This window comes from Stenotrophomonas sp. SMYL89 (genome assembly GCF_036319985.1).
GTDB lineage: Bacteria > Pseudomonadota > Gammaproteobacteria > Xanthomonadales > Xanthomonadaceae > Stenotrophomonas > Stenotrophomonas maltophilia_Q.
Genome location: NZ_JAWIRW010000003.1, coordinates 1 through 54,666, shown reverse-complemented (window position 1 = coordinate 54,666; position 54,666 = coordinate 1). Strand labels below are relative to the sequence as shown.

At 67.1% G+C, this 54,666-nt stretch carries 56 protein-coding genes, 2 tRNA genes and 1 pseudogene (1 of these 59 only partly in view); 34 read left to right on the top strand and 25 right to left on the bottom strand.

What is annotated here, in order from left to right; genetic code table 11:
* Positions 1-549 carry the beginning of a phosphoglycerol transferase I gene (locus V3B41_RS04755; protein ID WP_197632774.1) on the bottom strand. The gene continues 1,557 nt to the left of window position 1, outside the view, so 549 of the gene's 2,106 nt are visible here — the first part of the coding sequence; the start codon lies at positions 547-549; the stop codon falls past the left edge of the window.
* A 244-nt stretch (positions 550-793) separates the two neighbouring features.
* Positions 794-2,449: pseudogene (locus V3B41_RS04750) on the bottom strand (AarF/UbiB family protein); the annotation flags it as partial.
* A gap of 201 nt (positions 2,450-2,650) precedes the next feature.
* Between V3B41_RS04750 and V3B41_RS04745 the strand changes: the two are divergent.
* A complete protein-coding gene (locus V3B41_RS04745; RefSeq protein ID WP_049428046.1) occupies positions 2,651-3,577 on the top strand; it encodes a DUF808 domain-containing protein in 927 nt (308 codons plus the stop codon).
* 95 nt (positions 3,578-3,672) lie between these two features.
* Here the strand turns inward: V3B41_RS04745 and V3B41_RS04740 are convergent, their stop codons facing one another.
* Positions 3,673-5,211, bottom strand: coding sequence for a GGDEF domain-containing protein (locus V3B41_RS04740; RefSeq protein WP_197620088.1), 1,539 nt, complete (start codon positions 5,209-5,211; stop codon positions 3,673-3,675).
* Between the two features lie 105 nt (positions 5,212-5,316).
* On the opposite strand from V3B41_RS04740, the gene V3B41_RS04735 reads away from it, so the two are divergent.
* From V3B41_RS04735 to V3B41_RS04725, 3 genes are all read left to right on the top strand, one after another.
* Positions 5,317-5,952 (top strand): NAD-dependent dehydratase, encoded by a 636-nt coding sequence (locus tag V3B41_RS04735; protein WP_180849116.1) that lies wholly within the window; start codon positions 5,317-5,319, stop codon positions 5,950-5,952.
* On the top strand, positions 5,952-6,659 hold the full coding sequence (locus V3B41_RS04730; protein WP_049428053.1) for a YafY family protein: 708 nt from the start codon (positions 5,952-5,954) through the stop codon (positions 6,657-6,659). Before V3B41_RS04735 ends, V3B41_RS04730 begins: the two co-directional genes overlap by 1 nt.
* Positions 6,660-6,876: 217 nt before the next feature.
* Positions 6,877-7,263, top strand: coding sequence for a VOC family protein (locus V3B41_RS04725; RefSeq protein WP_049428055.1), 387 nt, complete (start codon positions 6,877-6,879; stop codon positions 7,261-7,263).
* Positions 7,264-7,384: 121 nt separating this feature from the next.
* Here the strand turns inward: V3B41_RS04725 and V3B41_RS04720 are convergent, their stop codons facing one another.
* From V3B41_RS04720 to pdhA, 4 genes are read right to left on the bottom strand one after another with little or no spacing between them, the layout of a single operon-like run.
* The gene (locus tag V3B41_RS04720; protein WP_049428057.1) at positions 7,385-8,773 is read right to left on the bottom strand and encodes a dihydrolipoamide acetyltransferase family protein; all 1,389 of its coding nucleotides are present in this window, start codon (positions 8,771-8,773) and stop codon (positions 7,385-7,387) included.
* Positions 8,770-9,123, bottom strand: coding sequence for an SH3 domain-containing protein (locus tag V3B41_RS04715; RefSeq protein ID WP_008265756.1), 354 nt, complete (start codon positions 9,121-9,123; stop codon positions 8,770-8,772). The genes V3B41_RS04720 and V3B41_RS04715 overlap by 4 nt, the downstream gene beginning before the upstream one ends.
* Position 9,124: 1 nt before the next feature.
* Positions 9,125-10,192 carry an alpha-ketoacid dehydrogenase subunit beta gene (locus V3B41_RS04710; RefSeq protein ID WP_019338598.1) on the bottom strand — a complete coding sequence of 356 codons (1,068 nt, stop codon included), beginning with the start codon at positions 10,190-10,192 and terminating at the stop codon, positions 9,125-9,127.
* On the bottom strand, positions 10,185-11,267 hold the full coding sequence (pdhA, locus tag V3B41_RS04705; RefSeq protein WP_049428059.1) for a pyruvate dehydrogenase (acetyl-transferring) E1 component subunit alpha: 1,083 nt from the start codon (positions 11,265-11,267) through the stop codon (positions 10,185-10,187). The genes V3B41_RS04710 and pdhA overlap by 8 nt, the downstream gene beginning before the upstream one ends.
* A 335-nt stretch (positions 11,268-11,602) precedes the next feature.
* On the opposite strand from pdhA, the gene V3B41_RS04700 reads away from it, so the two are divergent.
* The 4 genes from V3B41_RS04700 (at position 11,603) to V3B41_RS04685 (ending at position 16,098) form a co-directional block, all read left to right on the top strand.
* On the top strand, positions 11,603-12,478 hold the full coding sequence (locus V3B41_RS04700) for a tryptophan 2,3-dioxygenase family protein (RefSeq protein ID WP_049428061.1): 876 nt from the start codon (positions 11,603-11,605) through the stop codon (positions 12,476-12,478).
* Positions 12,479-12,659: 181 nt separating this feature from the next.
* Positions 12,660-14,159: an oligopeptide:H+ symporter gene (locus tag V3B41_RS04695; RefSeq protein WP_049428063.1), complete on the top strand. Its 1,500-nt coding sequence runs from the start codon at positions 12,660-12,662 to the stop codon at positions 14,157-14,159.
* A 19-nt stretch (positions 14,160-14,178) separates the two neighbouring features.
* A complete protein-coding gene (locus V3B41_RS04690) occupies positions 14,179-14,778 on the top strand; it encodes a thioredoxin family protein (RefSeq protein WP_049428064.1) in 600 nt (199 codons plus the stop codon).
* Between the two features lie 180 nt (positions 14,779-14,958).
* Positions 14,959-16,098, top strand: coding sequence for a hypothetical protein (locus tag V3B41_RS04685; RefSeq protein ID WP_329860246.1), 1,140 nt, complete (start codon positions 14,959-14,961; stop codon positions 16,096-16,098).
* A gap of 119 nt (positions 16,099-16,217) precedes the next feature.
* Here V3B41_RS04685 and V3B41_RS04680 read toward each other — a convergent pair whose 3' ends face one another.
* Positions 16,218-16,712: a MarR family winged helix-turn-helix transcriptional regulator gene (locus V3B41_RS04680; protein WP_010482680.1), complete on the bottom strand. Its 495-nt coding sequence runs from the start codon at positions 16,710-16,712 to the stop codon at positions 16,218-16,220.
* 129 nt (positions 16,713-16,841) lie between these two features.
* Between V3B41_RS04680 and hppD the strand changes: the two genes are divergently transcribed.
* Entirely contained in the window at positions 16,842-17,954 is a 1,113-nt protein-coding gene (hppD, locus tag V3B41_RS04675) for a 4-hydroxyphenylpyruvate dioxygenase (RefSeq protein ID WP_180849114.1), read from the top strand.
* 102 nt (positions 17,955-18,056) lie between these two features.
* Positions 18,057-19,364, top strand: a complete 1,308-nt coding sequence (gene hmgA, locus V3B41_RS04670; protein WP_049428067.1) for a homogentisate 1,2-dioxygenase — start codon at positions 18,057-18,059, stop codon at positions 19,362-19,364.
* 125 nt (positions 19,365-19,489) lie between these two features.
* On the opposite strand, the gene V3B41_RS04665 is transcribed toward hmgA, so the two are convergent.
* Complete coding sequence (locus V3B41_RS04665; protein WP_197650526.1) at positions 19,490-20,035, bottom strand: hypothetical protein; 546 nt, start codon at positions 20,033-20,035, stop codon at positions 19,490-19,492.
* A 125-nt stretch (positions 20,036-20,160) separates the two neighbouring features.
* On the opposite strand from V3B41_RS04665, the gene V3B41_RS04660 reads away from it, so the two are divergent.
* Entirely contained in the window at positions 20,161-20,793 is a 633-nt protein-coding gene (locus V3B41_RS04660; RefSeq protein WP_197620083.1) for a hypothetical protein, read from the top strand.
* A 73-nt stretch (positions 20,794-20,866) separates the two neighbouring features.
* The gene (locus tag V3B41_RS04655) at positions 20,867-21,832 is read left to right on the top strand and encodes a sodium:calcium antiporter (protein WP_197620082.1); all 966 of its coding nucleotides are present in this window, start codon (positions 20,867-20,869) and stop codon (positions 21,830-21,832) included.
* Between the two features lie 134 nt (positions 21,833-21,966).
* Here V3B41_RS04655 and V3B41_RS04650 read toward each other — a convergent pair whose 3' ends face one another.
* The 8 genes from V3B41_RS04650 to V3B41_RS04615 all read right to left on the bottom strand — a co-directional run bounded on the left by V3B41_RS04650 (position 21,967) and on the right by V3B41_RS04615 (position 30,029).
* Positions 21,967-22,356: a Na+/H+ antiporter subunit G gene (locus V3B41_RS04650; protein WP_049428073.1), complete on the bottom strand. Its 390-nt coding sequence runs from the start codon at positions 22,354-22,356 to the stop codon at positions 21,967-21,969.
* Positions 22,353-22,637, bottom strand: a complete 285-nt coding sequence (locus tag V3B41_RS04645) for a K+/H+ antiporter subunit F (RefSeq protein WP_005411334.1) — start codon at positions 22,635-22,637, stop codon at positions 22,353-22,355. The genes V3B41_RS04650 and V3B41_RS04645 overlap by 4 nt, the downstream gene beginning before the upstream one ends.
* Entirely contained in the window at positions 22,634-23,140 is a 507-nt protein-coding gene (locus V3B41_RS04640; protein WP_049428075.1) for a Na+/H+ antiporter subunit E, read from the bottom strand. Before V3B41_RS04640 ends, V3B41_RS04645 begins: the two co-directional genes overlap by 4 nt.
* Positions 23,137-24,672, bottom strand: coding sequence for a monovalent cation/H+ antiporter subunit D (locus V3B41_RS04635; RefSeq protein ID WP_329860240.1), 1,536 nt, complete (start codon positions 24,670-24,672; stop codon positions 23,137-23,139). Before V3B41_RS04635 ends, V3B41_RS04640 begins: the two co-directional genes overlap by 4 nt.
* Positions 24,669-25,061, bottom strand: a complete 393-nt coding sequence (locus V3B41_RS04630; protein WP_049428077.1) for a Na+/H+ antiporter subunit C — start codon at positions 25,059-25,061, stop codon at positions 24,669-24,671. Before V3B41_RS04630 ends, V3B41_RS04635 begins: the two co-directional genes overlap by 4 nt.
* Positions 25,061-27,892 carry a monovalent cation/H+ antiporter subunit A gene (locus V3B41_RS04625; RefSeq protein ID WP_100443708.1) on the bottom strand — a complete coding sequence of 944 codons (2,832 nt, stop codon included), beginning with the start codon at positions 27,890-27,892 and terminating at the stop codon, positions 25,061-25,063. The genes V3B41_RS04630 and V3B41_RS04625 overlap by 1 nt, the downstream gene beginning before the upstream one ends.
* 333 nt (positions 27,893-28,225) lie before the next feature.
* On the bottom strand, positions 28,226-28,711 hold the full coding sequence (locus V3B41_RS04620; protein WP_021202665.1) for an Mpo1-like protein: 486 nt from the start codon (positions 28,709-28,711) through the stop codon (positions 28,226-28,228).
* A gap of 391 nt (positions 28,712-29,102) precedes the next feature.
* A complete protein-coding gene (locus tag V3B41_RS04615) occupies positions 29,103-30,029 on the bottom strand; it encodes a phosphoribosylaminoimidazolesuccinocarboxamide synthase (protein WP_008266180.1) in 927 nt (308 codons plus the stop codon).
* 141 nt (positions 30,030-30,170) lie between these two features.
* Between V3B41_RS04615 and V3B41_RS04610 the strand changes: the two genes are divergently transcribed.
* The 10 genes from V3B41_RS04610 (at position 30,171) to V3B41_RS04565 (ending at position 38,814) form a co-directional block, all read left to right on the top strand.
* A complete protein-coding gene (locus V3B41_RS04610) occupies positions 30,171-30,500 on the top strand; it encodes a DnaJ domain-containing protein (RefSeq protein WP_005411327.1) in 330 nt (109 codons plus the stop codon).
* A 30-nt stretch (positions 30,501-30,530) separates the two neighbouring features.
* Positions 30,531-31,208 (top strand): ribulose-phosphate 3-epimerase, encoded by a 678-nt coding sequence (gene rpe, locus V3B41_RS04605; RefSeq protein WP_329860237.1) that lies wholly within the window; start codon positions 30,531-30,533, stop codon positions 31,206-31,208.
* A 12-nt stretch (positions 31,209-31,220) separates the two neighbouring features.
* On the top strand, positions 31,221-31,703 hold the full coding sequence (locus V3B41_RS04600; RefSeq protein ID WP_132863895.1) for a GNAT family N-acetyltransferase: 483 nt from the start codon (positions 31,221-31,223) through the stop codon (positions 31,701-31,703).
* Between the two features lie 327 nt (positions 31,704-32,030).
* Complete coding sequence (gene yegS / locus V3B41_RS04595; protein ID WP_049426865.1) at positions 32,031-32,981, top strand: lipid kinase YegS; 951 nt, start codon at positions 32,031-32,033, stop codon at positions 32,979-32,981.
* A gap of 290 nt (positions 32,982-33,271) precedes the next feature.
* Positions 33,272-34,747: an anthranilate synthase component I gene (gene trpE / locus V3B41_RS04590; protein ID WP_049426866.1), complete on the top strand. Its 1,476-nt coding sequence runs from the start codon at positions 33,272-33,274 to the stop codon at positions 34,745-34,747.
* 67 nt (positions 34,748-34,814) lie between these two features.
* Positions 34,815-35,594: an SIMPL domain-containing protein gene (locus V3B41_RS04585; RefSeq protein ID WP_049426867.1), complete on the top strand. Its 780-nt coding sequence runs from the start codon at positions 34,815-34,817 to the stop codon at positions 35,592-35,594.
* Positions 35,595-35,596: 2 nt separating this feature from the next.
* A complete protein-coding gene (locus tag V3B41_RS04580; protein ID WP_014038739.1) occupies positions 35,597-36,184 on the top strand; it encodes an aminodeoxychorismate/anthranilate synthase component II in 588 nt (195 codons plus the stop codon).
* Positions 36,185-36,200: 16 nt separating this feature from the next.
* Entirely contained in the window at positions 36,201-37,232 is a 1,032-nt protein-coding gene (gene trpD / locus V3B41_RS04575; protein WP_049426869.1) for an anthranilate phosphoribosyltransferase, read from the top strand.
* Positions 37,233-37,306: 74 nt separating this feature from the next.
* Positions 37,307-38,101: an indole-3-glycerol phosphate synthase TrpC gene (gene trpC, locus V3B41_RS04570; protein WP_049426871.1), complete on the top strand. Its 795-nt coding sequence runs from the start codon at positions 37,307-37,309 to the stop codon at positions 38,099-38,101.
* Positions 38,098-38,814 carry a haloacid dehalogenase-like hydrolase gene (locus tag V3B41_RS04565; RefSeq protein ID WP_049426872.1) on the top strand — a complete coding sequence of 239 codons (717 nt, stop codon included), beginning with the start codon at positions 38,098-38,100 and terminating at the stop codon, positions 38,812-38,814. The genes trpC and V3B41_RS04565 overlap by 4 nt, the downstream gene beginning before the upstream one ends.
* 97 nt (positions 38,815-38,911) lie before the next feature.
* On the opposite strand, the gene V3B41_RS04560 is transcribed toward V3B41_RS04565, so the two are convergent.
* Together V3B41_RS04560 and crp are read right to left on the bottom strand one after the other, a co-directional pair.
* Positions 38,912-39,673 carry a sulfite exporter TauE/SafE family protein gene (locus tag V3B41_RS04560; RefSeq protein ID WP_049426875.1) on the bottom strand — a complete coding sequence of 254 codons (762 nt, stop codon included), beginning with the start codon at positions 39,671-39,673 and terminating at the stop codon, positions 38,912-38,914.
* A 62-nt stretch (positions 39,674-39,735) separates the two neighbouring features.
* Positions 39,736-40,425, bottom strand: a complete 690-nt coding sequence (crp, locus tag V3B41_RS04555; protein ID WP_012481435.1) for a cAMP-activated global transcriptional regulator CRP — start codon at positions 40,423-40,425, stop codon at positions 39,736-39,738.
* Positions 40,426-40,574: 149 nt separating this feature from the next.
* Between crp and speD the strand changes: the two genes are divergently transcribed.
* Positions 40,575-41,369, top strand: coding sequence for an adenosylmethionine decarboxylase (speD, locus tag V3B41_RS04550; RefSeq protein WP_005411315.1), 795 nt, complete (start codon positions 40,575-40,577; stop codon positions 41,367-41,369).
* A 168-nt stretch (positions 41,370-41,537) separates the two neighbouring features.
* A complete protein-coding gene (gene sugE / locus V3B41_RS04545; protein WP_049426876.1) occupies positions 41,538-41,858 on the top strand; it encodes a quaternary ammonium compound efflux SMR transporter SugE in 321 nt (106 codons plus the stop codon).
* 118 nt (positions 41,859-41,976) lie between these two features.
* Here sugE and coq7 read toward each other — a convergent pair whose 3' ends face one another.
* The gene (gene coq7 / locus V3B41_RS04540; protein WP_049426878.1) at positions 41,977-42,621 is read right to left on the bottom strand and encodes a 2-polyprenyl-3-methyl-6-methoxy-1,4-benzoquinone monooxygenase; all 645 of its coding nucleotides are present in this window, start codon (positions 42,619-42,621) and stop codon (positions 41,977-41,979) included.
* Positions 42,622-42,819: 198 nt separating this feature from the next.
* On the opposite strand from coq7, the gene rplM reads away from it, so the two are divergent.
* On the top strand, positions 42,820-43,248 hold the full coding sequence (gene rplM, locus V3B41_RS04535; protein ID WP_005414692.1) for a 50S ribosomal protein L13: 429 nt from the start codon (positions 42,820-42,822) through the stop codon (positions 43,246-43,248).
* A gap of 2 nt (positions 43,249-43,250) precedes the next feature.
* A complete protein-coding gene (gene rpsI, locus V3B41_RS04530; protein WP_005411311.1) occupies positions 43,251-43,643 on the top strand; it encodes a 30S ribosomal protein S9 in 393 nt (130 codons plus the stop codon).
* Positions 43,644-43,898: 255 nt separating this feature from the next.
* On the opposite strand, the gene V3B41_RS04525 is transcribed toward rpsI, so the two are convergent.
* Both V3B41_RS04525 and V3B41_RS04520 read right to left on the bottom strand, forming a co-directional pair.
* Positions 43,899-43,973, bottom strand: a tRNA-Gln gene (locus V3B41_RS04525).
* A gap of 55 nt (positions 43,974-44,028) precedes the next feature.
* Positions 44,029-44,105: transfer RNA gene (locus V3B41_RS04520), tRNA-Met, on the bottom strand.
* A 121-nt stretch (positions 44,106-44,226) separates the two neighbouring features.
* Between V3B41_RS04520 and V3B41_RS04515 the strand changes: the two genes are divergently transcribed.
* From V3B41_RS04515 to bfr, 3 genes are all read left to right on the top strand, one after another.
* Entirely contained in the window at positions 44,227-44,847 is a 621-nt protein-coding gene (locus V3B41_RS04515; protein WP_005411310.1) for an RNA pyrophosphohydrolase, read from the top strand.
* A gap of 108 nt (positions 44,848-44,955) precedes the next feature.
* Positions 44,956-45,165, top strand: a complete 210-nt coding sequence (locus V3B41_RS04510) for a bacterioferritin-associated ferredoxin (RefSeq protein WP_049426881.1) — start codon at positions 44,956-44,958, stop codon at positions 45,163-45,165.
* 142 nt (positions 45,166-45,307) lie between these two features.
* Positions 45,308-45,778: a bacterioferritin gene (bfr, locus tag V3B41_RS04505; RefSeq protein WP_005419804.1), complete on the top strand. Its 471-nt coding sequence runs from the start codon at positions 45,308-45,310 to the stop codon at positions 45,776-45,778.
* 1 nt (position 45,779) lies between these two features.
* On the opposite strand, the gene V3B41_RS04500 is transcribed toward bfr, so the two are convergent.
* Genes V3B41_RS04500 through V3B41_RS04490 form a run of 3 tightly spaced genes read right to left on the bottom strand, consistent with a single transcriptional unit; the run spans position 45,780 to position 50,564 of the window.
* The gene (locus V3B41_RS04500; RefSeq protein WP_329860231.1) at positions 45,780-48,014 is read right to left on the bottom strand and encodes an ATP-binding protein; all 2,235 of its coding nucleotides are present in this window, start codon (positions 48,012-48,014) and stop codon (positions 45,780-45,782) included.
* Between the two features lies 1 nt (position 48,015).
* A complete protein-coding gene (locus V3B41_RS04495; RefSeq protein ID WP_049426884.1) occupies positions 48,016-49,902 on the bottom strand; it encodes an EAL domain-containing protein in 1,887 nt (628 codons plus the stop codon).
* A gap of 44 nt (positions 49,903-49,946) precedes the next feature.
* On the bottom strand, positions 49,947-50,564 hold the full coding sequence (locus tag V3B41_RS04490; RefSeq protein WP_049426886.1) for a DUF4126 domain-containing protein: 618 nt from the start codon (positions 50,562-50,564) through the stop codon (positions 49,947-49,949).
* A gap of 179 nt (positions 50,565-50,743) precedes the next feature.
* On the opposite strand from V3B41_RS04490, the gene V3B41_RS04485 reads away from it, so the two are divergent.
* The 5 genes from V3B41_RS04485 (at position 50,744) to ampE (ending at position 54,427) form a co-directional block, all read left to right on the top strand.
* Positions 50,744-51,487: a DUF6776 family protein gene (locus tag V3B41_RS04485; protein ID WP_100442148.1), complete on the top strand. Its 744-nt coding sequence runs from the start codon at positions 50,744-50,746 to the stop codon at positions 51,485-51,487.
* A 4-nt stretch (positions 51,488-51,491) separates the two neighbouring features.
* Positions 51,492-51,956, top strand: a complete 465-nt coding sequence (locus tag V3B41_RS04480) for a polymer-forming cytoskeletal protein (protein ID WP_099554096.1) — start codon at positions 51,492-51,494, stop codon at positions 51,954-51,956.
* 31 nt (positions 51,957-51,987) lie between these two features.
* Positions 51,988-52,380, top strand: coding sequence for an iron-sulfur cluster insertion protein ErpA (gene erpA / locus V3B41_RS04475; protein ID WP_106550933.1), 393 nt, complete (start codon positions 51,988-51,990; stop codon positions 52,378-52,380).
* A 119-nt stretch (positions 52,381-52,499) separates the two neighbouring features.
* Positions 52,500-53,405 carry an NAD(+) diphosphatase gene (gene nudC, locus V3B41_RS04470; protein WP_197620078.1) on the top strand — a complete coding sequence of 302 codons (906 nt, stop codon included), beginning with the start codon at positions 52,500-52,502 and terminating at the stop codon, positions 53,403-53,405.
* Positions 53,406-53,539: 134 nt separating this feature from the next.
* On the top strand, positions 53,540-54,427 hold the full coding sequence (gene ampE / locus V3B41_RS04465; RefSeq protein WP_049426892.1) for a regulatory signaling modulator protein AmpE: 888 nt from the start codon (positions 53,540-53,542) through the stop codon (positions 54,425-54,427).
* Positions 54,428-54,666 lie beyond the last annotated feature (239 nt).

Genomic DNA, 54,666 nt, shown 5'->3' with positions numbered 1-54,666 from the left:
GTTGGGCATCAGGCCGGGGAACACGGCCTCGTCCAGGTAGGTACGTTCCAGGCTTTCGCCATAGATCCAGACGATGTTGCGCGGACGCTGCAGTGGCTGCGTCGGCACCTGGTACTCAGGTGCGATGCGGGCGAAATCGACCGGGCGCAGCTGCTGATACAGGCGCTGGCCGTCGCGGGCCAACGGGCTGAACATGATCGTGCCCACCCACACTGCGATGAAGCCGGCAAACCAGGCGCCTCCATGGCCGGGCCGGCGCCAGCGCTTCACCCGCGTGGCGAACAGCGGCAGCAGCGAGACCAGCGCCAGCACGATGAAGCCGGCGATATAGCCCTTGAAATCGGAGACACCGGCGCCTTCCATGTCGGCGCCCAGGTGGTACAGGGTGGCGGCGTTGAGCCCATCACCGGACAGCTTGTCGATCAGCCACCATGCGCTGAGCGCAAGCAGCAGCAGCGAGAACGCACTGGCCTTCCACCACACCCACTTGTCGGACGCGAGGAACAACCAGCACAGCAGCAACAACGACAGCAGCAGTATCCAGAGCATAGGCAGCTTCGGCAGTGACGGGGTGGTGGTGATGGACGTCGTACCGACGCGTGTCCATCCGACCGGCGCTGCCGCAAGCACATGCATGTGACAGGCCGATGACCCGATAGTGCATGCACGAACCTGACTGAAATGTTTGTTGCAATGACGCGCGCGGGATCGCGCTCAGAAGGTAAAACGAGCGTGAAAGACGCCGTTGGATTGCATTAAAAACCGCATGAATACGGGTGTTTTCTGTGATGCGCTAGCGATGCCCGCGCTCTTCGCGTGCCCGCGCGCGACGATCGAACAGCAGTGCACTGGTCACGATGCCAAGGCCGAGCACTACGCCGATGAACAACAGAATCAGCGCAATGAGCGGGTAGCCTAACAGGTGCCAGCCGGTGTCGATTTTCATCATCATCGCCGCGGCCATGATCAGCGCCGCGCTGATGATGCCGGCCGCCACGCGGTTGGCGATCTTCTGCAGGTTCTCCATCAGCCGCGATTCCTCCAGCCCGGTCACCTTCATCTGCAGGCGGTTTTCGGCCAGCAGCGCCATGATGTCCGAGAGCTTGCGCGGTCCATCGCGCAGCAGCTGCTGCAGCTCCATCGCCTCGCTGGCGATGTTGGCCGCGGACAGTGATTTCTTCAGTCGCGCGCGCATCACGTGCTGCAGCTGACGCTCGACGATGCGTCGTGTTTCCAGCTCGGGTGCCAGCAAGCGGCACACGGTTTCCAGGTTGAGCAATGCCTTGCCCAGCAGGCTCAGTTCCGGCGGTGTGCGCAGCCCGCAGGCGGTGGCGATGCGCACCATGTCCAGCACGACGCGGCCTTCGGAGAACGTGCCGCTGGCGGCGTAACGCGCGATCAACTGGCCGGTCTCACGCAGGTAACGTTCCTCGTCGAACGCCTCCAGACGCGTGCTGATGCTGATCAGGTCGTCAGCCACTTCCTCGCCACGGCCATCGACGGCGGCGAACAGGATCTTCAACAGGCGCTCGCGCAGGCGCGGCGGCATGTGCGCGACCATGCCCAGATCGAAGATCGCCAGCCGGCCATCGGGCATCACCCGCAGGTTGCCCGGATGCGGGTCGGCATGGATCTCGCCATGCACGAAGATCTGGTCCAGGTAGCCGCGGATCAGCGCCGCCGCCAGTGGATCCATCGACTGTTCGGTGCGGCGCACATCGGGAATCGCATCCACGCGCACGCCGGTGGCCAGTTCCATGGTCAGCACGCGCTGGCTGCTGTAATCCCACAGCGGCTGCGGGATCCACAGGCGGCGGAACGGCTTGAGGTGGCGGCCGAAGCGGGCCAGGTTCTCGGCCTCGGCGTGGTAGTCCAGCTCCTGCATCAGGGTCTTGGCGAACTCGTTGAGCCAGTCGCGCAGGCGCACGCGGCGGCCGACCTGGGTCAGGTGGTCGGCGGCCAACGCGAAGCTGCGCAACGCCTCCAGGTCCGAGCGCAGCTGTGCAGCGACTTCAGGCTTCTGCACCTTCACCGCCACCTGGCGTCCATCGTGCAGCACCGCGCGATGCACCTGCGCGATCGAGGCGCAGCCAAGGGGTTCAGGGTCGAACGAGGCAAACAGCTTGTTCACCGGTGCGCCCAGCTCCTGCTCGACGATCGCGTGGATGCGTTCGACCGGGATCTCGGCCACTTTCTCCTGCATGCGTTCCAGTGCGGTGGCGAACTCCACCGGCACCATGTCCGGGCGCGTGGACAACATCTGGCCCAGCTTGACGAAGGTGGGCCCCAGCGCTTCCAGATCGCTGACGAACTGTTCCGGGTTGCCGTCTGCGGGAACGTCGGCCGGATTGCCTGCGGCATCCAGGTTCATGCCCGAGAACACGCCTGAATGGCGATAGCGCATCAGCAGGCGCAGGATCTGGCTGCGCCGGTTCATGCCTTTGACCAGCGGAGGATTGCCATAGGCGGTGGGCGGGTTGCTCAAGCGGAACTCCTTTCAGACGACGGCCGGTAGCGCCGGGCCATGCCCGGCGAAACGGGATCACGCTCCAGTCTGGCCGGGCCGGGGTCGTCACGTGGTGAACCCGATCTCTTCCGCAGTCAACGCCGAATCGGTCAGAATCCGCCCATTCCCTTTCTTGGACGCCCCATGGCCGGTGCCAGCCTGTTCGCCCTGCTCGACGATATCGCCACCCTCCTCGACGATGTCTCGGTCCTGACCAAGGTCGCGGCGAAGAAGACCGCTGGTGTACTCGGCGACGATCTGGCGCTGAACGCGCAGCAGGTCACCGGGGTCAACGCCAACCGCGAACTGCCGGTGGTGTGGGCGGTGGCCAAGGGCTCGCTGGTCAACAAGGTGATCCTGGTGCCGGCGGCTCTGGCGATCAGCGCGCTGGAGGCCTGGCTGCACAGCCGCGGCTGGAACGTGCCGCTGATAGTGCCACTGATGATGATCGGTGGCGCGTTCCTGTGCTTTGAGGGCGTTGAGAAGCTGGCACATCGCTTCCTGCATTCGTCCGACGACGATGCCGAGCGCCAGGCCGAGCGGCGCAAGGCGCTGGCCGATACCCAGGTGGACATGGTCGCGTGGGAGAAGGACAAGGTGAAGGGCGCGATCCGCACCGACTTCATCCTCTCGGCCGAGATCATCGTGCTGACCCTGGGCGTGGTCGCCACCGCGCCGTTCACCAACCAGGTGGTCACGCTGGCCGTGGTTGCACTGGCGATGACGGTCTTCGTCTATGGGCTGGTCGCGGGCATCGTGAAGCTTGATGACGTCGGCCTGTATCTCTCGCGCAAGGGCGGGGCTGTGGCCGCCTTTGGTCGCGGCCTGGTGGCCTCGGCACCGTGGCTGATGAAGTTCCTGTCAGTGGCCGGCACCATCGCCATGTTCCTTGTGGGCGGCGGCATCCTCGTGCACAACGTGCCGGCACTGCACCACACGGTGCAGGCATTGGGCGGCGAAGGGCAGTGGGGCTGGCTGATCAGTGCTGCGGCCAACATGGTGGTCGGCATCATCGCCGGCGCCATCGTGCTGGCGGCGGTGACCGGGTTCCAGAAGCTGCGCGGTAAGTAATATGTAGAGCCGAGCCCACGCTCGGCTGCTCTACGGCGCTGCGCGCCGCCGCCCGAGCATGGGCTCGGGCGCTACAGAGTCCGCACGCTGGATCATCAACCCGCCTGCACCCGGTTCTTGCCCTGCCGCTTGGCGGCATACAGCGCGTCATCAGCGCGGCGCAGCAGGGTCTCGGTATCGTCGCCGGGCTGCCATTGCGCCAGCCCAGCGCTGAAATGCACCGGCACGCGCTGGTCCTGCACGGTCAGCACGCGATGTGCCAGCGAACGCTGCAGGCGCTGCACGGTGGCCATGCTGTCGGCGCCCTGGGTTTCCGGCAGCACCAGTACGAATTCGTCGCCGCCCAGCCGAGCGATGCCGTCGGTGGCGCGCAGCAGCAGCTTGCACACGGACACCAGGTGCTGCAGCAGCGCATCGCCACCCGCGTGCCCGTGCGCGTCGTTGGTCTGGTGGAAATCATCCAGGTCGATCACCGCCACGCCCAGTGGTGAGTTGTTGCGCGCGGCGCGCGCCAGCTCGCGCTGCAGCAGTTCGTCCAGGCCGCGACGGTTCAGTGCCTGGGTCAACGGATCGATGCGTGCCAGGTCACCGGCGGCACGCAGCTCCTGCTCAAGCTCGGCAATGCGTTGCTCTGCACGTTCCACTTCCTGCCGCGCATTGGCCAGGTGATCTCGGGCCTGTGCAGCCTGCTGCTGCACCTTGCCGGTGTCGCGCATCACCTCCTGCAGCAGCTGGTTGAGGTCGGCGATGCTGCGCGCCTCGCGCAGCTGCAGCGCGTAACTGCCGATGCGGTCGTGGTACTCACCGGTGCTGGTGGCCATGCCATCCATGCGCTCGATGAACTCGCCCATCAGCCCGCGCATGGCCGCCTTTGAATCATCGATGCCCTGGCGCAGCAGGCCCTGCTTGTAGATCACTTCGCGCAGCTCGGCGCGGGTTCGCTCGACGGCCTCGGCCTCCAACGGCCCGTCCAGCAGCTGGCGTACTGCGGCGATCTGGCCCTGCAGCCAGCTGCGGTCGTCCAGCAGCTCGCTCACGTTCTCCAGCAGCAGCGCGAACAGTTCCAGCAGCAGTGCCTGCTGCTCCTGCCAGCTCTCGGCGCGCACGCCGACCTGGTGGCCGAGCTCGCGCACGCCCTGTTCGATCGGTTCCAGTGCCGTGCCCGGCTGCCACTGGCGCAAGCGCATGGCCAGTGCCTGTGCCTGCTCACGCAGGTCCGGGTCGTGCTGCAGCAGGGCTACCACCGCCCCACCCAGCAGCAGCCGCAGCTGCTCGGACAGGCGCAGGCTTTCCGGCTGCCCGTCCGGGGAATGCTGCTCGATGGTGCGGATGTACTTGTCGATCAGCTGCCGCATCGCGCGGCCGTAGCGTGGCCAGTCGGCGCTGGCCTGCGCCGACTGCAGGCGGTCGCCCATGTCGCCCAGCTCGCCGGGCAGGGTGGCCATGCCGTTGGCGAACGCCGCCAGCAGCGGTTCCGGCGCGTCGGCGCCTGCGAACAGTTGCTGCAGGGCCACGCCACCGCCGCCCTGCAGCACCACGCGGTCACCCAGCCCATCGTCCACCACCGCACGCACGCGTGCCGGCGGCCCAAGGGCAGTACCGGGGGCAGGGCGGTGGTCGGGCTGGTCCGTCATGGAGCAAATCCTGGGGCTGGCAGGGGCAGGTTCCAGCATATCGGCGCGGCTGCCGATGGCTTGAACGGCTACGATGGGCGACAGGATGCCGCAGTGGAGGTGGTGATGCGCGTGATGTTGCTGGGGGCGACCGGCCTTGTCGGCGGGCTGACCCTGTCCCGGCTGCTGGACGACCCGCGCTGCAGCGCCGTGGTGGCACCCACCCGCCGCCCGCTGGCGTTGACCCGCGCGACGCTGGAAAACCCGGTGCTGGCCTTCGACGCGCTGCCGGCCGCACCGGGGTGGGCGCGCGTGGACGCGGTCATCTGCGCGCTGGGCAGCACCATTGCCCAGGCCGGCAGCCGCGAGGCCTTCCATCGCATCGACCATGACTACCCACTGGCGTTCGCCCGCCTGGCGCAGGCGCAGGGTGCGCAGGCCTATGTGCTGAATTCCGCAGCCGGTGCCGATCCGCAGTCGTCGATCTTCTACAGCCGGGTGAAGGGCGAGCTGGAGCGCGACCTGCGCGCGCTGGGCTTCAATTCGTTGACCCTGGTCCGCCCAGGGTTGATCGGGGGCGAGCGCAACGAGGTGCGCCGTGGTGAGCGTTTCGCGCTGACGGTGCTGGGCGCGCTGGGGCCGGTGTTGCCGCGGGCGTGGCGGATCAATCCGGCTACCGAAATCGCCAAGGTGCTGGTCGAGGCCGCGTTGGCCCCGCAGCCGGGCGAGCACGTGGTGGCATCGAGCGCGCTGGTCGGCTGATGTCACGTGCGCTGCGCCTGACCCAGTTGCTGCAGCTGCTGCGCCGTCATCGACGTCCGGTGGCCGGGCAGGCCCTCGCCGACGCGCTGGGGATCAGCCTGCGCACGCTGTACCGCGATATCGAGACCCTGCGCGAGCAGGGCGCTGACCTGCGTGGCGAGGCCGGCGTCGGCTACCTGCTGGCGCCGAGCGATACCTTGCCTCCCATGACCCTGCCACCGGCCGAGATCGACGCGCTGGTGCTGGGCCTGCGCTGGGTCGCCGCGCGCACCGAGCCTGCGCTGGCCGAGGCTGCCCGTGATGCCCTGGCGCGTATCGCCCATGTGTTGCCTGCAGCACGGCGCGAAGCGCTGCGTGACAGTGGCCTGCGCGTGGGCCCGTCGCGCGCCGCGGCCAAGGTTCCCGCGGCTCGTCTGCAGGCCGTGCGAGAGGCTGTCGGTTCGCAGCAGCGCCTGAAGTTCGGCTACGAGGACGCGCAGGGCCAGCGTACCGAGCGCACCGTCTGGCCGTTCGCGCTGGGTTACTTCGATGAAGTGCCGATGCTGGCGGCATGGTGCGAAGGTCGCGAGGACTTCCGGCATTTCAGGCTCGACCGCATCCGTCAGGTGCGCGTGCTGGAGGATCACTACCTGGTGCCACGCGCCACCCTGCTGCGACGCTGGCAGAAAGCGCAGGGCATCGCACCGGACTGGCTGGATCGCTCATAACCACAGCAACAGCGGGAAGCGGGGAGCGGGCGGCGGGGTAGAGTCGACTGTTAGTCGACTATCGCGCGCAGCGCGGGGTTTCAAGCACGCTGAAGGAAGAGCAGTCGACTGACAGTCGACTCTACCGACAGACGAATCCACCGACAGTCGAATCTGCTGACAGAATCTGTCAGCAGGCCCATACCACCATGATCGCTCCCAACAACAGAGCTTCCCCATGTTCAAGCCCAGCACCCTGCTGCAGTACGTGCGCGACGTCGCCGCCAGCGCCACTTTCTACAGCGGCATTCTCGGCAAACCGCCGGTCGAGCAGTCGCCCGGCTTTGCCCTGTTCCTGCTCGGCGATGGCGCTGCCCTGGGCCTGTGGCAGCGCGACGACGTGCAACCGCCGGTGTCCACGCAGGCCGGTGCCGCCGAACTGGCGATGGTCGTCGCCAACCCCGACGCCGTGCAGCAGATGCACGATGCGTGGCACGCACTCGGCGTGCAGATCCTGCAGGCGCCGGTGACGCTGGAGTTTGGCTACACCTTCGTCGGTGCCGATCCTGACGGGCACCGCCTGCGTGTCTACAGCCGCGCCGAGGGCATGGTCGCTCGCGATTGATCGCAGGCATTTGGTAGATCCACGCCATGCATGGATGCGGGCACAAAAAAAACGCCGGGCAGTGCCCGGCGTTTCTCCAACTCATGTGCCAACCAAGGTTGGCACCCACCGATCAGCTGGATCAGCTGGCCAGCGCCAGGTCGTCCATCATCGCGCGCAGGAAGCGTGCAGCTTCGCCGCCGGTTGCCGCGCGATGGTCGAAGGTGACCGACAGCGGGATGACCTTGTGCGCTTCCACGCCGCCCATCACCGGAGTCATCTGGTGGCGGGCACGGCCGGCACCGACGATGGCCACGCACGGCGGTACCACGACAGGGGTCGCGTAGCGGCCGGCGAACATGCCGAAGTTGGACAGCGAGATGGTGTAGCCGCTCAGTTCCGAGGCGGCGATCGAACGCGATTCGACCTGCTCGCGCAGGCGATTGACGCCTTCACGGATGCCGCGTGCGTCGAGCATGTCGGCATTGCGCAGGGCCGGCACGAACAGGCCGTCGTCGGTGTCCACGGCGATGCCGATGTCCACCTGCGCGTGCAGGGTGCGGGTCAGCGCTTCACCGTCGAACCAGGCGTTCATCGCCGGCACCTTCTGCGCGGCGACCACGATCGAACGCACCAGGCGCGCGGTGACGTCGTTGCCCGGCAGCCAGGCGTGGATGTCGGCGTCGTCGTTCAGCGTGGTCGGCACGACCTTGCTGTGCGCGTCGGCCATGACGCGCGCCATGTTGCGGCGCACGCCCTTCAGCGGTTCCGGCTGGCCCTTGGCGACCACGCCCGGCGGCTGGGTGCGCATCGGCTTGCCAGCGGCAGACAGCGGGGTGCGGGCTTCGCTCTGCACCGGGGCAGACACCTGCGCCGGGGCCGGTGCGGCATACGCGGCGGCGGCGACCGGTGCCGGGGCGGCGCCGAGCTTGGCGGTGCCATTGGCGGCGGCCTGCTTGACGTCGGCCATGGTCACGGCGCCATCGGTGCCGGTGGCTGGCACGCGGCTCAGGTCCACGCCCAGCTTGCGCGCCATCGCACGCACCGCCGGCACGGCCTTGACGCCACCGACGGCCAGCGCCTGTTCGGCATGCACGGCATTGGAGCTCTGCATCGCGCCGACCACGGTACCGGCGTCATCACGCTCGGCTGCGGCGGGCTTGGCTTCTTCTGCGGCCACCGGTGCGGCGGCAGCGGGAAGCGGCGGCGGCGTCGGTGCAGCGGCCGGTGCGGCATGGCCATGGCTGTGGCCGGTGTCCTGGCCATCGGCGCGTTGCGGCAGGTTCGGGTCCAGTTCGAAGCTGGCCAGCACCGAGCCGGTCGGGATGATGTCGCCGGCACCGCCGGACAGCTTCAGCACCTTGCCGGAGAACGGCGAGGGCACTTCCACCACGGCCTTGGCGGTCTCCATCGAGACCAGCGGCTCGTCCAGCTTGATCACATCGCCTTCCTTGACGAACCACTCGACGATGGTCGCGTCCGGCAGGCCTTCGCCCAGGTCGGGCAGGTTGAAGTTCTTGGTCTGGCTCATTTGCAGTTCTCTTCCAGCAGTTCCAGTTCGCGGGCCGGCAGCCAGCCCGTCGCGCCATTGGCGCGCTCGGACCACCACCACCCACCGTGTTCGTGATGAAGCTTCACCATCTCGCCGCTTTCCACATCCAGCTCGCGGGCGTCGTAGTCGCACAGTGCTTCGGCGCGACCCTCGTCCAGCAGCTGCAACCAGGCGACGGGCGCCCATCCAGCGCGCCCATCGTTGGTGCGTACCCAGGCAAACGCCGGCCATTCCTCGTCACGGACACCTACTTCGACGATCTGGCCGGTGTGGAACCGGAGCGGGTTGGGATACTGGCTGCGGTAAGCCCCCAGAAGGCGGGCCCGCATGTCAGCCGGCCGCCACCGCGCGCTTGGCTGCAGCCACGATCCGCTCAACGCTCGGCAGGTACTTCATTTCCAGGCGGAACAGCGGAATGTGGGTGTCGTAGCCAGTAACGCGTTCGACCGGGGCCAGCAGGTCGTAGATCGATTCCTCGGCCAGGCGCGCGGCGATCTCGGCGCCGAAGCCCGCGGTCTTCGGGGCCTCCTGCACGATCACGCAGCGGCCGGTCTTGGCCACCGATTCGGCGATGGTGGCGAAGTCCAGCGGACGCAGCGTGGCCACGTCGATGACTTCGGCACTGATGCCTTCGCCGGCCAGCTTGTCGGCCGCTTCCAGCGCTTCCTTCACCTGCGCGCCCCAGGTCACCAGGGTCACGTCGGTACCGTCGCGCAGCACGAAGCAGACGTCCAGCGGCAAGGCCTCGCCGTCGTTGACGACCACCTCCTTGTACTGGCGATAGATGCGCTTGGGCTCCATGTAGATCACCGGATCCGGCTCGCGGATCGCGGCCAGCAGCAGGCCGTACGCACGCTGCGGCGAGGACGGCAGCACCACGCGCAGGCCCGGCACGTTGGTGAAGATCGCCTCGTTGGCTTCGCTGTGGTGTTCCGGCGCGCGGATGCCGCCGCCCCACGGCACGCGCAGCACCATCGGGCAGTGCAGGCGGCCACGGGTGCGGTAACGCAGGCGTGCGGCGTGGCAGACGATATGGTCGACCATCGGGTACATGAAGCCATCGAACTGGGCTTCGGCCACCGGCTTCATGCCCTGCGCGGCCAGGCCAATGGTCAGGCCGGCGATGGTGGTTTCATCCAGCGGGGTATCGAGGATGCGCTCGGAGCCGAAGCGCTGCTGCAGGCCGGCGGTGGCGCGGAACACGCCGCCGTTGACGCCCACGTCCTCGCCCAGCACCAGCACCGACGGGTCGTGCTCCAGCTCCCAGGCCAGCGCCTGGGTGATGGCTTCGATGAGGGTGATCGGCGTGGTGGTCATGCTCTCTTCTCCGCGCGCGACAGCAGCGCTGTCGGCGGCGTTGGTGTGCGCGCCGGGCGCGCCGTTCTTGATCTCATCCATGGCGCTTCTCCAGGGCGATCGCCTGGGCACGCTGGGCCAGCAGGTCCGGCGGCGGATCGGCATACAGGAAGTCGAACATCGCCTCGACCGGCTGCACCGGGGTGTTGAGGTACAGGTTCACTTCCTCGTCCACGCGCGTGCCGCACTCGGCGATCCAGGCGGTTTCTTCTTCTTCGCTCCACACGCCGGCGGCGGTCAGGTACTTGCGCAGGCGCAGCATCGGCTCGCGCTGCCAGGCATCCTTCACTTCGGCGTCGTCGCGGTAGCGGCGCGCGTCATCGGCGGTGGTGTGGTCGGACAGGCGGTAGGTCATCAGTTCCAGCACGGTGCCCCCGTCGCCGGCCAGCGCACGTTCGCGCGCCTGCTCCATGGCGGCCAGCACCGCGATCAGGTCGTTGCCGTCCACCTGCAGGCAATGCAGGCCGCCGGCCAGCCCCTTCTGCGCCAGCGTCTCGGCACCGGTCTGGGCCGAACGCGGAACCGAGATGGCCCAGCCGTTGTTGACGATGCACAGGATCAGCGGCAGCTTGTAGGCGCCTGCCGAATTCAGTGCTGCGTAGAAGTCGGTCTTGGAGCTGCCGCCGTCGCCGCACACCGCCACGGCGATCTGCGGTTCCTTGTTGAGCTTGAACTTCAGCGCGGCGCCTGCAGCATGCAGGCACTGGGTGGAGATCGGCACGCAGAACGGGAAGTCCTTGGCCGCATTGCCGCCGTAGTCGTTGCCGCGCTCGTCGCCGCCCCAGTACATCAGCACGTCGTGCGGACGCACGCCACGCATGAACATCGCGCCGTACTCGCGGTAGGACGGTGCAAACACATCGTCCTTCTGCATCGCAGCGCCGATGCCCACGTGCGCGGCTTCATGGCCCAGGCAGGCGGCATAGGTGCCGAGCTTGCCGGTGCGCTGCAGCGCGATGGATTTGCTGTCGAACGTGCGTACGTACAGCATCTGCTTGAACAGCGGTACCAGGACCTTGGGGTCGCGCAGCGACGCGGGCAGGTCATCGCGGACGAGCTTGCCGTCCGCGTCCAGGTACTGCAGGTATTCGATCTTGAATTCAGCGGCAACCGTCATTGCGTACTGCACCTTCGACAGAGAAGTTACAAATGATATGAATCGCCATGTTAAGGAACGCGTACGGAATAGCCTTCCTGCGCCGCAACACGGCGATTCCCCGTTTTACCCCTGCCGGCGGGTGGGGGGCCAATAACAACAACGTATTCAGTCGTTGCTGCAAAGCATCAGAATACGCCTCTGGCTGACCGCCAGTACAACGGCATGTGGGGTTCCACGCGCAGGCCCGGCATCGGCCGATGCTCCACGGCCAACCGCACGCCCCGGTATGGACCCGGCGGCTGCCAGCGCGGCGGCAACGCGCTACCCTTGCCGCCCCCGATCTGGCCGCACCCATGTCCGTCGACAACAACCAACGCGATCTCGAAGCCGGCATCCACACCGACCTGCAGGGGCGCCTGACCTACGGCGGCTACCTGCGGCTGGACCAGCTGCTCAGCGCGCAGCAGCCGCTGTCCAACCCGCCGCACCACGACGAGATGCTCTTCATCATCCAGCACCAGACCTCGGAGCTGTGGCTGAAGCTGCTGGGCCACGAGCTGCGTGCCGCAATCGGCTTCCTGCAGCGCGATGAAGTCTGGCAGTGCCGCAAGGTGCTGGCGCGCAGCAAGCAGGTGCTGCGCCAGCTCACCGAGCAATGGTCGGTGCTGGAAACGCTGACCCCGTCCGAGTACATGGGCTTCCGCGACGTGCTGGGCCCTTCGTCGGGTTTCCAGTCGCTGCAGTACCGCTACATCGAGTTCCTGCTGGGCAACAAGAACGCGCAGATGCTGCAGGTGTTCGAGCACGACGCCGCGGGCCAGGCGCAGCTGCGCACCGTGCTGGAAGCGCCCAGCCTGTACGAGGAGTTCCTGAAGTACCTGGCCCGCTTCGGCCACGCCGTACCGGCTGTGTATGAAAACCACGACTGGACCCAGCCGCACGTGGCCGACGACGCACTGCAGCCGGTCTTCGAGCGCATCTACCAGGACACCGACCGCTACTGGCGCGAGTATTCGCTGTGCGAGGACCTGGTGGACCTGGAGACCGCCTTCCAGCTCTGGCGCTTCCGCCACATGCGCACGGTGATGCGGGTGATCGGCTTCAAGCGCGGCACCGGCGGCTCGTCCGGGGTGGGCTTCCTGGCCAAGGCGCTGGAACTGACCTTCTTCCCTGAGCTGTTCCAGGTGCGCACCAGCCTGCAGGCCGGGCCCCCGTCAGCGCAGGGCTGATCCGTATTCAGCTTGGACCGCGGCCATTGGCTGGATCGTTTCAGATGCAAGTTCAGCGAGCAGGCCGGCACCTGCCTCAAACGGCGTGTATTTGACGTGAACGCCAGAAGTCGGTGATCCTCGCGCGTTGCTCCAACTGCACAGCGGACGTGCTCGTCATCCACCGAACCAGGAAACCCGCATGAGCGTAAACGCCACTGCGAACACCCCAGAGCCGGCCCTGCCGGACTTCAAGACCACGCTGGGCCATCCGCGCCCACTGTGGATGCTGTTCATGACCGAGTTCTGGGAGCGCTTTGCGTTCTACGGCATCCGCTGGGCCTTGGTGCTGTACATCGTCGCCCAGTTCTACAACGGCAACGCCGCCGGTGAAGGCGACGCCAGCCGCATCTACGGTGCCTACCTGGCGCTGGTGTACGCCGCGGCGATCTTCGGTGGCTACGTGGCCGACCGGGTGCTGGGCTACCAGCGTTCGATCCTGACCGGCGCGGTCATCATGGCCGCCGGCCTGTTCATGATCTCGCTGCCGCAGGAGCACATCTTCAAGCTCGGCCTGGCCACGATCATCGTCGGCAACGGCATGTTCAAGCCGAACATCTCGACCATGGTCGGCAAGCTGTACGGCCTGAAGGACGAGCGCCGCGATTCGGGCTTCACCATCTTCTACATGGGCATCAACATCGGCGCGATGATCGCCCCGGTGCTGACCGAGTACCTGGCCCGCAAGGTCTTCGGTACCTCGGAAATGCCGTCGTACAAGGTCGTGTTCATCGCCTCGGGCGTGGGCATGCTGATCTCGCTGGTGTGGTTCTACATCGGCCGTGCCGGCCTGAAGGGCATCGGTGCACCGCCGGCCGGCGCTGAAGGTTTCGGCCGTATCATCATGGTGCTGATCGGTGCCGTGGTCGCCATTCCGATCGCCTACTTCCTGCTGGCCACCGGCGCTACCGCGCTGGCCTGGATCCTGGGCGCGATGTTCACCGCGCTGGCCGTGGTGCTGCTCGTGGAGGGCATCCGCGAGGGCAAGGTGCAGCGCGACCGCGTGATCGCCATGCTGATCATCTTCGCCTTCAACGTGATGTTCTGGATGTTCTTCGAACAAGCCGGCAGCTCCTTCACCTTCCTGGCCGAGAACATCGTCAACCGCCAGTTCGGTGACTGGACCTTCCCGACCGCGTGGTTCCAGTCGGTCAACTCGGTGGCCATCATCACCCTGGCGCCGATCATCGCCTGGATCTGGGTGGCCATGGGCCGCGCCAATCCGTCCATCCCGCGCAAGTTCGGCCTGGGCCTGCTGTTCAACGGCGCCGCCTTCGCGCTGCTGATGTTCGCCCTGTCGCAGATGGTCGTGGACGGCAAGATCCCGTTCTGGACCCTGTTCATGGTCTACGTCATCCAGTCGGTCGGTGAGCTGTGCCTGTCGCCGATCGGCCTGTCGATGGTGACCAAGCTGGCCCCGGTACGCCTGGTCGGCTTCGGCATGGGCGGCTGGTTCCTGTCCACCGGCATCGGCAACAACCTGTCGGGCATCTTCGCCGGCGTGGTCAGTGGTGAAGGCGGCATGACGGTCGAGTCGGCCCTGAAGGGGTATACCTTCGGGTTCTGGGCCCTGATCGGCTCCGGCGTGGTGCTGTTCCTGATCGCCCCGCTGATCAACAAGCTGATGCACGGCGTCAAGTAACGATGAGAGGGTAGAAGGCATGCGCATGAAGCTCGGTGGAGCAGTGGTGGTGGTCTGTGCGGCGCTGATCGGCGCCTGTTCCCAACCGCAACCGCCTGCCGCCGCCGAGCCCACGCAGCCCCTGGATACCCGACCCACCGAGCCACCGGTCGCTGACCCCAGCGAACCGGTGGCCTCGGGCAACACCCCGGTGGCGGCGGACATCGCCGCCATCGCCGGGCTCGGCGCGCAGTTCGACCCGGCCCGCGACCCCGCCGATGACCTGGCCACCGCCAAGGTGGAAGCCCAGCGCGGCAAGAAGCGCATCCTGCTGGAGGTCGGCAATGCCGCCTGCGACCGCTGCCATGCGCTGGATGAGATCGTGGAAGGCAACGGCGACCTGCGCCGCTTCCGCGATGCCCACTACGTGTGGGTAAAGGTCAACGCCAGTGACGAGCAGCCCAACACCGCCTTCTTCGCCCAGTTCCCCGAGATGGAGCGCGACTATCCACGCCTGCTGGTGCTCGATGCCGATGGAAGCCTGCTGGTCTCGCAGGCCACCGGTGAGCTGCGCCGGGGCGAGGCATTCCAGCCTGCGCGGGTGAGCGCCTTCCTGAAGCAATGGGCGCCTGACCGGTAGTGCCGGCCGCTGGCCGGCAGGGTTGTTCGGCACTGATACCGGGTCGCATCCACGCATGGCGTGGATCTACTGTGGGTGCGGTCACATTCCCGGAATCAGCATCTCAATTTCGCTACGCGCTCGCCGCTACCGGCAAGGACTTCAGTCGACATCCCGTCGATGCCCCTTACCGGAACGCCCATGCACAGCGACCATGCCGAACGATTGCCCGAACCCGCCAGTGAGCTGGCCGAGGCCGGAGCAGGCGAGGGCGTGACGCTGCCGCCGCAGGAAGCGCTGCTGGATGACGCCGGCACCGGCGCGGACACCGTTGAACTGGCGCCGCCACGCCACCGCCTGCCGCAGATCGCGTTGCCCGACAACGTGGTGCTGAAGGGCGCAGTGCAGAAGCTGGTCGATCAGAAATCGCGACTGGACGCGCTGGCCGCCGACGGCCAGCTGGCCGGGCTGCTGCCGCCGGAATGGCAGGGCCACGGCGTGCGTGCGATCGAGCTGTCCACCTTCATCCAGGGCGTGCTGCCGTTCCTGCAACCGGGCGAGCGTGGTGAGACCGCGCCCGCGCGCCTGCCGGTGCGCCATGTGTTGGGGGACGACAGCCGTTGGGGCCTGGACGATGTGTCCGAACCGAAATCGCTGGCCTGGTACCTGGCCAGTGATGAGCGCGCCACCGCTGGCAGCAAGGACGTGGCAGAAGCCTACCTGGTGGGGGCACTGGGCCTGGCGTGGATGCAGGAAGGGCGCAGCCGCCCGGGCTTTCTGCGTGCGATGGGCCAGGACAGCCTGGCAGCGCGGGTGACCATGCTGGGCTATCCGCCTGCCAACGAGCTGGCGCTGTACAGCGTTACCGCGCATGGCCAGCAACAGATCTGGTGCGTGCATGGCCGCCGCCGCATGCGCCCGCTGGTGGCACCCTGGCTGAGCGTGCCGCTGCTGACCGCCTACGGCGTGCCGGCACCGGTGGCGTGGCCGCCCAGCTTCCCCCCGGTGGACCCCGTGGCCGAACTGCTGGCCAGCGCACGCCTGGGGCGCGCGCTGCCCGAAGTGGATCTGGCCAAGGCGGTGGCGAAGATCGCCGAGGACGCCGCCTCCGAAGCCTGGCAGCCGGTCAGCCTGCTGCAGCTCAACACCTGGTCGCCGCGCTGGCACTTCTTCCTGGGCACCTTCGTTGGCCTGCCGTCGCTGCTGTTGGTGGCTGCGGCGCTGGCGTTGCCGGGGGCGGTCGAAGCGGCCACAGTTGCCGCCTCGCTCGGCTTCGCCGGTGGCGCCATCGCGGCGCTGGCCGTGCCGTGGATCCACGCACGGCGCAAGCATCTGAGCTGACCCCGCGCCCCTGGGTCGGATCCCTTTCCGTAGGAAAGGGCTCTGACCCCACCCAAGCCGCACCGGCGTATCGCCATCCATGCAGGGCGCGGATCTACCAATCGCCGCGCTCGGCGTGGTTACACCCCTTCGCCCATCCGCTCCAGGCCATCACCAGCCAGGCGCAGGATCAGCTTCTCCAGCAGCTGCTCCTCCTCCTCGCTCAGCACCGACATCAGCTTGCGGGTGATCTCGATCACCATCGGTGCGATGGTCTCGTACACCTCGAAGCCAGCCGCCGACAGCGCCAGCACCGAGCGGCGGCGATCGTCGCCGTGGGTCTCGCGCTTGATGAAGCCGCGCTCCAGCAGGCGGGCCACGGCGCGGCTGACCGCCACCTTGTCCATCGCCGTGCGGTCGGAGACCTCGCTGGCCGAGGAGCCGGGGTACAGCGCCAGGATGGTGATGACCCGCCATTCGGGGATCGCCAGACCGTAACGATCACCGTACAGCTTGGCGATGTTGCCGCTGACCCGGTTGGACAGCACGCTCAGCCGGTACGGCAGGAACTGTTCCAGGTCGAGCAGGACGTGCGAGGCACGCAGGCGGGTCGAGGCAGGATCGGCGGGGCTCATGTTGCGGTGCACCTTGCTGGTGGTTTCAAGTGTAACTATAAGGGGTAGGTCCAGACCCTGCATTCTCGCCGGGTCCCTACCTGCCCGCACCTGGTTTGTACCGATGCGGTACCGATTCGGAGCCACGCCATGAATACCGCAGTCCCGACCGCCTCGCACCCCAACCCCGGCATGCAGGTCACCACCTTCGAGAACCCGATGGGCATCGACGGTTTCGAGTTCGTCGAATTCGCCGCCCCGGCCGGCCGTGGCCAGGAGCTGCACGACTACTTCCGGAAGATGGGCTTCAGCGCGGTGCTCAAGCACAAGCAGCGTCCGATTACCGTCTATCGCCAGGGCGACGTCAACTTCCTGGTCAATGAAGACCCCGATTCGTTCGCCGCCGACTTCGCCGAGAAGCACGGTCCATGCGCCTGCGGCTTCGCCATCCGCTTCAAGAAGCCGGGCCAGGAGGTCTACCAGACCGCGCTGGGCAACGGCGCCGAAGCCATCGCCTTCAAGCCGGACAGCAAGGCGGTCAGCGCCCCGGTCATCAAGGGCATCGGCGATTGCATGCTGTACCTGGTCGACCGCTACGGTGCGGCCGGCAGCATCTACGACGGCGACTACGAGCCGATCGCCGGTGCCGACCTGCACCCGGTGGGCTTCGGCCTGACCTTCATCGACCACCTGACCCACAACCTGTACTTCGGCAACATGCAGCAGTGGTCGGATTACTACGAGCGCCTGTTCAACTTCCGCGAGATCCGCTACTTCGACATCAAGGGCCTGAAGACCGGCCTGGTGTCCAAGGCGATGACCGCGCCGGACGGCATCGTGCGCATCCCGCTGAACGAATCGTCGGACCCGAAGAGCCAGATCAACGAGTACCTGGATGCGTACAAGGGCGAGGGCATCCAGCACATCGCCTGCTTCACCGACAACATCTACGAGACCGTCGAAGCCATGCGCGCGCAGGGCGTGGATTTCCTCGACACGCCGGAGACCTACTTCGACGTGATCGACCAGCGCGTGCCGAACCACGGTGAAGACGTGCCGCGCCTGGCGAAGAACAAGATCCTGATCGATGCCGATCCGGAAACCCACCAGCGCAAGCTGCTGCAGATCTTCACCCAGAACTGCATCGGCCCGATCTTCTTCGAGATCATCCAGCGCAAGGGCAATGAAGGCTTCGGCGAAGGCAACTTCACCGCGCTGTTCGAGAGCATCGAGCGCGACCAGATCCGCCGCGGCGTGCTGTAAGGTCATCAGCAGCGCCGGGCCAGTCCCGGCGCCTGTCCATCTGTAGAGCCGAGCCATGCTCGGCTGCTTTCCGTTCCGGTTTTGCCGTATCCAGGAGCCCCCATGTCCAGCGCCATCACCGCCCGCGGCTACCAGTCCGGCTTCGGCAACGAATTCGCCACCGAGGCCGTTGCCGGCGCGCTGCCGGTCGGGCAGAACTCACCGCAGAAGGTGGCCCACGGCCTGTACGCCGAACAGCTGACCGGCACCGCCTTCACCGCGCCGCGCGGCAGCAACCGCCGCAGCTGGCTGTACCGGATCCGCCCGGCGGTGACTCATGGCGAGTTCACCCCGTTCGCGCAGTCGCAGCTGCAGTGTGATTTCGGCGCACAGCCGGCCTCGCCGAACCAGCTGCGCTGGAGCCCGCTGCCGCTGCCGGAACTGCCGACCGACTTCGTCGAGGGCCTGTACACGATGGGCGGCAACGGCTCGCCCGATGCACACGCGGGTGTTGGCATCCACCTCTACGCCGCCAACCGCGACATGGTCGGCCGCTACTTTTACAACGCCGATGGCGAGCTGCTGATCGTGCCGCAGCTGGGCGCGCTGCGCCTGCTGACCGAGCTGGGCGTGATCGAGATCGAACCGCAGCAGATCGCGGTGATTCCGCGTGGCGTGCGCTTCCGCGTGGAGCTGCCCGATGGCCCTGGCCGTGGCTACATCTGCGAGAACTACGGCGCGCTGCTGAAGCTGCCCGACCTGGGCCCGATCGGCTCCAACGGCCTGGCCAATCCGCGCGACTTCGAGACCCCGCATGCGGCGTTCGAGGATGTGGATGGCGATTTCGAACTGATCGCCAAGTTCGAAGGCCGCCTGTGGCGTGCGCCGATCGACCATTCGCCGCTGGACGTGGTGGCCTGGCACGGCAATTACGCGCCGTACCGCTACGACCTGCGTCGCTTCAACACCATCGGCTCGATCAGCTACGACCACCCGGACCCGTCGATCTTCCTGGTGCTGCATTCGCCCAGCGACACGCCGGGCACCAGCAACATGGACTTCGCGATCTTCCCGCCGCGCTGGCTGGTGGCGCAGAACACGTTCCGCCCGCCGTGGTTCCACCGCAACATCGCCAGCGAGTTCATGGGCTTGGTGCACGGTGCCTACGACGCCAAAGCCGAAGGCTTCGTGCCGGGCGGCGCGTCGCTGCACAACTGCATGAGCGGCCACGGTCCGGATGCACCGACCTTCGACAAGGCGTCCAATGCCGACCTGTCCAAGGCCGATGTGATCAAGGACACGATGGCCTTCATGTTCGAGACCCGCGGGGTGATCCGCCCGACCGCGCAGGCGCTGGCCGCCGGCCATCGCCAGGGCGATTACCAGCAGTGCTGGAACGGCCTGCGCAACAATTTCCGGTCGTCCCGCTAGGTGGGTAGGTGCCGACCGTTGGTTGGCACGGATCCTGGCCGCATCCACGCGTGGCGTGGATCTACCGAACGCGGCCTTCGGTCGGGGTCGACCGCTGGTCGGCCCGGATGGGCAGGAACCTGCGCTTACGCCACCTCGGCGAAGGCGCCGCAATGCTCCAGCGGCAACGCCTCCAGCAGGCGTTGGCGCACGCGCTGGCAATAGCCATCCGAAGTCAGCGCGGGCAGCAGCTGCATCGCCGACTGCAGCCGCTGCAGCACCTCATCCTCCGCACGCGCCTGCTGCAGGTCGCGGAACAGCGCCGCTGCCTGCGGATGCCGCTGCATCTCCAGGATGCCCAGCACGTAGATGCGCGCCGCCACCAGCGAACGGCGACGTTCGACCGGTATGGAAGGCGCTGCAGCGGGTGCCGGTGCTGCAGCAACCGGTTCGGGGGGGATGACCGCTCTGGAGGAGGGCGTGGGCGTCGTCGTGGCCAGCCCGGTGCTTAGATAACCCGCCTGCACCAGCTGGATGACCATCGCCGGCGCCTCCGGGCCGAGCAGGCTGGTCAGTTCGGCGATGCCGCGCTGACCGTCGCACAGGATCAGCAGCCGGCGCTGGCGCATGTCCAGCGGCGCGCGGTGGGCCTGCAGCGCGGTTCGGGCGAGATCGGTCTTGCGCGGTTGCATGGAAGGGACGGCCAGGTCGGTGCTCGCCAAGCCTGAACGAAGGCGATGAAACCGCGATGACAATGCAGCATCTGCACGTGTGCTGCGCTAGCGTGCAGCTACCTTCGTGCCAGGGAACCGCACCGATGAAGCACCTTCCGATTGCCGGTCTGTTGTTGCTGTCACTTGCCGCTTGCAACCGCACGCCTGAGACACCTGCTGATGCTCCGGCCAAGGGCGCTACGCCGGCTGCTGCCACAGCCGATGCCGATCTGGCGACCCGGTCGCCGGCCGATCCCCGCACCGACAGCCCTGCGCGGCTGGATGGCTACGCCGGCGTGAAGCTGGGCGCCGGCATCGCCGAGGTCCGCAGTGGCTTCGACACGCCGCTGCAAGGGCTGGGTACCGACGCTGCCGGCAAGCCATTGCCGGCCGACGACAGCAACGACGGCTGCTACTTCCTGCGTCCGCAGGATGCCGAGGACCCGCGCCTGATGATCGAAGGCCGCAAGCTGGTGCGCTACGACGTGCGCAGCGCCGCCATCACCGCACCAGGCGGCGGCAAGGTCGGCATGACCCTGGGTGAGCTGCAGGTGCTGTACCCGGAGCGGGCCGATGTCGGCCCTGACAAGTACGACGAGAAGGCCCAGCACCTGCGCGTTCGCCCGGCGCAGGAGGGCGGGGCGGTGATCGACTTCGCGCTCGGTGCCGATGGCCGGGTGGGTACCTGGCGGGTCGGGAAGACCCCCCAGGTCGATTATGCGGAAGGCTGCGGCTGATCCTTGATCCACGGCCCAGCCCTGCGCGCGGGCCCAGCGTAGAATCGCGCCACGACCGCTGGGGGAGTGCTCGATGATCGCCATTGCCATTGCCTGGTTCCTGCTTGGCCTGCTGCTGCTGGCGCTGGGCGGGGACTCCATCGTCAAGGCCGTGTCCGGCCTGGCCCAACGCTTCGGGGCCACGCCCTTCACTGCGGGCCTGCTGCTGCTCGGGGTAGCCACCTCGTTGCCGGAACTGGCGGTCAACGCGCGGGCACTGGCGGTGGGCCAGCCGGAACTGGCGCTGGGCAATGCGGTGGGCAGCAGCATCGCCAACCTCGGCCTGACCCTGGCCATGGCGGCGCTTGCCGCGCCGCTGCTGCTGCGCGCACGCCTGCAGACGGTGCTGTGGTGGTCGCTGCTGGCGGCCGGCATGCTGCTGATCCTGTTCGGCCTGGATGGCCGCCTGGCGCGTTGGGAAGGTGGCGTGCTGGTGGCCGGCTTCATCGTCATGCAGGTCGTGCTGCTGCGCCGTGGTCGCAGCGAGAACGCCGAGGTGCAGGCGGTCATCGCCGAGTCCGCGCTGAGCCGCACCAGCCTGCCGTTGAACGTGTTGAGGGTGTTGATCGCGGCGCTGGCGCTGTACTGGGGTGCGCGCCTGGTGGTGGGGGCTGCCGCCGACTTCGGTGCTGCGCTGGGCTGGACGCCGCTGCTGGTCGGCCTGCTGCCGGTGGCGATCGGCACCGCGCTGCCGGAAGTGGCCACCGCCATCGCCGCCGCGCGCCGCGGGCATGGCGACATGGTGCTGGGCCACGTACTGGGTTCCAGCGCTGTCAACCTGCTGCTGGTGATCGGCGCGATGGCGGTGCTGCAGCCGCTCGCACTGCCGGCCTCGTTCGTACGCCTGGAACTGCCCGCGTTGCTTGCGTTCGCGCTGGTGCTGTACCCGATGCTGCGCGGTGACCTGAAGGTCAGCCGCGGCGAAGGCGCAATCCTGCTGGTCGCCTTCGTCGGCTGGTTCGTGCTGGAGCTGCTGCTGGTGGGCGCCCCGGCCATGTAGATCCACGCCATGCGTGGATGCGGTTGGTGCCGTGCCGACCAAGGTCGGCACCTACCACCGATCATCCGGTGGGTGCCAACCTTGGTTGGCACTCGCCAAAACACTGCGCCGACCAAGGTCGGCCTCTACCGGATTTACCGGCTCTGTGAACCTTCTTCCTCGCGCACCGGCTCCGGCGGCGGCAGCTGCTCTTCAGCAGCCGGCTCGTTGCCGGGCAGGCTGGGGCGGGTTTCCATCAGCAGCGACAGCGCGGCCTTGGCCATCATGTGTGCGCTGATCGGCGCGGTGATGAACAGGAACACGGTGATCAGCAGCTCGCGCGGCTGCGGGTCCTGGCCGAGGAAGATGTGGTAGCAGACCGAACACACCAGCACGCAGCCCACGCCCAGCGTGCTGGCCTTGGTGGGCGCATGCAGGCGCTTGAAGAACGTCGACAGTTTCACCAGCCCCAGTGCGCCGACCAGGATGAAGAAGCAGCCGAACAGCAGCAGCACCGACAGGGCGATCTGGATGAAGGTGATCATTCGACAATGTCCCGGCGCAGCACGAACTTGCTCAGCACCACGGTGCTGCCGAAGCCGAGCATGGCGATGATCAGCGCCGCCTCGAAGTAGATCGGCGAGTTGAGGTACATGCCGAACAGCATCAGCTCGGCGATCGCGGTCACCGACAGGGTGTCCAGCGCGAGGATGCGGTCGGGCACGGTCGGCCCGCGCAGCAGGCGCCAGGTGGCCAGCAGCATGGCCAGGCCGACCACGTGCATGCACACCACCAGGGTGGTCTGGATGACTTCAAAACCGGTCATGGGAAGATCTCCATCAACGGCGCCTCGTAACGGCGCTTGATCGTATCGATCAGGTCCTGTGGGTCCTCCAGGTGCAGCACATGCACCAGCAGGAACTTGCGGTCGTCACTGAGCGCGGCCGAGACCGTGCCCGGGGTCAGCGTGATCATGCTGGTCAGCGCGGCGATGCCGTGGATGTTGGCGATGTCCAGCGGCAGCCAGATGAAGCCCGGATGGATGTTCTTCTCCGGGCCGAGCACCTGCAGGGCGACGCGGATGTTGGACATCAGGATGTCCCACAGGGTCACGCACAGCAGTTTGGGCAGCGGGCGCAGCGTGCCGATGCGGGCGAACTCGCGGTCCAGGCGTGCGGCGAACAGCGGCACCACCACGCCCAATATCAGCCCCAGCACGATCTGGCCGAGGGTGAAGCTGTCGGACATCAGCAGCCAGAACGCCACCACCATGATGCTGAGCATCGGCGAGGGAATGACGCGGCGGAACAGGGAGCGCTGGGCGGTCATGGCTGGCGGATCTCCGGCGTGGTCGCGCGCAGCTGCTGCACGTACTCGCTGGGGTGCAGCAGCTGTGCAGCGGTGGCGTCGGTGTAGCGCATCAGCGGGGCGGCGGCCAGGGTCATGCCGATGCCGTAGCCCAGCAGGATGCAGGCGGCGTACAACTCGACCCGGCGCAGGCGTGCCTTGCGCGGCTTCGGTGCCTCCGGATCGACCGGCGGCACGCGCCAGAACAGGCGGATACCGCCGCGGGTCAGGCCCATGATCACCAGCAGGCTGCTGACCAGCACCGCGGTCCAGACCGGGCCGGTGTACTGCGCCGGCATGCCGGCCAGCAGCGCGGCCTTGGCCAGGAAGCCGGAGAGCGGCGGCAGGCCGGCCACCGATACCGCACCGATCAGGAACAGCACCGCCGGCGTTTCCTTGCCCGGCATCGGTGCCACCACCTCCTTGCGATCGCTGGCGCCACCACGGCGGCGGCGGATCAGATCGGCAATGAGGAACAGCGCAGCGGCCACGAAGCTGCTGTGCGGCAGGTAATACAGGCCGGCTGACAGCACCTGCGGGGTGCCGACCGAGAAGGCGATGAACAGCGTGGCCGCCGAGACGATCACCAGGTACGAGATCAGCACGCGCAGGCGGGTCGCAGCCAAGGCACCGAGGCCGCCGAGCACCAGCGTTGCCACGCCGGCCCACAGCAGCCAGTCGCGGCCGTAGCCGGCCATCGCGCCCGCGTCATCGCCGAACCACAGCATCTGGATGCGCAGCACCGAGTACAGGCCGACCTTGGTCATGATCGCGAACAGCGCGGCCACCGCCGCCGGTGCGCGCGAATAGGCTTCCGGCAGCCACAGGTACAGCGGCATCAGCGCAGCCTTGGCGCAGAACACCAGCAGCAACAGGCCCATCGTCGCCTTCACCAGGGTCAGCTGCGCCGCTGGCACCTCGGCGATGCGCTGCGACAGCTCGGCCATGTTCAGCGAGCCCAGCGAGGCGTACAGCAGGCCCAGCGCGATCAGGAACAGGGTCGAGGCGGTGACGTTGAACACCACGTAGTGCAGGCCGATGCGCATGCGCAGGCCGCGGCCACCGCTGAGCAGCAGGCCGTAGGAGGCGATCAGCATCACCTCGAAGAACACGAACAGGTTGAAGATATCGCCGGTGAGGAACGCGCCATTGAGGCCCACCAGCTGGAACTGGAACAGCGCATGGAAGTGCGGCGCGCGGCGGTCCCAGCCTGAGCAGGCATGCAGCAGGCAGGGAATGGCCAGCAGCAGGGTGGTCAGCAGCATCCACGCCGACAGCCGGTCGGCCACCAGCGCGATGCCCAGCCGCGACGGCCAGTCACCCAGCAGGTAGACGTTGATGTCACCGCTGGCCGTGCTGGCAAACAGCAGGCCCACCGCCAGCGCCAGCGCCGACAGCGCAGTCCAGGCCACCGCGCGCTGCACCCTGGGGCCGTAGCGACGGTGTTCGACGAACAGGGACAGCGCAGCACCCAGCAGCGGAATCAGGATCGGCAGGATCACCAGATGGTTCATGCGCGGTCCTCGCCCTGGCGCGGCGGCACGCTCTCATCCTGCAGGTCGTCGTCGGGCTCGTGGGCGTCCACGTGGTCGCTGTGGTTGTCGCTGCGGCTGCGCATGGCCAGCACGATGCTCACCGCGGTCATCGCAAACGCGATCACGATCGCGGTCAGCACCAGCGCCTGCGGCAGCGGGTCGGTGTAGTTGCCGAGGTGGCTGTCCACGCCTTCCTGCAGCACCGGCGCCTTGCCCAGCACCACGCGGCCACCGGCAAAAATCAGCAGGTTGGTGGCGTAGGACAGGAAGGTCATGCCGAGGATCACATCGAAGCTGCGCGCACGCAGCAGCAGGTAGATGCCGATGGCGGTCAGCACGCCGATCGCGGTAGCCAGGGCCAGTTCCATCAGTGCATCTCCCCGGTGCGGGCCGAACGGCGTTGCAGGTCGATCTCACCCTTGCGGGCGGTACGGGTACGCGAGGGCTTGATCGTGCCCATCATCGACAGCATCAGCATGGCGCCGCCGAACACCACCAGGTAGACGCCGATGTCGAAACCAATCGCGCTGGCCAGCGGCACGTCGCCGATCAGCGGCAGGTGCAGGTCCAGGTGGCCACTGGTCAGGAACGGTACGCCGAACAGCATCGAGGCGCTGCCGCTGAGCAGGGCGATCAGCAGGCCCATGCCGATGCAGCGGATGTAGTCGAAGCCGAAGCGCGATTCCACCGACGCAGTGCCCTGGATCACGTACTGGATCAGCAGCGGCACCGCCAGTACCAGGCCGGCGATGAATCCACCACCGGGCGCGTTGTGGCCGCGCAGGAACAGGAAGATCGACACGGTCAGCGTCAGCGGGAACATGATCTGCGCCAGATCGGCCGGTACCGGCAGCTTGATCGGCGGGCCAGGCATGATCTGCTCCGGGGCCATCCGCGTGCGTCGCAGCAGCGCGTGCACCACCAGCGCGGCGATGCCGAACACGGTGATCTCGCCGAAGGTATCGAAGCCGCGGAAGTCGACCAGGATTACGTTGACCACGTTCTGGCCGTACGCCTCGGGCAGGGCACGGGCGAGCAGTTCGCCGGCCATGGTGTTCGGCGGCAGGGTCATCGCCGAATAGGCCAGTGCGCCGAGGCCGGCGCCGGCGATGATCGCGATCACCGCGTCGCGCCGCTTGCGCCAGCGCGGTCGCTCCGGCCCGGACTGCGCGGGCAGGTAGTTCATGCCCAGCAGCATCAGCACGAGGGTGACCATCTCCACCAGCAGCTGGGTCAGCGCCAGGTCCGGCGCTGACAGGAACACGAAGGTCAGTGCCACCATCAGGCCGACGCCGCCGACCAGCAGCACCGCCAGCAGGCGCTGCTTGTAGACGCGCAGGGTGGCGACTGCACAGGCCATCATCACCAGCCACAGCGCCCAGCCCAGCAGCGGGATCGGCTGCGGCGCGGTCCAGTTCGGCGAGGCCGGGTTGGCCACGAACGGTGCGGCAGCGACCACGATCGCCACCAGCACCAGTCCCAGCAGCATGCGCTGCAGGCTGCCATTGGCGATGCCGTTGGTCAGGCGCATGGCCAGCGCGGAAATCGCATCCAGCTGCGCATGGAACACGTTGCGGCCGGTGGTGCGGGTTTCCACGCCGTGCAGGTTGATCAGCTTGCGCAGGCCGAAGTACAGCGCCACGCCGCCGACCACGCCGATCGCGCTCATCGCCAGCGGCAGGTTGAAGCCGTGCCACACCGCCAAGCTGTACTCGGGCATGGCATTGCCGAGGATCGACGCCGCGGCGGCATGCAGCACCGGCGCCACGGTCAGTGCCGGGGCGATGCCTACCGCCACGCAGATCACCACCAGCAGTTCCACCGGCACCTTCATCCAGCGCGGCGGCTCGTGCGGCACGCGGTCCAGGTCGTGCGGGCCAGGGCCGAAGAAGGTGTCGTGCACGAAGCGCAGGCTGTAGGCCACGCCGAACACGCCGGCCAGCAGCGCGGCGATCGACACCGCGGTGCGCATCGCGCCCGGGCCGCCACCGGCGGTCAGCGCCTCGGCGAACAGCATTTCCTTGGACAGGAAGCCGTTGAGCAGCGGAATGCCGGCCATCGCCAGCGAGGCGATGATCGCCAGCGCGCTGGTGAACGGCATCAGCTTGCGCAGGCCGCCCAGCTTGCGCATGTCGCGGGTGCCGGTCTCGTGGTCGATGATGCCGGCGGCCATGAACAGCGAGGCCTTGAAGGTGGCGTGGTTGAGGATGTGGAACACGCCGGCCACCACCGCCATCGGCGTGGACAGGCCGAACAGCAGGGTGATCAGGCCCAGGTGCGAGATCGTCGAATAGGCCAGCAGGCCCTTCAGGTCGTGCTGGAAGATCGCGTTCCAGGCGCCGATCAACAGGGTCAGCGCGCCGATGCCGCTGACCGTGTAGAAGAACAGGTCGCTGCCGGCCAGCGCCGGATGCAGGCGCGCCAGCAGGAACACGCCGGCCTTCACCATGGTGGCCGAATGCAGATAGGCCGAGACCGGAGTCGGCGCGGCCATCGCGTGCGGCAGCCAGAAGTGGAACGGGAACTGCGCGCTCTTGGTGAAGATGCCGGCCAGCACCAGGAACAGGGCATACGGATACAGCGCGCTGGCGCGGATCTGCTCGCCGGCGGCCAGCACCACGTCCAGGTCGAAGCTGCCGACGATGCGGCCGATCAGCAGCACGCCACCGAGCAGGGCCAGGCCGCCACCGCCGGTGATCACCAGCGCCATGCGCGCGCCTTCGCGGGCGTCCTGGCGGTGCGACCAGAAGCCGATCAGCAGGAACGAGCTGATGCTGGTCATTTCCCAGAAGATCATCAGCAACAGCAGGTTGCCCGACAGCACCATGCCCAGCATGGCGCCCATGAACAGCAGCAGGTAGCAGTAGAAGCGGTGCGCGTTGTCCTGCTGGCTCAGGTAGTAGCGCGCATACAGCACCACCAGTGCGCCGATGCCCAGCACCAGCCCGGCGAACATCCAGGCCAGCCCGTCCAGGCGCAGGGTGAAGTCCAGGCCGATCTGTGGCAGCCAGGGCACCAGGGTGCGGACCACCTGGTCATCGAGTACGGACGGGGTCAGCCAGCCGAGGATGGCCAGCCCGCCCAACGGCGCCAGCGCCGCCAGCCAGGCAGCAGTCGAGCGCGAACTACGGGGGAAGGCCGCAACAGCCGCTGCCATCAGGAACGGCAGGGCCAGCAGCAGGGGCAGGCTGGGGAGCATGCAGGGAATCCATGATTCACGAGCAGGTCAGGGAGGATAACAGGCTGCGAAATGTCGCCGAAACCCATCGAACAGCGATCAATTGCATGTAACGTCCGCTGATTCATTTTTTCTGCGGCGCAGCATCACGTTCCTGCGGTCCCTCGCTGGCTGCCCTCGGGGATCACCCTACGCCCACGCAGGGAGACGGCAGGCCCTGTCGCACAGGGGCTGCCGTCGACGGGCGGGAAGTGGGGAGCGGGTCACCGGCGCAGGCTGGCAGGGCCGCCGTGGAGTGAGGGTGACGGGATCTGCCCGTTCAGGAAACGACGGTCGTTGTCGGCTGCCGGCGTGTCAGTAGCGCCAGTCGAGCTTGCGGTAGAACTTGGCCATCACCCACGCCGGGCCGATCAGCAGGTAGGTCAGGTCGGTCAGGAAGCTGGGCTTGCGGCCCTCGAACTTGTGGCCGATGAACTGTGCGATCCAGGCCACCACGAACACGCCTACCGCCAGCCAGCGCAGGGCCTGCAGGCCGATTTCTGCTTCCAGCAGGCGGCACAGGCAACCGAACACGAAGAACTGGATGAGCATGCCGATGCCCAGCGGGCGCGACAGCTTGTTGTAGAAGCACCAGGCGCTGAACATCGCGAACGCCGACCAGATGCCGTACTGGAACCAGGTGATCAGCGGCGGCAGGCACCACAGCAGGGCCACCACCGACCACAGGATCGCCGGTACTGCCACCACATGGATGCGCTGGTTGATCACATTGCGGTGGTCGTCGGAGTAGCTGGCGAAATAGCGGTCGATCGGCCGCGCAAGCTCGGTGGAGGTCTGCATGCGGCCAGCATACTCCCGCCGGGGCCAGGCGGTGAGGGGCGGCGAATGGTGAGCGACGGGGTGGGGCGCACCGAGTCGAACCGACGGGGTGGGGCCGATGGGTGGGGCCGACCGGGCGGGGCCGACCGGGCGGGGCCGATGGGGCGGGGCCGATGGGGCGGGACCGATGGGGCGGGACCGACCGGGTAGAGTCGACTGTTAGTCGACTGCTCTTCGTTTCGACGGCGAAAATCCCCGCGCTGCGCGCGATAGTCGACTAACAGTCGACTCTACCCAGTCGACCGTATCGCGGCCGATTTCATCCCAGTCGAACGCATCCCAGCCGATGCACCCCGTCGGCGGCCGCGCCTTCAGAACGCCCCCAGCCTTTCCGGCCGGGGGCGCAGGCGGATCAGTCGACGCTGATCCCGGCCAGGCGCTGCAGCGCCTCGGCGTACTTGGCGCGGGTGCGCTCGATGATCTCGGCCGGGATGCTCGGGCCCGGGGCGGTCTTGCCCCAGTCCAGCGTCTCCAGGTAATCGCGCACGAACTGCTTGTCGTAGCTCGGCGGGCTGGTGCCCACTTCGTACTCGTCGGCCGGCCAGTAACGCGAGGAATCCGGCGTCAGCATCTCGTCCATGATGTACAGGCGGCCATCGGCGTCGGTACCGAACTCGAACTTGGTATCGGCCAGGATGATGCCGCGCTCGCGCGCGTAGTCGGCGGCGAACTTGTAGATGCGCAGGGTGGCGTCGCGCACGCGCTCGGCCAGGTCGGCACCGACTTGCTTCACCATCGCATCGAAATCGATGTTCTCGTCATGGTCGCCGACGGCGGCCTTGGTCGAGGGGGTGAAGATCGGCTCCGGCAGCTGCTCGGCCTGGCGCAGGCCGTCGGGCAGGTCGATACCGCTGACCTTGCCGGTGCGCTGGTAGTCCTTCCAGCCGCTGCCGATCAGGTAGCCGCGGGCGATCGCTTCCACCGGCACCGGCTTCAGCTTGCGGGTGACCACCGCACGCTTGGCGTACAGGGCCGGGTCCACGCCTTCGGGCAGAACGCTGGCCACGTCGATGCCGGTCAGGTGGTTGGGCATCAGGTGCGCGGTCTTGGCGAACCAGAAGTTGGACACCTGGCAGAGCATCTCGCCCTTGCCCGGAATCGGGTCGGGCAGCACCACGTCGAACGCCGACAGGCGATCGGTGGCGACCATCAACAGGTAGTCGCCCGGCGGGGTCCCTGCGGGCAGCCGCTCGCGCGGGATATCGAACACATCACGCACCTTGCCGCGATGGCGCAAGGGCAGGCCGGGGAGATCGGATTGCAACAGCGTGGTTGGCACGGGCACTCCTGGGGCGTTGTCGATACGGCTGCCCAACGGACCCGGCGGGCCCGCTGACCAGCGGGCGGCCTAGTGTAAAGCCGTCCGGGCCCGCTGTGACGTAAAATGAGCATCCATTTCGTCGGCCGCCCCCGGAGCGCCATGCGCTGGTACGGAAAACTGCTCGGATTCATCGCCGGCGCCCTGCTGTTCCGGCCCAATCCGCTGTTTGGCGCGGTGGTTGGCCTGTTGATCGGCCACGCCTTTGACTCGGACTGGTTCCGCCTGAACAAGGAGAACCCGTACCGGGAGCTGGGGCTGACCTCCGAGGCCACCGATGCCGAGGTCGAGCGCGCCTACCGCAAGCTGATTTCCCAGTACCACCCCGACAAACTGGGCGGCGCCGCCCCCGAGCTGCAGCAGCAGGCCGAGCAGAAGTCGCGGCGGATCAATGCCGCCTACGACCGCATCAAGACCCTGCGCAAGCGCTGACCCTCTTTCCCCTCGTTGCAAGGCCCGGCCATGCCCAACTGCCTCATCGCTCCGTCCATCCTGTCCGCCAACTTCGCCCGCCTCGGCGAGGAAGTCGACAACGTCCTCGCCGCTGGCGCCGACTGGGTCCATTTCGATGTGATGGACAACCACTACGTGCCGAACCTGACCATCGGCCCGATGGTCTGCCAGGCGCTGCGCAAGCACGGCGTCACCGCGCCGATCGACGTGCACCTGATGGTCGAGCCGGTGGACCGCATCATTCCCGATTTCGCCGAGGCCGGTGCCACCTACATCAGCTTCCACCCGGAAGCGAGCCGCCACGTGCACCGCACCATCCAGCTGATCCGCTCGTTGGGCTGCAAGCCGGGCATCGTGCTGAACCCGGCCACCCCGGTGGACATCCTGGACTGGGTGCTGGACGACCTGGACCTGGTGCTGCTGATGTCGGTCAACCCGGGCTTCGGCGGCCAGGCGTTCATTCCCTCGGCGCTGGACAAGCTGCGCGTGGTGCGCCAGAAGATCGATGCCAGCGGCAAGGACATCCGCCTGGAGATCGACGGTGGCGTGAAGGCCGACAACATTGGTGAGATCGCCGCCGCCGGCGCCGACACCTTCGTTGCCGGTTCGGCCATCTTCAACGCCAGGACCAGCTACCAGGACGTGATCGCGCAGATGCGCGCGAACGTTGCTGCGGCAAGGGGCTGAACCATGAGCACGGTGGCCGTGTTGAACATCCGTCCGGCCACCGCGGCCGACGCTGGCCTGATCCTGCATTTCATCCGCGAGCTGGCCATCTACGAGAAGGCCGAGCACTCGGTGCAGACCGACGAGATCGGTATTGCCGAAAGCCTGTTCGGCGCCGATGCGACCGCACGCGCGTTGATCTGCGAAGCCGACGGCGAGGCCATCGGCTATGCCGTGTATTTCTACAACTACTCCACCTGGCTGGGCCGCAAGGGCATCTACCTGGAAGACCTCTACGTCAGCCAGGAAAAGCGCGGCGCTGGTGCCGGCAAGGCACTGCTGAAGTACATCGCGCGCCAGGCCGTGGCCGAGGGCTGCGGTCGCTTTGAATGGTCGGTGCTGGACTGGAATACCCCGGCCATCGAGTTCTACACCGCCGCCGGTGCGAAGCCGCAGGACGAGTGGACCGTGTACCGGTTACAGGGCCAGGCGCTGCACGATTTCGCCAACGGGTGAGGTGTGTGGTTGGGGCCAACCTAACCCGGTGGGTGCGAACCTTGGTTCGCACTCCCTGCGGACCTCGAAAAAAAGCCACGCCAATCACTGGCGTGGCCTCGCTGCATGCGTGGGAGGCTGATCCTGCCTCCATCCGTCGTCCCTGCTATGGCCTTCCATTCTCCGGGCCGGCAATGACATCTGCATGACATGGCGGTTGTGGCACCGCGTCGGCTCCCTTTCACCATCATCCACGCCTGGCGTGGATCTACTGCTTCCAGGCGGTGGCGTTCACTGGCCGCGAACGCGTGATTGATAGCCTGTGCGGCCCCACTCTGGAAGCATCGCATGACCACCCCGCGCTGGCGCCTGATCCTCAACGGTAAATCCGCGGGCAACGATGACCTGCGTGAGGCCGTTGGCCACTGGCGCGGGCAGGGTGTGCAGCTGGAAGTACGGGTGACCTGGGAGGACGGCGACGCCGAACGCTATGTGGCCGAGGCGATTGATCACGGCGTGGATGTGATCGTTGCTGCTGGTGGCGATGGCACGCTCAGCGCGGTCGCGGAAACACTGGCGCATCGCGAGGAACCGGCCGATGCGCTGCCCTCGCTGGCCCTGATCCCGATGGGCACCGCCAACGATTTCGCCACCGCCGCCGGCATTCCCACCGAACCGAAGGAGGCCTTCGCGTTGATCGGGCAGACCGCGCCGCGTGCCATCGATCTGCTGCGCGTGGACGCCGATGGCACGCCGTGGTGGTGCGCCAATCTCGCCAGCGGTGGCTTCGGCACGCAGGTCACCGTGGAGACCGACGCCGGCCTGAAAAAGATGCTGGGCGGGCTGGCCTATGTGATCACCGGCATCGCCAAGCTCGGCCGCATCGAGTCGATCAACGCACGCCTGTCGGGGCCGGACTTCGCTTGGGAAGGCGACTTCATCGCCCTGGGCATCGGCAACGGTCGCCAGGCCGGTGGCGGCCAGCAGCTGTGCCCGCAGGCACTGATCGATGATGGGCTGCTGGATGTGACGGTGCTTCCGGAGCTGGAAGGCGAAGTCACCGCCACCCTTGGCCAGATGCTGAAGTCCGGCACCCAGGCGGCGCTGGAACAGCTGGCCACGCGCGCGCGGCTGCCGTGGCTGCAGATCGAATCGCAGCGCTCGTTGACTCTCAATCTGGATGGCGAGCCGGTGCAGGCCCAGCGGTTCCGCATCGACTGCGTGGCGGGCCGGGTGCGCATGCATCTGCCCGCCGGTTGCCCGTTGCTGGCCGGGCAGGGGGGTAGAGTCGACTGTTAGTCGACTGCTTTTCGTTCCGACGACGTAAAACCCCGCGCTTCGCGCGCAAGTCGACTAACAGTCGACTCTACTGGTTCCCGCGCCGGTAGCCGCCACAGCCCCCATCACCGGCCCCGTGCTTGCCGTGGTTCAGTTTCCCAGGGTTCCCCTCCCGCCTATCCTGCGATACAGTCAAGGGGTGTCCAGCCTGACGACCCCGCATACCCTTTCTTCCGCACGCCGTTGGTGGCGATGGTGGCCCGTTGCCGTCGTCCGCCCCCATAACGCTGTGTCCCGGAAGGAAAGTCGTCTTGAACTCGCACGCTCAGTTTCAGCTGCAGGCCGCTGAAGGCCACACCCATATTCCCGTTGTCCGCGAAGTGCTGTCCGACCTGGACACGCCGCTTTCGGTCTATCTGAAGCTCGCCGACGGCCCCAATACCTACCTGTTTGAATCCGTCGAAGGCGGCGAGCGCTTTGGTCGTTACTCGATCATCGGCCTGCCGGCGCGCCGCGTGTACGCCTTCCACGGCCACACGCTGACCGTGCGCGAGGACGGGCAGGTGGTGGACACCCGCGAGGTGGCCGACCCGTTCGCCGAAGTCGAGGCGCTGCGCAGCGCCCACTCGGTGCCCAAGCTGGAAGGCCTGCCGGGCTTCACTGGCGGTCTGGTCGGCTGGTTCGGTTTCGAGTGCATCGGCTACATCGAACCGCGCCTGGCATCGCCGGCCGGTCGCGATGAGCTGGGCACCCCGGACATCCTGCTGCTGGACTCCAACGAGCTGGCGGTGTTCGACAATCTCAAGGGCCGCCTGTACCTGATCGTGCACGCAGACCCGCGTATCGACGGTGCCTTCGAACAGGCGCAGGCGCGCCTGGATGCGCTGACAGCCAAGCTGCGGGCGCCGGGTGCGGGCTATCCGGCACCGCTCAACAGCGACGTGCTGGACGAGTCCGATTTCGTCTCCGGTTTCACCCGCGAAGGCTTCGTCGATGCGGTCCAGCGCAGCAAGGAATACATCCGCGCCGGTGACATCTTCCAGGTGGTGCTGAGCCAGCGCCTGAGCGTGCCGTTCAAGGCGCGCCCGGTGGATGTGTACCGTGCGCTGCGCGCATTGAATCCGTCGCCGTATATGTACTTCCTCGATGTTGGCGACCTGCAGGTGGTCGGTTCTTCGCCGGAAATCCTGGTGCGCCTGCAGGATGGGGAAGTCACCGTGCGCCCGATCGCCGGCACCCGCCCGCGCGGTACCACGGTCGAGCAGGACCTGGCGCTGGAAGCCGAGCTGCTGGCCGATCCGAAGGAGCGCGCTGAGCACCTGATGCTGATCGACCTCGGCCGCAACGATGCCGGTCGCGTCTCGAAGGCCGGCACCGTGGAAGTGGGCGAGCAGTTCGTGATCGAACGCTACAGCCACGTCATGCACATCGTCAGCGAAGTGACCGGGCAGCTGCAGCCGGGCCTGAGCTACGCCGACGTGCTGCGCGCCACCTTCCCGGCCGGTACGGTCAGCGGTGCGCCGAAGATCCGCGCGCTGGAAGTGATCCGCGAACTGGAACCGATCAAGCGCAATGTGTACGCAGGCAGCATCGGCTACATCGGCTGGCACGGCGATGCCGATACCGCGATCGCGATCCGCACCGCGGTGATCAAGGATGGCCGCCTGTACGTGCAGGCCGGTGCCGGCATCGTCTACGACTCGGACCCGGACAAGGAATGGGACGAGACGATGAACAAGGGCCGCGCGCTGTTCCGCGCCGTCGCCCAGGCCGCCAAGGGCCTGTGAGCCTTTCCGTGCCGTGGCCTGCGCCGCGGCACCTCCTGCTGTTCCCATTCAAGACAAGGAGTACCGCATGAAGCTGCTGAGCGCATTGCTGTGGTCGTCACTGCTGGCCACGGTGGCCCCGTCTGCGTGGGCACAGGCCAATACCATTCCCTCGCAGCCGCACCTGCTGGTGAAGGGCGAGGCGCGCCGCGTGGTGATGCCGGACCGGTTCGGCCTGCAGTTGAACATCGAAGAGACCGACATGGACGCCGACGCCGCGCGCCGCCGCGTGCAGGACAACGTTGCCCGCGTGCTGGCACTGTTCAAGCAGCACAAGGCGGTGGACGGCAGCGTGCGCGCGGACAACCTGCGGATTGGTCCTGCAACGCGCTATGAGCAGAACCGGCAGGTCTTCATCGGCACCCGCGTGTCACGCCAACTGCGCGCCAGCTTCGCCAGCGTCCAGCAGATGCAGGACGTGCTGGGGGCGCTGAAGGCCAATGAGAACGTGCAGGTCAGCAGCGTGGCTCCGACGTATTCGGGTGAAGTGGCGCTGCGTCGCGAACTCAAGGGCGAGGCGGCGGCCCAGACCCGCCAGTCCGCGCAGGGCCTGGCCAAGGCCTACGGCACCCAGCTGCGCGGTCTGTACAGCATTTCCGACGTGGCGCCGAACTTCGCCTATGGCATCCAGGCGGGCAGTTGGCCCAGCAGCGGGGAACTGGTGACGCCGCCTTCGCCGCCCGCGCCCGAGGCACCGATGAACAGCATCGAGAGCACGGGCTCCCGCCTGCGCGAGTCGGTGGAAGCCGGCCCCATCACCTACACCGAAAACGTATACGCCATTTTCCTGATAAGCGACGGAACCTGACCATGTTGTGGATGATCGACAACTACGACAGCTTCACCTACAACCTCGTGCAGTACCTGCAGACGCTGGGCGCCGAGGTCAAGGTGGTGCGCAACGATGCGATGAGCGTGGACGAGATCGCCGCGCAGAAGCCCGAGCGCATCGTCATCTCGCCCGGCCCGTGCACGCCCAACGAAGCGGGCGTGTCGCTGGAACTGATCCAGCGGCTGGGCCCGACCACGCCGATTCTCGGCGTCTGTCTGGGCCACCAGGGCATCGGTCAGGTCTACGGCGGCACGGTCATCCGTGCCGGCAACATCATGCACGGCAAGACCTCGCCGATCCGCCATGAAGGCAAGGGCGTGTTCGCCGGCCTGCCGGACCGCTATCAGGCCACCCGCTACCACTCGCTGGTGGTGGACAAGAACAGCCTGCCGGACGTGCTGGAAGTGACCGCCTGGACCGAGAACGACGACGGTTCGATCGAAGAGATCATGGGCCTGCGCCACCGCCAGTTCCCGGTGGAAGGCGTGCAGTTCCACCCCGAATCCATCCTCACCGAACACGGCCACGCCCTGCTGCGCAATTTCCTGCAGCGTCCGGCGGCCTGATCCAAGGAGCATTCCCATGAGCTTCTCCCCCCAGGAAGCCCTGCACCGCACCATCGAGCACCGCGAAATCTTCTTCGACGAAATGGTCGACCTGATGCGGCAGATCATGCGCGGCGATGTCTCGCCGATGATGACCGCGGCGATCCTCACCGGCCTGCGCGTGAAGAAGGAGACCGTGGACGAAATCGCCGCGGCGGCGACCGTGATGCGTGAATTCGCCCGGCCAGTGCCGGTGGCCGACACCACGAACCTGGTTGATATCGTCGGTACCGGTGGCGATGGCTCGCACACCTTCAACATTTCCACCTGCGCGATGTTCGTCGCCGCCGCCGCAGGCGCGCGCGTGGCCAAGCACGGCAACCGCAGCGTGTCGTCCAAGTCAGGCAGCGCCGATGCGCTCGAAGCGCTGGGCGCGGTGATCGAGCTGCAGCCGGAGCAGGTGGCGCAGGCCATCGACCGGACCGGCATCGGCTTCATGTTCGCGCCGATCCATCACCCGTCGATGAAGGTGGTGGCCCCGGTCCGCCGCGAAATGGGTGTGCGCACCATCTTCAACATCCTCGGCCCATTGACCAACCCGGCCAGCGCGCCGGCGGTGCTGATGGGCGTGTTCCATCCCGATCTGGTAGGCATCCAGGCGCGCGTGCTGCGCGAACTGGGCACCGAGCGCGCCATGGTGGTCTGGGGCCGCGACAACATGGACGAGATCTCGCTGGGCGCCGGCACCCTGGTGGGCGAACTGCGCGACGGCAAGGTGCGCGAGTACGAGATCCATCCGGAAGACTTCGGCATTGCCATGTCGGCCAGCCGCAACCTGCGCGTGGATGGCCCGGAGCAGTCCATTGCCCTGCTGCGCGCGGTGCTGGACAACGAACCCGGCCCGGCGCTGGATATCGTTGCCCTCAACGCGGGCGCGGCGCTGTACGTGGCCGGCGTGGCCAGCGACATCGGCGACGGCCTGGCCCGCGCCCGTGCCGCCATCGCCAACGGCAGCGCCCGCCAGCGCCTGCAGCAGTACGTTGACACCACCCGCGCGCTGGTTGCCTGAGCGCGCGGTTCAGCCTGACCCACCCGATGGCCGATAATGGCCGTCCTCACCGCCCCAGTACCGAAGCGACGACGATGAGCGACATCCTGCAGACGATCCTGGCCCGCAAGGCCGAAGAAGTAGCCCAGCGCCGCGCCCAGCGCCCGCTCGAGGAGCTGCAGGCCGCCTTGGCCAGCGCCCCGCCGGTCCGTGGCTTCGTGCGCGCGCTGCAGGCGGCGGTGGCCAACGGCGACCCGGCGGTGATCGCCGAGGTGAAGAAGGCCAGCCCGTCCAAGGGCGTGATCCGCCCGGATTTCCGCCCGGCCGACATTGCCGTCAGCTACGAATTCGGCGGTGCCAGCTGCCTGTCGGTGCTGACCGACGTCGATTTCTTCCAGGGCGCCGACGCCTACCTGCAGCAGGCCCGCGAGGCCTGCACGCTGCCGGTGCTGCGCAAGGACTTCGTGATCGACGCCTACCAGGTGTACGAAGCGCGCGTGCTTGGCGCCGACTGCATCCTGCTGATCGTCGCCGCGCTGGACGACACCCAGCTGGCCACCCTGTCCGAACTGGCGCTTTCGCTGGGCATGGACGTGCTGGTGGAAGTGCATGACATCGATGAGCTGGAGCGCGCGCTGCAGGTGCCGGCGCCGATGATCGGCATCAACAACCGCAATCTGCGCACCTTCGAGGTGTCGCTGCAGACCACCCTGGACATGCAGAAGGCGGTGCCGCGTGATCGCCTGCTGGTCACCGAAAGCGGCATCCTCGGCCCGCAGGACGTGGCCCTGATGCGCGACGCCGGCATCCACGCGTTCCTGGTCGGCGAGGCCTTCATGCGCGTGGAAGAGCCGGGCGAGGGCCTGCGTCAGCTATTCTTCGCGGCATGACAACGCACTATCCAACGCCGCGCGAGGATGCGCCGCTGGTGGTCTTCGACTTCGACCACACCCTCTACGACGGCGATTCGGGCACCCACCTGTTCGCCTCGCTGATCAAGCGCAACCCGCTGCGCATGCTGGCCGCACTGCTGGTCACGCCGATCGCCGGGCCGCTGGTGGCGATGCTGCCGACCCGTCGAGCGGGTATTTCGGTTTACGTGTGGATCGGCAGTTTCGGCCTGCACCGGGCGCGTGATTTCAACAAGGTGATCGACGCGTACGTGCTGCGCAACGAGGCGCAGATGCGCGCCAAGCTGCTGCCGCAGGCGCTGGACATCTTTGCGGCGCATCGCGCCAAGGGGGACCGCGTGGTGGTCGCCACCGGTGCGCCGCCGGAACTGGCCCGCGCGATCCTGGCCTTCGTGGCCCACCAGGACGTGCCGGTGATCGGCACCGAGGTCGGCCCGCGGCTGGGGGGCGTCGGCCCGACCCGCCACTGCCACAACGAAGAAAAGATGCGCATGCTGCGCGAGCGCGGTTACGGCAACATCGATATCGCCTACTCCGACAGCACCGCCGACCTGCCGCTGCTGCTGGCCGCGAAAGCGCCGGTGGTGGTGAACCCGAAGCGCTCCAAGGTGGATTTCTTCCGCAGCGTGCTGCCGGCCGGTACCCGCATCCTCAACTGGGGCTGCGTGGACCGCGGCGGCGACAAGGCCTGATCCGAGCCTGCTGTAGAGCCGAGCCATGCTCGGCTGCTCTTCGTTGCGGTATCCGTGCGCCATCAGCCGAGCATGGCTCGGCTCTACAGGGGATGACTCAGCGATACAGGTGCCCGTACACCGCATGGCCGATCTGGAACAGGCTGATGCCCAGCACCAGCATGCCAACGGCCACCAGCACCCAGCGCTCCTTCACCCGCTTGACCAGGATGGCCGCCACTGGCGCAGCCATCATGCCGCCGATCAGCAGGCCGGCGACGATCTGCAGGTGCTGCACGCCCATCGACAGCAGGAAGGTGGCCGAGATGGTCAGGGTGACGATGAACTCGGCCGCGTTGACCGTGCCGATGGTGGTACGCGCCTGGCCGCCGCGGGCAAGCAGGGTGGACGTGGCCACCGGGCCCCAGCCGCCGCCGCCACTGGCGTCCAGCAGGCCGGCGAAGAAGCCCAGCACCGGTACCCGGCGGATTTCGCCCTTGGGCATCCAGCGGCCGGCGGCGCGGGCCAGGATGATGATCGCCAGCACCAGCAGGTACAGGTAGATCAACGGGCGGATGATGTCGCCGGGGATCTGGGTGAGTACGTAGGCGCCCACCGCGCCGCCCACCGCACCGGGCAGGGCCAGGCGCAGGAATAGGCGCTTATCGACATTTCCGGCGGCAAGGTGCGACACGCCCGAGGCGCCGGTGGTGAATACTTCGGCGGTGTGGATGCTGGCGCTGACCTGCGCCGGTGGCAGGCCCATGCTCAGCATCACCGACGAGGACACCAGGCCGAAGGCCATGCCCAGCGCACCGTCGACCAGCTGTGCGCCGAGGCCGATGAGGATGAACCACCAGAATTCGCTGCTCAGTTCCATGCACCGAGCCTAGCGCGCGAAGGAGTGCGGACCAAGGTCCGCACCCACCGGGTGCTCAACGGTCAACGGGTGCCGTACAGCACCACGGTCTTGCCGCGTGCATGCAGCAGGCCGTCGGTCTGCAGCTTCTTCAGCACGCGGCCGGCCATTTCGCGCGAGCAGCCGACCAGGCGGGCCAGTTCCTGGCGCGACACGCGCAGCTGGCTGCCCTGCGGATGGCTCATCGCTTCCGGTTCCTGCGCCAGATCGTGCAGTGTGCGCACGATTCGATCGGTAACGTCAAGGAATGCCAGGCGGCTGGCTTTGCGGCTGGTATCGAGCAGGCGCTTGGAGATCTGCTGGCCCAGCGCGTACAGCAGGCGCGGGGCGTCGGCGGACAGCGGGCCGAGGAACAGCTGGTGCAGGCGCTCGTAGCTGATTTCGGCCAGTTCGCAGGCGGTACGGGTCCGCAGGATCACCTCGCGGCGGTCCGATTCGACGAACAGGCCCATTTCGCCAACGAACTCGCCGGCACCGAAGTAGCCCAGCACAAGCTCGCGATCATCATCTTCCTCGGCCATGATCGAAACCGAGCCGCTGACAACGTAATACAGGGTTCCCGCCGGGTCACCGGGTCGGAAGACGTCGGTACGGGTGGGATATCGCCGCCGGTGGCTGTGCGCCAGGAAACGATCGATGGTGGCGATATCCAAGGCCAGTGGACTGCTAGCTAGGCGCACGGTTGACACGATAGGGGCGCTCCCTCTGCGCATGAACGGATTCACGGGGTCGATAGCGGAGCTTAACCAGCGCAATTGTTAAGGGCAAACAGTGTGCCAGAACTCTTGCGTCTTCACGTTCCCCCCGGGGGCAGTTTGCCCCATAATTCCCCCTTTCCCTTCTTACACAGGAATCGACCGCCGTGGTCAAGCCGTTGCCTCGCCTGAGGCTGCAGGGTTTCAACAACCTCACCAAGGCGCTGAGCTTCAACATCTATGACGTGTGTTACGCGCGCACCGAAGAGGAGCGTCAGCGTTACATTGAATACATCGATGAAGAGTACAACGCCGACAGGCTGACTCAAATCTTGACCGATGTCGCCGAGATCATCGGCGCCAACATCCTGAACGTGGCCCGCCAGGACTACGACCCGCAGGGTGCCTCGGTGACCATCCTGATCTCCGAAGAGCCGGTGATCGACAAGAAGCTGGCCGGCAAGGAGCTGATCTCCGACGCCGTGGTCGCGCACATGGACAAGAGCCACATCACTGTCCACACCTACCCGGAAACCCATCCGCAGGAAGGTATCGCGACGTTCCGCGCGGATATCGACGTGGCCACCTGTGGCGTCATTTCCCCGCTGAAGGCCCTGAACTACCTGATCGAGAGCCTTGAGTCGGACATCGTGATCATGGACTACCGCGTCCGTGGCTTCACCCGCGATGTGAAGGGCAAGAAGCACTTCATCGACCACAAGATCAACTCGATCCAGAACTTCCTGGCCAAGAACATCAAGTCGCGTTACGAGATGTTCGACGTCAACGTCTACCAGGAAAACATCTTCCACACGAAGATGCACCTGAAGGACTTCGACCTGGACCAGTACCTGTTCGAGGAGAAGGCCAAGAACCTGTCGTTCAAGGAACGCATGAAGATCGAAGCGCTGCTCAAGCGCGAGATCGAAGAGCTGTTCCACGGCCGCAACCTGTCCGAGTAAGCCCCATGCGCGATGCCCGCAGGCATCGCCACCCAGGCGGGACGACCCGCCCCGTGGAACCAGTGCCCCGCACGCGTTACAGTTCCACGGTGATGTACCGACCCACGGCCCGGTGTGAAAACACCGGGCCGTTTCGTTTTTCTCAAAAAAGGTAAGGAGCCCCCACCCATGCCCTGGATCCATCTGTTGCTGGCCGGTCTGTTCGAGATCGGTTTCGCACTTGGAATGAAGTACTCCGAAGGCTTCAGCAAACCCCTGCCTACCGTTGCCACGGTGGTGTCCGCATTGATCAGCCTGTACCTGATGAGCCAGGCGATGAAGAGCATCCCGGTCGGTACGGCCTATGCGATCTGGACCGGCATCGGCGCCCTGGGCGTGGCGGTGCTGGGTATCTACCTGTTCAACGACAGCGCCTCACCGGCCCGCCTGGCCTGCGTGGGCCTGATCGTGGCCGGTGTGATCGGCCTGAAGCTGGTCTCGCCCAATTGATTGACGGGGTCGGATCCCTTTTCCGCGGGAAAAGGGCTCTGACCCCATCATGGATCACGGACCGTAAGGGGGCAGAGCCCTTTCCCGATGGGAAAGGGATCCGACCCCGGCGGGTTCCCTACAGCCGGTAGGCGATGGTCTTCATGACCTTGGAGGCCACCGCCATCACCCCCGGAATCGGGAACGGCAGGCGGCGTGCGCCGGCCTGCTCGGCGTGGACCGCATGGCGGGCCTCGTCGTCCTTCATCACCGCGATGACCGCGCGGCTGCGCAGGTCGCCGGCCGGCAGGTCGACCAGATGCTCGTCCAGATGGGCCTCCACCTGGCGCTCGGTCTCGACCACGAAGCCCAGGTTCCAGCCGTCGCCGCGCAGCCCGGCCAGGGTGCCGATGGTGTAGCTGCCGGCGTACCACAGCGGGTTGAACAGGCTCGGACGGCTGTCCAGCTCACGCAGTCGGGTGGCGCACCAGGCCAGGTGGTCGGTTTCTTCCTGCGCCGCTTCCAGCAGGTGTTCGCGCGTGGCCGGGTCGCGGGCCACGGCGGCCTGGCCGAAATACAGGCCCTGCGCGCAGACCTCGCCGACGTGGTTGATCCGCATCAGGCCCGCGGCGTGGCGCCGCTCGGCGCTGTCCATGCCGGGCTCGTCGGTGTCCGCGGCCGGGTAGGGGCGGGCCGCCGGCGGATTGCCGAACACTGTGTCCAGGGCGCGCTGCGCCTCGGTCAGCAGGTGGTCCAGCGGGGTGGTCTGGCGGAGCACGGTCATGGCAGTACGGGGTGGGGCGGAAGACCCCTCGATTCTCGCCCGGCCCCGCGCCCCTGCCAACCCGGCCCAGGGGGCGGGTTGCGCGCCCCCGGCAAGATGAGTACAATCCCGCCTCTTACGCTTCACCTTTTCACAACGCGTGGCAGAGTTCCGGCGAGCCTTTCGCCGCAATGAGCCCGACCTAACCTAGAGTTCTTCATGAGCACTTTCACTGCCAAGAACGAGACCGTCCAGCGCGACTGGTACCTCGTCGACGCCGAGGGCAAGACCCTGGGCCGTCTCGCCACCGAGCTGGCCCGCCGTCTGCGCGGCAAGCACAAGCCGGTCTACACCCCGCACGTTGATACCGGCGACTACCTGGTCGTCATCAATGCAGAAAAGATTGCCGTCACCGGCAAGAAGCTGCAGGACAAGATGTATCACCGTTTCACCGGCTACATCGGCAACCTGAAGACCGAGTCCCTGGCCCAGGCGCTGGAGCGTCACCCGGAGCGCGTGATCGAGATCGCCGTGAAGGGCATGCTGCCGAAGGGCCCGCTGGGTCGCCAGATGTACCGCAAGCTCAAGGTCTACGCTGGCACTGAGCATCCGCACGCCGCACAGCAGCCGCAGGTTCTGGATATCTAATCATGGCTATCACTCAAAACTACGGCACTGGCCGCCGCAAGTCCTCCACCGCTCGCGTGTTCCTGCGCAAGGGTTCGGGCAACATCACCGTCAATGGCCGTCCGCTGGACGAGTTCTTCGGTCGTGAGACTGCGCGCATGATCGTGCGCCAGCCGCTCGAGCTGACCAAGAACACCGAAAGCTTCGACATCCTGGTCACCGCCGCTGGCGGCGGCACCACCGGCCAGGCCGGTGCGATCCGTCTGGGCATCGCCCGTGCGCTGGTCGAGTACGACGAAACCCTGAAGTCCGAGCTGCGCAAGGCTGGCTTCATGACCCGTGACGCCCGTGAAGTCGAGCGTAAGAAGGTCGGTCTGCACAAGGCCCGTCGCGCCACCCAGTTCTCCAAGCGCTGATTTACCGCGCCTGGCTGGGCTCCTTCGGGAGCCCGCTGGATGGAAAAGCAAAAGCCCGGCTTCGGCCGGGCTTTTGTCGTTTCGGGGGAGTGTGCATTGGAGGGGGTGGGGTCAGGGCCTTTTCCTGCGGAAAAGGATCCGACCCTGTGTCTCTGTAGAGCCGAGCCGATGCTCGGCTGCTCCTGGTCGGTGGGATGCGCGACCAAATTAAAAGCAAAAGGCCAGATCTTTCGATCTGGCCTTTTGCTTTTAATTTGGCTGCCCCGGATGGATTCGAACCACCGAATGCCTGAGTCAGAGTCAGGTGCCTTACCGCTTGGCGACGGGGCAAAACGTGCAACTATTTTCTCACTTTTCACGCTGAAAAACAACTTGATTTTCAGTGTGGTGGCTATGGGTGGACTCGAACCACCGACCCCAGCATTATGAGTGCTGTGCTCTAACCGGCTGAGCTACATAGCCTTGGTGAGCCCGCTATTCTGCGGATGTGTATCGACCCTGTCAACACTTTTGTGTCGTGCTTGTGGGCCGACAGAGGGCATGGGATAGTCCCGACCAGTAGATTTTCTTAGGAGTCCGCATCGTGATCGATCCGGACGGCTATCGACCGAACGTCGGCATCGTGCTGATGCGGCAGGACGGCCAGGTGTTCTGGGCACGACGTGTGCGCCGGGATGGTTGGCAGTTCCCGCAGGGTGGCATGAACACCGACGAGACGCCTGTCGAGGCCATGTATCGTGAACTGCAGGAAGAGACCGGCCTGCTGCCTGAGCATGTGGAAGTGCTTGGGGCGACACCCGGCTGGCTGCGCTACAAGCTGCCGGCGCGGGCCATCCGCCGCAACGAGCGGCAGGTCTGCATCGGCCAGAAGCAGGTCTGGTTCCTGCTGCGCCTGACCGGCGACGAATCCCACGTGAAGCTGGACCACACCGACTCGCCCGAGTTCGACCACTGGCGCTGGGTGGACTTCTGGTATCCGGTGGAGCATGTGGTGATGTTCAAGCGTGGCGTCTATGCGCGTGCGTTGCGACATCTGGCGCCGCTGGCGCGCGGGGTGGCCGGGCAGGGGGTTACCGCCATGCCCAAGAGCGCCGCCGAGGCCTGGATGCCGGGCCATACTGCAGGGCATGACCGCCCACGCAAGCGCCCTCGGACCCGCGGCTACTGGCCGAAGAAGGCCACGGGCGACGGCCCGGCCAGCTGAAGGGCTGAACGGTATCGAGAATGGTTCAGGTCTCTGATTGACAACCATTCTCGTTTCCATTGGAATAGCCAACAGGCCGCTTCTGGCCTGTCAGCCCGGTCCACGCCTGTGTACGTCTGCATCTGCAACGGAGTCACCGACCACCAGATCCGCGAAGCCGCCAGCAATGGCGTCACCTCGGTGGCCGAACTGACCATGCGTACCGGTTGCGGCGCTACCTGTGGTTCCTGCCTGGACATGGCCGGCGACCTGCTGGCCAAGGCGCGTGCCACCCACGATCTGCCGCTGCCGGTATTGGGCCTGGCCCAGGTCGCCTGATCGCTTCTTCGCGGCGCATTGACGCCGCGCTTTCGCATCCTTCACCTGCGGCCGCATAGGCCAATGCGCACGATTCGCGTTCCTTCACGACTGCATGCAAGGCGCTAAAGTGCCTGCGTTTTCAGCGTGCAGGAGCATCCCCATGAAGGGCGACACCAAGGTCATCGAATTCCTCAACAAGGTCCTCTACAACGAGCTGACCGCGATCAACCAGTATTTCCTGCACGCCAAGATGCTGAAGAACTGGGGCATCAAGGAACTGGCCGAACACGAGTACAAGGAATCGATCGACGAGATGAAGCATGCCGACATGCTCGCCGACCGCATCCTGTTCCTCGAAGGCCTGCCGAACTTCCAGGCACTGGGCAAGCTGCGCATCGGCGAGAACCCGACCGAGATCCTGCAGTGCGACCTGTCGCTGGAACGCGATGGCGTGGTCACCCTGCGCGAGGCCGTGGCCTATTCCGATTCGGTCGGCGACTACGTCAGCCGCCAGCTGTTCGTGAAGATCCTCGATTCGGAAGAAGAGCACATCGACTGGCTGGAAACCCAGCTGGACCTGATCGAGCGCATCGGCGAACCGAAGTACCTGCTGAGCAAGCTGGAAGAGTGAGTCAGCCGGCCTGGCCGGCGCGATGCTGTGCCAGGTAGCCCGTCAGTGCCACGCGCGCACGGGCGAATTCCGCAACCAGCAGCGCCACCGCCACTGCGGGGCGCTGCAGGCTGCCGCTGCGGGCTTCGTGCTCGATGCGCTGCGCGACTGCCGACAGCGACAGTGCGCCCACGTTCGCGCTGGATGACTTGAGGCTGTGCGCGACGGCCTGCAGGCGGGGCTCGTCGCCGGCCTGCGCGGCCTGCTGCAGCTGCTGCACCATCGTCGGCGTATCCTCCAGGAATACCGAGATGATCTGGATGGCGGTATCGCCGATCACCGCGTGCAGCTCGTCCAGCACGTCGCGGTCCAGCACCGGCTGTGGCTTGGAGCCGACTCGGCTGTCATCGTCTTGTAGAGCCGAGCCATGCTTGGCTGATGGAGCGCGACTGCTATTGGCCATCAGCCGAGCATGGCTCGGCTCTACCGAAGGCTGTCCCGGTGATGCAGCTTTCCCGCCCCCCCAGCGCTGCAGCAGCGCATGCAGGGTGGCACGTGCGATCGGCTTGGACAGGTAGTCGTCCATGCCGGCCTGCAGGCAGCGCTCGCGGTCACCAGCCATGGCATTGGCGGTCATCGCGATGATCGGCAGGCGTGGGCGCCCGTTCTCCACTTCCTCGGCGCGCCAGCGGCGGGTGGCGGCATAGCCGTCCAGAACCGGCATCTGGCAGTCCATCAGCACGACATCCACGCCCCCTTCGCGAAGGGCGACCAATGCCTGCTCGCCATCGGCGGCGTTGCGCACCACGCACTGGAACACGCCTAGCAGCTGCTCGGCCACCATGCGGTTGACCGTGTTGTCCTCCACCAGCAGCACGCGCAGGTGCAACGGCGGCAGCATGGGCGTGGGCTGCCCCGGTTCGGCATTGGCCAGCAGCGCGGCAGGGCGTGCATGCGCGACCGGTGCCGCCAGCAGTGCGTGCAGCGCAGCGTCGTCGAAATGCGCGGGTAGCTGCCGCTGGCGCGGGCGCGCTGGAAGGGCATCGTCCTGCAGCCACAGCACCTGCAGGGCGTCGTCCTCGCCACGCTCGGCCAACGCCTGTTGCAGCGTCGCTTCACCGATGCGGCGGGCGCGTGCATCGACCAGCAGCCAGGCTGGTGCCGGTTGCCCCGGCCTCGGTATCGCGCGCAGGCGCTCGACCACGGCATCGAACTGCGCCATGGCGTGCACCGGCAGTCCATGATGGGCCGCGATGCGCTCGATGCGTGCCTGCAGGATCGCATCGCTGCTGAACAGCAGCAGCGAGTCTGGCGTGCGCGCCATGGCCGGCAGGTCGCCGGGCACCTTCAGCAACGGGATCTCGAACCAGAACGTGGCGCCCTGGCCGGGCGTGGACTGCACGCCGATGCGCCCGTGCATCAGGTCGATGATGCGCTTGCAGATCGCCAGGCCCAGGCCGGTGCCACCGTAGATGCGGGTCGTTGAGGCATCGGCCTGGCTGAAGGACTGGAAGAGGCGCGCCTGCAGTGCCTCGTCGATGCCGATGCCGGTGTCGATGACCTCAAAGCGCAGCTGGTGCTGTGCCGCACCTTCGCCCAGGCGCTGCACGCGCAGCTGCACCTGGCCGCGTGCGGTGAACTTGATCGCGTTGGCCAGCAGGTTGCTCAACACCTGGCGCAGTCGTACCGGGTCGCCACGCACCGGCAGGCGCACCGACGGGTCCAGCTGCAGCCCCAGCGACAGGCCCTTGGCGTCGGCGGCGCGCTGCATGAGCTGCACCACGCCATCCAGCAGGTCACGCAGGTTGAAACTGGTGATCTCCAGTTCCAGTGCCTGCGCTTCCAGCCGCGAGTAGTCGAGGATGTCGTCGACGATGCGCAGCAGCTGCTGCGAGCTGGCCGAGGCGGTGGCCAGCATCTGCCGCTGGTCCTCGCCCAGCGGGCCGCGTGCGATCAGCTCCAGCATCGGCAGGATGCCGTTGAGCGGCGTACGGATCTCGTGGCTCATCGTGGCCAGGAACTCACCCTTGGCCAGCACGGCCGCCTCTGCGGCCTGCTTGGCCTGCAGCAGCTGCTGTTCCAGCTGCCCCTGGCGTTCGGTGGTGCGGCGCAGCTGGTCACGTTCGCTGGCCAACGCGCTGCGCTCACGCTGCAGGAGGGCCAGTGCATGGTTGCGCGCGCGCAGGCGCAGGCCCAACAGCAGCGCCGTGATGGAGGCCGCGGCAAGGGCAACCAGCAGCGCGACCCACATCGGCACGTCAGAGCACCGCGTTGTGGAAGTCGAAGTTCAGATCGCTGCCGGCAGACTGCACCATGTTGCCCTGGATGTAGTCGACACCGCCCACCCACATCGCGGCGGCAGCCTGTGGATCTTCGATCTGCTGGCCGATGATCTGCTGCCCGGCGGCGTGTGCCCGCTCGATTGCCCGGCGCAGCTCTTCGCGCGTGGCCGGATTGGAATGGCTGCTGGAGAAGCGCGCGGCCATGCGCACGAACGACAACGGCAGCTGGGTCAACAGCGCATCGGCTTCGCCCCCGGGCTCGAACTGGCTCAGGCAGAAACGCACGCCGGCCCCTGCCATGCGTTCGCAGAACTGCTGCAGCGGCACGGTGTGGATCAGCGCATCCGGCAGGCGCACGTCGATCACCAGCGCACTGCCGGGCAGGCCGCGCTGCTGCAGTGATTCCAGCAGCCAGTCGGCGAAGGCATCGCGCTGCAGGGTGCGCAGTGACTGTGAGACGAACAGGTTCAGCGGTTGCGTCGCGTGCCGGTACAGGTCGAGCAGCCCCAGTGCATGGTCCATCACCTGCTGGTCGAGATCGGCGATGCGCCCCGCGGCTTCCGCGGCCGGAATCACCTGGCCTGCCGCCAGCAGCGTACCGTCGGCCTGGCGAAGGCGCAGCAGCAGCTGGTATTGCGCGGTATTGCCGCCGGCGACGGCGACGATCGGCTGGTAGGCCAGTTCAAGCTGGCCTTCCAGCAGTGCCAGGTGTTCCTGCTCGCTGATCACGTCGCGGTGCACGTGGCCGGCCACGCCGGCGCTGAGCAGGCGTGCCTGCAGGGTGGTGCGCTCGACCGCTTCCAGCGCGCTGTTGGCATCGTCGAAGCCCGGCGACAGCGGTGCATAGCCGACCACGCCGCGCAGGTGCACGGATTCGTCATCGCGGATCACGAAGGCCCGCGCCGACAACTGCTCGCGCAGCGCAGCGGCAATGCCTTCCAGGCTGTCCTCGCTGACATTGCGCGCAAGCAGCAGGAAGCTGTTGTCGTTCAGGCGCGCCAGCAAGTGCGGGTGCCCGGCTTCTGCCAGGCGTTGCCCGGCCTGCACCATCAGGCGCTCGAAGGCGGCATAGCCATAGCGCTCGCGCAGGCCCAGTGCGCTGGATATCTCGACGAACAGCACGCCGCCCTGGTCGCGGTGGGCGAGCGCGGCGTTGAGCTGCTGCAGCACGTGATGCCGCGTCGGCAGCCCGGTTTCCGGATTGCTGGTGGCCGGGGTGCCGGATACGCCGGGCAGGGTTGCGGCCTGCGCCCGCGCGCGGCGGATGCGGTTGGCCACGGCGGCGATCAGGTGGCGCGGGCGGATCGGCTTGCTCAGGTAGTCGTCGGCGCCACTGTCGAGCACCTCGAACTGGCGTTCCGGGTCCGGGTCGCCGCTGAGGAACACGATGGGCAGCAGCTGCAGGCCGGGCTGCTGGCGGATCAGCGCGGTCAGGCGCATTCCGTCCAGGCCGGGCAGGTGCAGGTCCATCAGGATCAGGTCGGGGCGATGTTCCTTGATCGCCTGCAGCGCGTCATCGGCATCGCTGTGCACGATCGCCTGCATGCCGGCGCCGTGCAGCACGCTCTGTGCGAACAGCGCCTGGGCACGATCATCCTCGACGATCAGCACGCGGTAGGGCGAATCGGAATGCAGCGGTGCGGGGTCATTGCTGCCGGCCTCTGCCAGCAGGGATGGGCCGGGCAGCGGTGGCGGTGCGCTGCCAATCCCAGGGGGTGTATCGACGGCCGCCAGCGGTGCGGCTGACGCCGGTGCTGCCGTGACCGCGGCCGCCGGGCCTGGCGCCCAGCGTTGCCAATGGTCGGCCGGAGGGGTTTCAGCGCGTCCCGGGCGGGCGCCCGCGGGGGATTCGTTTGCGGCCATCGGTGCTCCTGGTGTTCGCGTCCATTATGCGACAAGCCCGGCGATCAACCGGTGCCGGGCTGGCGTGCACTGTCGGGCGACGCAGTGCGTGCCAGCCAGCGCACGCCCTTCCACAGGGCGCGCCAGACCAGCCACACCAGCAGTGCGCCGGCCAGGCTGCAGGCCAGCACCACGATCAGCGCGATCCACGGGTGTGCCAGGGCCAGGGCCAGGCCACCGACCACCACGGTGTCCTCGGCGGCGGAGGCGACCCAGTTGCTGGCCGGTTCCGGCGACGTGTTGAGCAGGGCACGGGTGCCGGCTTTCAAGCCATGGCTGGCCAGCGCAACACCGGCACCGGCGGCGAGTGCACCGGTGCCGAGCTGGCCGTCCGGCGACAGCGTGGCCGCGGCGAGGAAAGCACCCGCAGGCACGCGTGCCAGGGTCTGCACCAGGTCCCAGGCCGAGTCCACGCCGGGGATCTTGTCGGCGAAGAATTCGGTCACCGCCAGTGCCGCCGAGGTGCCCAGCACCCACCACGATTCGGTGGCCTGCAGGGCGGGGGGCAGGTCGACCCAGCCGAGCAGGCCGGCCAGGCCGACGCCGAATACGGTGAGGTAGACGCGGATGCCGGCCAGCCAGGCCAGCAGGATGCCGATCACGAACAGGTGGGCTTCGGTCATGGCGGTGCTCCGGCGACGGAACTGTGCAGGGGGCCACACTATCGGCGATGGCGTGCCTGAACGCCACAGACCGTGGCCGGCCAGTGCGCAGGAAACCCACCCGTCCTGTCATACACTAGCCCGTCGTTTGCCACAGGGGCCGTACCGGCGTCGCCCTCGCGATGCCCCGGAATCCACCCATGACCAACCGTCCTCCCATGCGCGTGCAGGTCCGCCTGCCCGGCGCGCCACAACCGCCGGCCGACCGCCGCCGCCTGCTGGTGATCGGCGGCATCTGGCTGCTCAGCCTGGTGCTGGCGGTACTGGGCGGCTGCTGGATGGCCACGCCGCGCGATGCGCAGGGCCAGCGCCTGCAGGCCGCCGAGAAGCGCGCCGAGACGCTGCAGGCACAGCTGACCGAACTGCGCCAGAAGCAGGCCACGCTGGAAGCTTCCGATCGCATCAGCCGCGCCGCCAATACCGAGGTGCAGTCCTCCCTGGCCGAGCGCGATGAGGAAATCGCCGGCCTGCGTGCCGACGTCGCCTTCTATGAGCGCCTGGTGGGCTCGACCAGCCAGCGCAAGGGCCTGAACACCCATTCGATCGAGTTCAGCCCGGAAGCGGCCGGCACCTGGCAGTACACCGCCGTGCTGACCCAGAACCTCAACCGCGGTGCCATCAGCCAGGGGCAGATGCGTTTCACCGTGGAAGGCGTGAAGAACGGCAAGCTGGCCACGATCAGCTGGGATGATCTGCACCAGCGCAGCAAGGTGCCGGGACAGGATTACTCGTTCCGGTACTTCCAGCAGATCACCGGCAGCGTGATGCTGCCGGCTGACTTCACCCCGCAACGCGTGCGGGTGACATTGGGGAGTGGTACGGGGGGTACCACCCAGGTATTCGACTGGAAACAGGCCGGTGCGCCGGCCAGCAAAGGGGAGTAGGCAGATGTTCGGAAGCAGCAAATCCAACCGTGAAGGCCAGCTGGTGGTGGATGCCCTGATCGGCAACCAGGTGGTGATCCGCGGTGATGTGGAATTCAGTGGTGGCCTGTACGTGGAAGGCCGCATCCACGGCAAGGTGATCGCCGCCGAAGGCGCCAGCGGCGCGACCCTGACGGTCGCCGAGCATGGCGTGATCGAGGGCGAGATCCGCGCCCAGGTGGTGGTCATCAGCGGTCGCCTCGATGGCGATGTGCATGCCACCGAGAAGGTCGAGCTGACCCCGAGCGCGCGGGTCAACGGCAACGTCCATTACCAGGTGGTGGAGATGAATGCGGGCGCCCAGCTGAACGGCCGCCTGATCCATGCCAGCGCGCCGATGGCGGCCCTGCCGGCCCCGGAAGGCGACGACGCCAATGGTGGCAAGGGTGACACTGCCGCACGCCGCAAGCTGGCCGAAGCGATGGCTTGAAAGCCATCGTCGGCGCCCCCATGCTGACGGCATGAGCACGCTAGTCTCCCTGCCCGGCGCCACCCCGGCCGCCGCGCCCGATTACCAGTCGCTGGAGCGCCCGCTGAACTTCACCGAGTCGGCGGCCGCCAAGGTCAAATCCCTGATCCAGGAAGAGGGCAACCCCGACCTGGCATTGCGCGTGTACATCGAAGGCGGCGGCTGTTCCGGTTTCCAGTACGGGTTCGAGTTCGACGAGAACCGTGCCGACGATGACCTGGCGGTGCAGACCAGCGGGGTGACCCTGCTGGTCGACCCGCTGAGCCTGCAGTACCTGATGGGCGCCGAGGTGGACTACACCGAGAGCCTGACCGGTGCGCAGTTCGTGATCCGCAACCCGAACGCCAAGACCACCTGCGGCTGCGGCAGCAGCTTCAGCATGTAGGCAGGGCGCGGGGCCTGCGTCCCGCGCGACAAGGTGTGTGGAGCAAGCTCCACACCTGCAGACGGTTTCGGCAAAGCCTGCGGCTTGCCACCTGCATCGATTGGCGGCACGCTTGCCGGATGCCCAATACTCCTTCGCCGCTTTCCGGTTTCGCCTTCGTGGGCGAACCGCTGGAGCGCGCCGATGCCCTGCGCGAAGATGCCGATGCACTGGCGCGCCTGTGGCCGGGTGCGCGCATTCTGGTGCTCGATCAGGACGGCAGCGCCTTCACCGGCGATGACGACCAGCCGCTGGCACTGACCGGCGCCGACATCGGCGGCGGTCCCGGCTCCGCGATCTTCCTCGGCCTGCGCGGGGAACAAGCGTGGTTCTCGGTTGAAGCCGCCAGCGTCACCGTCACCGCACCACGTCGCCTCGACCTGCGCCAGGCCGCCCTACTGTGGTCGGTGGCTGATGCGACCGCTTTCAGCTACGCCCGTGGCATGTCCTACTGGCACTCGCGCACCCGTTTCTGCGGTGTATGCGGTGGTGCCGTGGCGTTTGCCCGCGGCGGCTTCGTGGGGCGTTGCGCGCAGTGTTCCACCGAGCACTACCCGCGTGTCGACCCCGCTGTGATCGTGGCGGTTGAAAACCAGGGCCGCCTGCTGCTCGGCCGCCAGTCGAACTGGGCGCCACGTCGCTACTCGGTGCTGGCCGGCTTTGTCGAACCGGGCGAAACCTTCGAGCAGACCGTGGTGCGCGAAGTCCACGAGGAGAGCAAGGTGCGGGTGACCGCCTGCCAGTACCTCGGTTCGCAACCCTGGCCATTTCCGGGAGCGCTGATGGTTGGCTTCCGCGCGCAGGCGCACGCCGATCTGCCGATCGTGGATGGTGAACTGGAGGACGCGCGCTGGTTCAGTGCCGAGGAGGTCGGTGCCGCGCTGGCACGTGATGACCAGGACGATGGCGAGGGTATCCGCCTGTCACCGCCGATCTCGATTTCGCGAGGGCTGATCGAGCACTGGTACCGGCAGCAGAAGGGCTGAGCCAGGCCGGTGGGGGCGCCTGTATTGCCGCCACCTGAACACGGCACGGGTTACAGTCCGGTTCACCGCTGAGGGTGCCGCTGCGGCAGGTAAGGTAGCGACGCCGAGCGATCTGTTTCGTAGGGAGACCCGCCATGTTCACCACTCTGGCCGCCGTGCTGGTCGCACTGGCCCTGGGCCATGTCGCTCCGGCTGCTGCTGCCTCGCTGCGCCGTTTCGACGGCTTCCGGCGCTGGTTGGGCTGGCTGGACGCGCATGGTGGAAAGGCCTGGCAGGGGCCGGCGGGCGTTGCCCTGGCACTGCTGCCGCCGCTGCTGCTGCTGGGCCTGCTGGCCTGGCTGCTGCGCGGGGTACTGTTCGGCCTGCCGTCGCTGTTGCTGGGCGTGGCGGTGCTGGCCTGGTGCTGGGGCCCGCGTGACCTGGACCGCGATATCGAGGCCATCATCGATGCCGACGATGCAGCGACGCGACAGGCCGCAGTGCGCAACCTGCAGTCGGCCGGCGGCAGCCTGCGCGAAGACATTCCGTCGCTGGTCGAGGCGACGGTGCTCAACGCACTGCGGCGCTGGTTCGCGGTGTTGTTCTGGTTCCTGCTGCTGGGCCCGGCCGGCGCGTTGGGTTACCGGCTGCTGGCGCTGATGGCGGAGAGCCCGATGCGCGCACGCGTGCCGGTGGAGCCGCTGGCGCTGGCGCAGCGCCTGCTGGGCTGGATCGAGTGGCCGGTGGCGCAGCTGATGGCGTTCTCGATGGCGCTGGTCGGCAATTTCGATACGGCGTGGAAGGCCTGGCGCCAGGCGCACGGTGAGCGCCTGGCAGGCAACATCGGCTTCCTGGGTGCGGTGGCGCGGGCCAGCGTCAATGCCGAACTGCGCGAGGACGCGCACGATTACACCGAGGCAGGGCTGTTGCCGGTGTGGCAGCGGTTGCCGGACCTGCGCGATGCGATGAGCCTGGTGTGGCGGATGCTGCTGCTGTGGCTGGCGATCCTTGCCTTGCTGGTGATTGCAGGCTGGGTGACGTAGGTGTTTTGGCAGGGCTTGCAGCCCTGCACCTGCAGAAGCAAGAGCAACAGCCGGATTACCGCGGGATGGCGGGGTGGGGGGGGGGGGGGGGGGGGGGGGGGGGGGGGGGGGGCCGCCCCCCCCCCGCCCCCCCCCCCCCCCCCCCCCCCCCCCCCCGCCCCCCCCCCCCCCCCCCCCCCCCCCCACCCCGCCTTCGACAGTTTTCCGTGCACTGACGTTCTGTAGAGCCGAGCCATGCT

What these genes read in the sequence shown, in the direction of transcription:
- V3B41_RS04745 (WP_049428046.1), top strand. Translation starts at nt 2,651, where the DNA reads ATGGCCGGTGCCAGCCTGTTCGCCCTGCTCGACGATATCGCCACCCTC.
- V3B41_RS04740 (WP_197620088.1), bottom strand. Translation starts at nt 5,211, where the DNA reads ATGACGGACCAGCCCGACCACCGCCCTGCCCCCGGTACTGCCCTTGGG.
- V3B41_RS04735 (WP_180849116.1), top strand. Translation starts at nt 5,317, where the DNA reads ATGCGCGTGATGTTGCTGGGGGCGACCGGCCTTGTCGGCGGGCTGACC.
- V3B41_RS04730 (WP_049428053.1), top strand. Translation starts at nt 5,952, where the DNA reads ATGTCACGTGCGCTGCGCCTGACCCAGTTGCTGCAGCTGCTGCGCCGT.
- V3B41_RS04725 (WP_049428055.1), top strand. Translation starts at nt 6,877, where the DNA reads ATGTTCAAGCCCAGCACCCTGCTGCAGTACGTGCGCGACGTCGCCGCC.
- V3B41_RS04720 (WP_049428057.1), bottom strand. Translation starts at nt 8,773, where the DNA reads ATGAGCCAGACCAAGAACTTCAACCTGCCCGACCTGGGCGAAGGCCTG.
- V3B41_RS04715 (WP_008265756.1), bottom strand. Translation starts at nt 9,123, where the DNA reads ATGCGGGCCCGCCTTCTGGGGGCTTACCGCAGCCAGTATCCCAACCCG.
- V3B41_RS04710 (WP_019338598.1), bottom strand. Translation starts at nt 10,192, where the DNA reads ATGGATGAGATCAAGAACGGCGCGCCCGGCGCGCACACCAACGCCGCC.
- pdhA (WP_049428059.1), bottom strand. Translation starts at nt 11,267, where the DNA reads ATGACGGTTGCCGCTGAATTCAAGATCGAATACCTGCAGTACCTGGAC.
- V3B41_RS04700 (WP_049428061.1), top strand. Translation starts at nt 11,603, where the DNA reads ATGTCCGTCGACAACAACCAACGCGATCTCGAAGCCGGCATCCACACC.
- V3B41_RS04695 (WP_049428063.1), top strand. Translation starts at nt 12,660, where the DNA reads ATGAGCGTAAACGCCACTGCGAACACCCCAGAGCCGGCCCTGCCGGAC.
- V3B41_RS04690 (WP_049428064.1), top strand. Translation starts at nt 14,179, where the DNA reads ATGCGCATGAAGCTCGGTGGAGCAGTGGTGGTGGTCTGTGCGGCGCTG.
- V3B41_RS04685 (WP_329860246.1), top strand. Translation starts at nt 14,959, where the DNA reads ATGCACAGCGACCATGCCGAACGATTGCCCGAACCCGCCAGTGAGCTG.
- V3B41_RS04680 (WP_010482680.1), bottom strand. Translation starts at nt 16,712, where the DNA reads ATGAGCCCCGCCGATCCTGCCTCGACCCGCCTGCGTGCCTCGCACGTC.
- hppD (WP_180849114.1), top strand. Translation starts at nt 16,842, where the DNA reads ATGAATACCGCAGTCCCGACCGCCTCGCACCCCAACCCCGGCATGCAG.
- hmgA (WP_049428067.1), top strand. Translation starts at nt 18,057, where the DNA reads ATGTCCAGCGCCATCACCGCCCGCGGCTACCAGTCCGGCTTCGGCAAC.
- V3B41_RS04665 (WP_197650526.1), bottom strand. Translation starts at nt 20,035, where the DNA reads ATGCAACCGCGCAAGACCGATCTCGCCCGAACCGCGCTGCAGGCCCAC.
- V3B41_RS04660 (WP_197620083.1), top strand. Translation starts at nt 20,161, where the DNA reads ATGAAGCACCTTCCGATTGCCGGTCTGTTGTTGCTGTCACTTGCCGCT.
- V3B41_RS04655 (WP_197620082.1), top strand. Translation starts at nt 20,867, where the DNA reads ATGATCGCCATTGCCATTGCCTGGTTCCTGCTTGGCCTGCTGCTGCTG.
- V3B41_RS04650 (WP_049428073.1), bottom strand. Translation starts at nt 22,356, where the DNA reads ATGATCACCTTCATCCAGATCGCCCTGTCGGTGCTGCTGCTGTTCGGC.
- V3B41_RS04645 (WP_005411334.1), bottom strand. Translation starts at nt 22,637, where the DNA reads ATGACCGGTTTTGAAGTCATCCAGACCACCCTGGTGGTGTGCATGCAC.
- V3B41_RS04640 (WP_049428075.1), bottom strand. Translation starts at nt 23,140, where the DNA reads ATGACCGCCCAGCGCTCCCTGTTCCGCCGCGTCATTCCCTCGCCGATG.
- V3B41_RS04635 (WP_329860240.1), bottom strand. Translation starts at nt 24,672, where the DNA reads ATGAACCATCTGGTGATCCTGCCGATCCTGATTCCGCTGCTGGGTGCT.
- V3B41_RS04630 (WP_049428077.1), bottom strand. Translation starts at nt 25,061, where the DNA reads ATGGAACTGGCCCTGGCTACCGCGATCGGCGTGCTGACCGCCATCGGC.
- V3B41_RS04625 (WP_100443708.1), bottom strand. Translation starts at nt 27,892, where the DNA reads ATGCTCCCCAGCCTGCCCCTGCTGCTGGCCCTGCCGTTCCTGATGGCA.
- V3B41_RS04620 (WP_021202665.1), bottom strand. Translation starts at nt 28,711, where the DNA reads ATGCAGACCTCCACCGAGCTTGCGCGGCCGATCGACCGCTATTTCGCC.
- V3B41_RS04610 (WP_005411327.1), top strand. Translation starts at nt 30,171, where the DNA reads ATGCGCTGGTACGGAAAACTGCTCGGATTCATCGCCGGCGCCCTGCTG.
- rpe (WP_329860237.1), top strand. Translation starts at nt 30,531, where the DNA reads ATGCCCAACTGCCTCATCGCTCCGTCCATCCTGTCCGCCAACTTCGCC.
- yegS (WP_049426865.1), top strand. Translation starts at nt 32,031, where the DNA reads ATGACCACCCCGCGCTGGCGCCTGATCCTCAACGGTAAATCCGCGGGC.
- V3B41_RS04585 (WP_049426867.1), top strand. Translation starts at nt 34,815, where the DNA reads ATGAAGCTGCTGAGCGCATTGCTGTGGTCGTCACTGCTGGCCACGGTG.
- V3B41_RS04580 (WP_014038739.1), top strand. Translation starts at nt 35,597, where the DNA reads ATGTTGTGGATGATCGACAACTACGACAGCTTCACCTACAACCTCGTG.
- trpD (WP_049426869.1), top strand. Translation starts at nt 36,201, where the DNA reads ATGAGCTTCTCCCCCCAGGAAGCCCTGCACCGCACCATCGAGCACCGC.
- trpC (WP_049426871.1), top strand. Translation starts at nt 37,307, where the DNA reads ATGAGCGACATCCTGCAGACGATCCTGGCCCGCAAGGCCGAAGAAGTA.
- V3B41_RS04565 (WP_049426872.1), top strand. Translation starts at nt 38,098, where the DNA reads ATGACAACGCACTATCCAACGCCGCGCGAGGATGCGCCGCTGGTGGTC.
- V3B41_RS04560 (WP_049426875.1), bottom strand. Translation starts at nt 39,673, where the DNA reads ATGGAACTGAGCAGCGAATTCTGGTGGTTCATCCTCATCGGCCTCGGC.
- crp (WP_012481435.1), bottom strand. Translation starts at nt 40,425, where the DNA reads ATGCGCAGAGGGAGCGCCCCTATCGTGTCAACCGTGCGCCTAGCTAGC.
- sugE (WP_049426876.1), top strand. Translation starts at nt 41,538, where the DNA reads ATGCCCTGGATCCATCTGTTGCTGGCCGGTCTGTTCGAGATCGGTTTC.
- coq7 (WP_049426878.1), bottom strand. Translation starts at nt 42,621, where the DNA reads ATGACCGTGCTCCGCCAGACCACCCCGCTGGACCACCTGCTGACCGAG.
- rplM (WP_005414692.1), top strand. Translation starts at nt 42,820, where the DNA reads ATGAGCACTTTCACTGCCAAGAACGAGACCGTCCAGCGCGACTGGTAC.
- rpsI (WP_005411311.1), top strand. Translation starts at nt 43,251, where the DNA reads ATGGCTATCACTCAAAACTACGGCACTGGCCGCCGCAAGTCCTCCACC.
- bfr (WP_005419804.1), top strand. Translation starts at nt 45,308, where the DNA reads ATGAAGGGCGACACCAAGGTCATCGAATTCCTCAACAAGGTCCTCTAC.
- V3B41_RS04495 (WP_049426884.1), bottom strand. Translation starts at nt 49,902, where the DNA reads ATGGCCGCAAACGAATCCCCCGCGGGCGCCCGCCCGGGACGCGCTGAA.
- V3B41_RS04490 (WP_049426886.1), bottom strand. Translation starts at nt 50,564, where the DNA reads ATGACCGAAGCCCACCTGTTCGTGATCGGCATCCTGCTGGCCTGGCTG.
- V3B41_RS04485 (WP_100442148.1), top strand. Translation starts at nt 50,744, where the DNA reads ATGACCAACCGTCCTCCCATGCGCGTGCAGGTCCGCCTGCCCGGCGCG.
- V3B41_RS04480 (WP_099554096.1), top strand. Translation starts at nt 51,492, where the DNA reads ATGTTCGGAAGCAGCAAATCCAACCGTGAAGGCCAGCTGGTGGTGGAT.
- erpA (WP_106550933.1), top strand. Translation starts at nt 51,988, where the DNA reads ATGAGCACGCTAGTCTCCCTGCCCGGCGCCACCCCGGCCGCCGCGCCC.
- nudC (WP_197620078.1), top strand. Translation starts at nt 52,500, where the DNA reads ATGCCCAATACTCCTTCGCCGCTTTCCGGTTTCGCCTTCGTGGGCGAA.
- ampE (WP_049426892.1), top strand. Translation starts at nt 53,540, where the DNA reads ATGTTCACCACTCTGGCCGCCGTGCTGGTCGCACTGGCCCTGGGCCAT.